Origin of the sequence: Aureimonas flava (assembly GCF_003583935.1) — a bacterium.
In the GTDB taxonomy this organism is placed as follows: Bacteria; Pseudomonadota; Alphaproteobacteria; order Rhizobiales; family Rhizobiaceae; genus Aureimonas; species Aureimonas flava.
Window position 1 is genome coordinate 227,884 of sequence record NZ_QYRN01000007.1, and the last position, 56,946, is coordinate 284,829.

49 protein-coding genes and 1 pseudogene (2 of these 50 cut by a window edge) are annotated in these 56,946 nt (G+C 70.9%); 18 read left to right on the top strand and 32 right to left on the bottom strand.

Translation table 11 applies throughout. The annotated features are described in order from the left end of the window. Window positions 1-30 carry the beginning of a MurR/RpiR family transcriptional regulator gene (locus tag D3218_RS14535; protein ID WP_119540811.1) on the bottom strand. 846 nt of this gene lie to the left of the window's left edge, so the window shows 30 of its 876 coding nt (coding positions 1-30); its start codon is at window positions 28-30; the stop codon falls past the left edge of the window. A 197-nt stretch (window positions 31-227) separates the two neighbouring features. Between D3218_RS14535 and D3218_RS14540 the strand changes: the two genes are divergently transcribed. From D3218_RS14540 to D3218_RS14580, 9 genes are all read left to right on the top strand, one after another. Then, complete coding sequence (locus D3218_RS14540) at window positions 228-1,049, top strand: TIM barrel protein (RefSeq protein ID WP_342635118.1); 822 nt, start codon at window positions 228-230, stop codon at window positions 1,047-1,049. A gap of 83 nt (window positions 1,050-1,132) precedes the next feature. Beyond that, window positions 1,133-2,053, top strand: a complete 921-nt coding sequence (locus D3218_RS14545) for a sugar ABC transporter substrate-binding protein (RefSeq protein WP_119540813.1) — start codon at window positions 1,133-1,135, stop codon at window positions 2,051-2,053. Between the two features lie 64 nt (window positions 2,054-2,117). Further along, window positions 2,118-3,059, top strand: a complete 942-nt coding sequence (locus tag D3218_RS14550; protein WP_119540814.1) for a sugar ABC transporter substrate-binding protein — start codon at window positions 2,118-2,120, stop codon at window positions 3,057-3,059. A 56-nt stretch (window positions 3,060-3,115) separates the two neighbouring features. Next, window positions 3,116-4,666 carry a sugar ABC transporter ATP-binding protein gene (locus D3218_RS14555; protein ID WP_119540815.1) on the top strand — a complete coding sequence of 517 codons (1,551 nt, stop codon included), beginning with the start codon at window positions 3,116-3,118 and terminating at the stop codon, window positions 4,664-4,666. An 84-nt stretch (window positions 4,667-4,750) separates the two neighbouring features. Then, window positions 4,751-5,794, top strand: coding sequence for an ABC transporter permease (locus D3218_RS14560; RefSeq protein ID WP_119540816.1), 1,044 nt, complete (start codon window positions 4,751-4,753; stop codon window positions 5,792-5,794). A 22-nt stretch (window positions 5,795-5,816) separates the two neighbouring features. Then, a complete protein-coding gene (locus D3218_RS14565) occupies window positions 5,817-6,953 on the top strand; it encodes a Gfo/Idh/MocA family protein (protein WP_425359311.1) in 1,137 nt (378 codons plus the stop codon). 43 nt (window positions 6,954-6,996) lie between these two features. Further along, the gene (locus tag D3218_RS14570; protein ID WP_119540817.1) at window positions 6,997-8,007 is read left to right on the top strand and encodes a Gfo/Idh/MocA family protein; all 1,011 of its coding nucleotides are present in this window, start codon (window positions 6,997-6,999) and stop codon (window positions 8,005-8,007) included. Window positions 8,008-8,047: 40 nt separating this feature from the next. Continuing rightward, complete coding sequence (iolD, locus tag D3218_RS14575; RefSeq protein WP_119540818.1) at window positions 8,048-9,901, top strand: 3D-(3,5/4)-trihydroxycyclohexane-1,2-dione acylhydrolase (decyclizing); 1,854 nt, start codon at window positions 8,048-8,050, stop codon at window positions 9,899-9,901. 22 nt (window positions 9,902-9,923) lie between these two features. Then, on the top strand, window positions 9,924-10,826 hold the full coding sequence (locus D3218_RS14580; protein WP_119540819.1) for a sugar phosphate isomerase/epimerase family protein: 903 nt from the start codon (window positions 9,924-9,926) through the stop codon (window positions 10,824-10,826). 42 nt (window positions 10,827-10,868) lie between these two features. On the opposite strand, the gene D3218_RS14585 is transcribed toward D3218_RS14580, so the two are convergent. The 4 genes from D3218_RS14585 to D3218_RS14600 are packed head-to-tail and all read right to left on the bottom strand — an operon-like array spanning window position 10,869 to window position 16,309. Beyond that, a complete protein-coding gene (locus D3218_RS14585; RefSeq protein WP_119540820.1) occupies window positions 10,869-12,521 on the bottom strand; it encodes a thiourocanate hydratase in 1,653 nt (550 codons plus the stop codon). A 53-nt stretch (window positions 12,522-12,574) separates the two neighbouring features. Continuing rightward, window positions 12,575-13,666, bottom strand: coding sequence for a thiohydantoin desulfurase (locus tag D3218_RS14590; protein WP_119540821.1), 1,092 nt, complete (start codon window positions 13,664-13,666; stop codon window positions 12,575-12,577). Continuing rightward, complete coding sequence (locus tag D3218_RS14595) at window positions 13,647-14,921, bottom strand: Zn-dependent hydrolase (RefSeq protein WP_119540822.1); 1,275 nt, start codon at window positions 14,919-14,921, stop codon at window positions 13,647-13,649. Before D3218_RS14595 ends, D3218_RS14590 begins: the two co-directional genes overlap by 20 nt. Further along, on the bottom strand, window positions 14,918-16,309 hold the full coding sequence (locus D3218_RS14600; protein WP_119540823.1) for a dihydroorotase: 1,392 nt from the start codon (window positions 16,307-16,309) through the stop codon (window positions 14,918-14,920). The genes D3218_RS14595 and D3218_RS14600 overlap by 4 nt, the downstream gene beginning before the upstream one ends. 212 nt (window positions 16,310-16,521) lie before the next feature. Between D3218_RS14600 and D3218_RS14605 the strand changes: the two genes are divergently transcribed. Then, window positions 16,522-17,775, top strand: a complete 1,254-nt coding sequence (locus D3218_RS14605) for a LysR family transcriptional regulator (RefSeq protein ID WP_168990534.1) — start codon at window positions 16,522-16,524, stop codon at window positions 17,773-17,775. Here the strand turns inward: D3218_RS14605 and D3218_RS14610 are convergent. The 8 genes from D3218_RS14610 to D3218_RS14645 form a co-directional block, all read right to left on the bottom strand. Continuing rightward, the gene (locus tag D3218_RS14610; protein ID WP_119540825.1) at window positions 17,770-19,314 is read right to left on the bottom strand and encodes an aromatic amino acid lyase; all 1,545 of its coding nucleotides are present in this window, start codon (window positions 19,312-19,314) and stop codon (window positions 17,770-17,772) included. The two genes, D3218_RS14605 and D3218_RS14610, sit on opposite strands and share 6 nt — an antisense overlap. 195 nt (window positions 19,315-19,509) lie before the next feature. Further along, entirely contained in the window at window positions 19,510-20,421 is a 912-nt protein-coding gene (locus D3218_RS14615) for an ABC transporter substrate-binding protein (protein ID WP_119540826.1), read from the bottom strand. A 45-nt stretch (window positions 20,422-20,466) separates the two neighbouring features. Further along, window positions 20,467-21,156, bottom strand: coding sequence for an ABC transporter permease (locus tag D3218_RS14620; RefSeq protein ID WP_119540827.1), 690 nt, complete (start codon window positions 21,154-21,156; stop codon window positions 20,467-20,469). Continuing rightward, on the bottom strand, window positions 21,153-21,803 hold the full coding sequence (locus D3218_RS14625) for an ABC transporter permease (protein ID WP_119540828.1): 651 nt from the start codon (window positions 21,801-21,803) through the stop codon (window positions 21,153-21,155). The genes D3218_RS14620 and D3218_RS14625 overlap by 4 nt, the downstream gene beginning before the upstream one ends. Next, the gene (locus D3218_RS14630; protein WP_119540829.1) at window positions 21,800-22,912 is read right to left on the bottom strand and encodes an ABC transporter ATP-binding protein; all 1,113 of its coding nucleotides are present in this window, start codon (window positions 22,910-22,912) and stop codon (window positions 21,800-21,802) included. Before D3218_RS14630 ends, D3218_RS14625 begins: the two co-directional genes overlap by 4 nt. 182 nt (window positions 22,913-23,094) lie before the next feature. Then, entirely contained in the window at window positions 23,095-23,664 is a 570-nt protein-coding gene (locus D3218_RS14635) for a UbiX family flavin prenyltransferase (RefSeq protein ID WP_119540830.1), read from the bottom strand. 11 nt (window positions 23,665-23,675) lie between these two features. After that, window positions 23,676-25,037, bottom strand: a complete 1,362-nt coding sequence (locus tag D3218_RS14640) for a UbiD family decarboxylase (RefSeq protein ID WP_119540831.1) — start codon at window positions 25,035-25,037, stop codon at window positions 23,676-23,678. Continuing rightward, the gene (locus D3218_RS14645; RefSeq protein ID WP_168990535.1) at window positions 25,037-26,539 is read right to left on the bottom strand and encodes an aromatic amino acid lyase; all 1,503 of its coding nucleotides are present in this window, start codon (window positions 26,537-26,539) and stop codon (window positions 25,037-25,039) included. Before D3218_RS14645 ends, D3218_RS14640 begins: the two co-directional genes overlap by 1 nt. Before the next feature lie 288 nt (window positions 26,540-26,827). On the opposite strand from D3218_RS14645, the gene D3218_RS14650 reads away from it, so the two are divergent. Both D3218_RS14650 and D3218_RS14655 read left to right on the top strand, forming a co-directional pair. Then, window positions 26,828-27,196, top strand: a complete 369-nt coding sequence (locus D3218_RS14650; RefSeq protein ID WP_119540833.1) for an ArsR/SmtB family transcription factor — start codon at window positions 26,828-26,830, stop codon at window positions 27,194-27,196. A gap of 34 nt (window positions 27,197-27,230) precedes the next feature. Further along, a pseudogene (locus D3218_RS14655) lies at window positions 27,231-27,586 on the top strand (ArsC/Spx/MgsR family protein). 277 nt (window positions 27,587-27,863) lie between these two features. On the opposite strand, the gene D3218_RS14660 reads toward D3218_RS14655, so the two are convergent. Then, entirely contained in the window at window positions 27,864-28,967 is a 1,104-nt protein-coding gene (locus tag D3218_RS14660) for a saccharopine dehydrogenase family protein (RefSeq protein WP_119540834.1), read from the bottom strand. 133 nt (window positions 28,968-29,100) lie between these two features. On the opposite strand from D3218_RS14660, the gene D3218_RS14665 reads away from it, so the two are divergent. Further along, the gene (locus D3218_RS14665) at window positions 29,101-29,532 is read left to right on the top strand and encodes an Lrp/AsnC family transcriptional regulator (protein WP_119540835.1); all 432 of its coding nucleotides are present in this window, start codon (window positions 29,101-29,103) and stop codon (window positions 29,530-29,532) included. Between the two features lie 99 nt (window positions 29,533-29,631). Next, window positions 29,632-31,035 carry a 2-oxoadipate dioxygenase/decarboxylase HglS gene (hglS, locus tag D3218_RS14670; RefSeq protein ID WP_119540836.1) on the top strand — a complete coding sequence of 468 codons (1,404 nt, stop codon included), beginning with the start codon at window positions 29,632-29,634 and terminating at the stop codon, window positions 31,033-31,035. A 45-nt stretch (window positions 31,036-31,080) separates the two neighbouring features. Here hglS and D3218_RS14675 read toward each other — a convergent pair whose 3' ends face one another. Continuing rightward, complete coding sequence (locus D3218_RS14675; protein WP_119540837.1) at window positions 31,081-31,980, bottom strand: LysR family transcriptional regulator; 900 nt, start codon at window positions 31,978-31,980, stop codon at window positions 31,081-31,083. 113 nt (window positions 31,981-32,093) lie between these two features. On the opposite strand from D3218_RS14675, the gene amaB reads away from it, so the two are divergent. Beyond that, on the top strand, window positions 32,094-33,647 hold the full coding sequence (amaB, locus tag D3218_RS14680; protein ID WP_119540838.1) for an L-piperidine-6-carboxylate dehydrogenase: 1,554 nt from the start codon (window positions 32,094-32,096) through the stop codon (window positions 33,645-33,647). Between the two features lie 524 nt (window positions 33,648-34,171). Here amaB and D3218_RS14685 read toward each other — a convergent pair. The 7 genes from D3218_RS14685 to D3218_RS14715 all read right to left on the bottom strand — a co-directional run bounded on the left by D3218_RS14685 (window position 34,172) and on the right by D3218_RS14715 (window position 40,993). Continuing rightward, entirely contained in the window at window positions 34,172-35,971 is a 1,800-nt protein-coding gene (locus tag D3218_RS14685; RefSeq protein WP_168990536.1) for a sensor domain-containing diguanylate cyclase, read from the bottom strand. A 178-nt stretch (window positions 35,972-36,149) separates the two neighbouring features. Continuing rightward, window positions 36,150-37,094: a nucleoside recognition domain-containing protein gene (locus D3218_RS14690; RefSeq protein ID WP_119540840.1), complete on the bottom strand. Its 945-nt coding sequence runs from the start codon at window positions 37,092-37,094 to the stop codon at window positions 36,150-36,152. 31 nt (window positions 37,095-37,125) lie between these two features. Beyond that, entirely contained in the window at window positions 37,126-37,887 is a 762-nt protein-coding gene (locus tag D3218_RS14695) for an SDR family NAD(P)-dependent oxidoreductase (RefSeq protein ID WP_119540841.1), read from the bottom strand. 64 nt (window positions 37,888-37,951) lie between these two features. Then, window positions 37,952-38,713 carry an amino acid ABC transporter ATP-binding protein gene (locus D3218_RS14700; RefSeq protein ID WP_119540842.1) on the bottom strand — a complete coding sequence of 254 codons (762 nt, stop codon included), beginning with the start codon at window positions 38,711-38,713 and terminating at the stop codon, window positions 37,952-37,954. Next, entirely contained in the window at window positions 38,706-39,368 is a 663-nt protein-coding gene (locus tag D3218_RS14705; RefSeq protein WP_119540843.1) for an amino acid ABC transporter permease, read from the bottom strand. The genes D3218_RS14700 and D3218_RS14705 overlap by 8 nt, the downstream gene beginning before the upstream one ends. 10 nt (window positions 39,369-39,378) lie before the next feature. Then, complete coding sequence (locus tag D3218_RS14710) at window positions 39,379-40,020, bottom strand: amino acid ABC transporter permease (RefSeq protein ID WP_119540844.1); 642 nt, start codon at window positions 40,018-40,020, stop codon at window positions 39,379-39,381. Between the two features lie 82 nt (window positions 40,021-40,102). Beyond that, entirely contained in the window at window positions 40,103-40,993 is an 891-nt protein-coding gene (locus D3218_RS14715; RefSeq protein WP_210209684.1) for a transporter substrate-binding domain-containing protein, read from the bottom strand. A gap of 468 nt (window positions 40,994-41,461) precedes the next feature. Between D3218_RS14715 and D3218_RS14720 the strand changes: the two genes are divergently transcribed. Next, complete coding sequence (locus D3218_RS14720; protein ID WP_119540845.1) at window positions 41,462-42,955, top strand: aminotransferase-like domain-containing protein; 1,494 nt, start codon at window positions 41,462-41,464, stop codon at window positions 42,953-42,955. A gap of 97 nt (window positions 42,956-43,052) precedes the next feature. Beyond that, entirely contained in the window at window positions 43,053-44,429 is a 1,377-nt protein-coding gene (locus D3218_RS14725) for an aminotransferase family protein (RefSeq protein WP_119540846.1), read from the top strand. A 53-nt stretch (window positions 44,430-44,482) separates the two neighbouring features. Here the strand turns inward: D3218_RS14725 and D3218_RS14730 are convergent, their stop codons facing one another. Then, a complete protein-coding gene (locus D3218_RS14730; RefSeq protein WP_119540847.1) occupies window positions 44,483-45,112 on the bottom strand; it encodes a TetR/AcrR family transcriptional regulator in 630 nt (209 codons plus the stop codon). A 149-nt stretch (window positions 45,113-45,261) separates the two neighbouring features. Here D3218_RS14730 and D3218_RS14735 point away from each other — a divergent pair, with 149 nt between their 5' ends. Further along, window positions 45,262-47,298 (top strand): NADH:flavin oxidoreductase, encoded by a 2,037-nt coding sequence (locus D3218_RS14735; RefSeq protein WP_119540848.1) that lies wholly within the window; start codon window positions 45,262-45,264, stop codon window positions 47,296-47,298. 18 nt (window positions 47,299-47,316) lie between these two features. On the opposite strand, the gene D3218_RS14740 is transcribed toward D3218_RS14735, so the two are convergent. The 9 genes from D3218_RS14740 to D3218_RS14780 form a co-directional block, all read right to left on the bottom strand. Beyond that, window positions 47,317-48,288, bottom strand: coding sequence for a hydroxyacid dehydrogenase (locus D3218_RS14740; RefSeq protein ID WP_168990537.1), 972 nt, complete (start codon window positions 48,286-48,288; stop codon window positions 47,317-47,319). A gap of 43 nt (window positions 48,289-48,331) precedes the next feature. Next, entirely contained in the window at window positions 48,332-49,108 is a 777-nt protein-coding gene (locus D3218_RS14745; RefSeq protein WP_119540850.1) for an HpcH/HpaI aldolase family protein, read from the bottom strand. 140 nt (window positions 49,109-49,248) lie between these two features. Then, window positions 49,249-50,559, bottom strand: a complete 1,311-nt coding sequence (locus D3218_RS14750; protein WP_119540851.1) for a TRAP transporter large permease — start codon at window positions 50,557-50,559, stop codon at window positions 49,249-49,251. Next, window positions 50,556-51,104 (bottom strand): TRAP transporter small permease, encoded by a 549-nt coding sequence (locus D3218_RS14755; RefSeq protein ID WP_119540852.1) that lies wholly within the window; start codon window positions 51,102-51,104, stop codon window positions 50,556-50,558. The genes D3218_RS14750 and D3218_RS14755 overlap by 4 nt, the downstream gene beginning before the upstream one ends. A 51-nt stretch (window positions 51,105-51,155) precedes the next feature. Next, on the bottom strand, window positions 51,156-52,295 hold the full coding sequence (gene dctP / locus D3218_RS14760; RefSeq protein ID WP_168990538.1) for a TRAP transporter substrate-binding protein DctP: 1,140 nt from the start codon (window positions 52,293-52,295) through the stop codon (window positions 51,156-51,158). Between the two features lie 373 nt (window positions 52,296-52,668). Beyond that, on the bottom strand, window positions 52,669-54,114 hold the full coding sequence (locus tag D3218_RS14765) for an NAD-dependent succinate-semialdehyde dehydrogenase (protein ID WP_119540854.1): 1,446 nt from the start codon (window positions 54,112-54,114) through the stop codon (window positions 52,669-52,671). Window position 54,115: 1 nt separating this feature from the next. Further along, a complete protein-coding gene (locus D3218_RS14770; RefSeq protein WP_119540855.1) occupies window positions 54,116-55,345 on the bottom strand; it encodes an iron-containing alcohol dehydrogenase in 1,230 nt (409 codons plus the stop codon). Next, window positions 55,335-56,369, bottom strand: a complete 1,035-nt coding sequence (locus D3218_RS14775; protein WP_119540856.1) for an Ldh family oxidoreductase — start codon at window positions 56,367-56,369, stop codon at window positions 55,335-55,337. Before D3218_RS14775 ends, D3218_RS14770 begins: the two co-directional genes overlap by 11 nt. Window positions 56,370-56,911: 542 nt before the next feature. Continuing rightward, window positions 56,912-56,946: the 3' end of a GntR family transcriptional regulator gene (locus tag D3218_RS14780; protein ID WP_168990539.1), read on the bottom strand. It continues 664 nt past the right edge of the window; the window shows 35 of its 699 coding nt (coding positions 665-699); the start codon falls outside the window, past its right edge; it ends in the stop codon at window positions 56,912-56,914.

The following is a 56,946-nucleotide window of genomic DNA, read 5'->3' on the forward strand; positions in this document are numbered from 1 at the left end:
CGTGTCGGCCCTTTCTTCGGACAAAGGCATGCGTGCGACCTCATCGTGATTGCCCGAACGGCCCGAAGGCCGTTCGCGCCGCAGCACACTACGCGATCGTAGCCGGCTTGACACCCGAGCAAATAATGGAATAGCAATTCTCTTGCGCTGAAAAAGCGTCTAACAATTTCATTACGGGTGGCGGATCGGGGGCAGGGTGCCCGGGTCCGGGAGGATGGTGAAGCGTGGTGGATTTCGCTCTGAATCACATGGCGACCCCCAGCCTGCCGCTGGAGGAGTTCCTGCGGGCGGCTGGCGAGCTCGGCGTCGAGGCGGTGGAGCTGCGCAACGACCTGCCGGGCATCGCCCTGGCGGACGGCGCGCCGACCGCCGAGGTGCGCGCGGCGGTCTCCAGGAGCGGCATGCGCGTCCTGTCGATCAACGCGCTGCAGCGGTTCAACGAGTGGACGCCCGAGCGCGAGGCCGAGGCCCGCGCGCTGGCGCGGCAGGCCGCCGAGGTCGGGGCCGAGGCGCTGGTCCTGTGCCCGGTCAACGAGGAAGGCTGGCGCGCCGAGGGCAGCCGGCGTCACGAATCGCTGGTGGAGGCGCTGCGGGGCCTGTCGCCGATCCTGCGCGAGGCCGGGCTGATCGGCCTGGTGGAGCCGCTGGGCTTTGCCGAGTGCTCGCTGCGCCGCAAGGCCGACGCGGTGGCGGCGATCGACGAGGCGGGCGCGGCCGACCGGTTCAAGCTGGTGCACGACACGTTCCACCATGTTGTCGCGGGCGAGCGGGAGATCTTCCCGGCGCGCACGGGTCTCGTGCATATTTCGGGCGTCGAGGACGGCGCCGTCCCGGTGGACGCGATGCGCGACCCCCACCGGGTGCTGGTCGGGCCGGGTGACCGTCTCGACAACACCGGGCAGATGCGCGCCCTCGTCGAGGGCGGCTATCGGGGCGCCTTCTCGTTCGAGCCCTTCGCCCGCGAGGTCGCCGAGAGCGACGATCCGGTCCGCGACCTGCGGGCCAGCATGACGCACGTCGCGTCGGCCCTGGAGGGGGCCGACGCCTAGAGGGCATGCCGGCCGCCGGCCGGAGGGAATCGGGAGGCGTCCGCAGCCGCGGCCGCCCTTGGCAACGGGAGGAATGACCTGACATGAAACGCGTTCTCTTGACGCTCGCCGCGACCGTCGCGCTGACCGGATCGGCCCTGGCCGCCAATGTCGGCGTCTCCATGGCGCTGTTCGACGACAACTTCCTGACCGTGCTGCGCAACGGCATGCAGGACACGGCCAAGGAGAAGGGCGTCGACCTCCAGGTGGAGGACGCCACCAACGACATCGGCAAGCAGCTCAACCAGATCCAGAACTTCATCGCGCAGGGCGTCGACGGGATCATCGTCAACCCGGTGGACACCGACGCCACCCCGCAGATGACGAAGCTCGCCGCCGACGCGGGCATCCCGCTGGTCTACGTCAACCGCCTGCCGGCCGACATCGAGAACCTGCCCGAGAAGGTCGGCTTCGTCGGATCCGACGAGAAGGAGTCCGGCACGCTTCAGATGCAGGAGGTCTGCAAGCTGATGAACGGCCAGGGCGAGATCGTCATCATGATGGGCGAGCTCTCCAACCAGGCGGCGCGCCAGCGCACGCAGGACATCGACGACGTGATCGCCAAGGAGCCCTGCAACGGGATCACGGTCCTGCAGCGCCAGACCGCGAACTGGAGCCGCACCCAGGCGACCGACCTGATGACCAACTGGATCTCGGCCGGCCTGAAGCCCGCCGCGGTCGTGTCCAACAACGACGAGATGGCGATCGGCGCGATCCAGGCCCTGAAGGCCTCCGGCGTCGGCGACGTGATCGTGGCCGGCATCGACGGCACCCAGGACGCGCTCGCCTCCATGCGGGCGGGCGACCTCAAGGTCACCGTGTTCCAGAACGCGGCTGGCCAGGGCTCGGGCGCCATCGACACGATCATGAAGATGATCGACGGCGGCTCGATCGAGAAGGTGACCTACGTCCCCTTCGAGCTCGTGACGCCCGACAACATGGCCGAGTACGAAACCCGCAACTGACGTGTCTCGGTGGGGCGCCGCTCCGGCGGCGCCCCACCTCATCATCCGAAGCGGGATCCGCCCCATGAACAAACCCTTCGCGCGCGCCGCGCTCGCCGCCGGCCTCCTTGCCCTGACCGCCCAGACCGCGATGGCCGAGACCATCGGCGTGTCGATGGCGCGGGCCGATTCGGTGTTCCTCACCATCCTGCGCCAGGGCATGGAAGGCCGGGCCGCCGAGACGGAAGGCGTCACCCTCCAGGTGGAGGACGCCCAGAACGATCCGCAGCGCCAGCTCGACCAGGTCCGCAACCTCATCGCCGCCGGCGTCGACGCGCTGATCGTGGCCGCCGTCGATGGAGACGGCACGCCCGCCATGACGCGGGCGGCCGAGGAGGCGGGCATTCCGATCGTCTACGCCGTGCATCCGCCGGCCGATCTCGACACGCTGCCCGAGGGCAGCGCCTTCGTGGGGTCCGACGAGAAGCAGTCGGGCACGATGCAGACCGAGGAGGTCTGCCGCCTGCTCGGCGGCAACGGCGCCGCCTACGTCCTGATGGGGCCCCTCAACAACCACGCCTCGATGGTCCGCACGCAGGACATCGAGGACGTCCTCGCCACGCCGGCCTGCTCCGGCATCCGGATCGTCGATCGGCAGGTCGCCAACTGGGACCGGATCGAGGCGCAGAACGTGATGACCAACTGGCTGTCGTCCTCGGCCGAGTTCGACGCGGTGATCGCCAACAACGACGAGATGGCGATCGGCGCGATCCAGGCCCTGAAGGCCGTGGGCCGCGACGCGGGAAGCGTCGTGATCGCCGGCATCGACGCCACGCCCGACGGGCTCGCGGCGATGAAGGCGGGCGACCTCGACGTCACCGTGTTCCAGAACGCCACGGCGCAAGGGGCGGCATCGGTGGATGCGGCGCTCGGCCTGACGCGCGGCGAAGCGGTCGACCGGCGCATCTGGGTGCCGTTCGAGCTGGTGACGCCGAAGACCATGCAGGACTACGCCAAGAGCAACTGATGACGCGCGCGTCCGGCCGGGAGGTGGCCGTTCGCCGATCGTCCGGGAGGCACGGGATGTCGAACCAGCCAATCAGCCCGAGAACCATGAAGGCCGTGCGCCAAAGCGGCGCGGTGCCGGGCGCGGAATATCTTCTCGACGTGAGCGGCGTGCGCAAGGTGTTTCCGGGCGTCGTCGCGCTCGACGACGTCCAGTTCCGCGTCCGGCGCGGCACGGTGCACGCGCTGATGGGCGAGAACGGGGCCGGCAAGTCGACGCTGATGAAGATCATCGCCGGCGTCTACACGCCGGACGGCGGCGAGTTCCGCCTCCGCGGCCAGCCAATCCGTCTCAAGGGGCCGCTCGACGCGCTGGAGAACGGCATCGCCATGATCCATCAGGAGCTCAACCTGATGCCGTTCATGACGGTGGCCGAGAACATCTGGATCCGCCGCGAGCCGATGACCCGGCTCGGCTTCGTGGACCACGCCGAGCTGCGCCGGCGCACGGAGAAGCTGTTCGCGCAGCTCTCCATCGACATCGACCCGGAGGTCGAGACGCAGACGCTCTCGATCGCCTCGCGCCAGATGGTGGAGATCGCCAAGGCGGTGTCCTACGATTCCGACGTCCTGATCATGGACGAGCCGACCTCCGCGCTCACCGACCGCGAGGTGGAGCACCTGTTCCGCATCGTCCGGCAGCTGCGCGACGAGGGGAAGGGCATCGTCTACATCACGCACAAGATGGACGAGCTCGCGCAGATCGCCGACGAGGTCTCGATCTTCCGCGACGGCAAGTACATCGGCACGGAGGACGCCAAGACCGTCACCCGCGACGACATCATCCGCATGATGGTGGGCCGCGAGGTCACCCAGATGTTCCCGAAGGAGGAGCCGAAGATCGGCGAGGTCGTCATGTCCGTGCGCGGCCTCTCGCTCGGCCGCGTCTTCCAGGACGTGTCGTTCGACCTGCGCGCCGGCGAGATCCTGGGGCTTGCCGGCCTCGTCGGCTCGGGCCGCTCCAACATCGCCGAGACGCTGTTCGGCGTGACGCCCGCGACCTCGGGCACCATCTCGCTGTTCGGCCAGGAGGTTCGGATCGCCAACCCCGCCGTGGCGATGCGCCACGGGATGGCCTTCCTCACCGAGGACCGCAAGGACACGGGCTGCTTCCTGCCGCTCTCGATCACCGAGAACATGCAGATGGCGGTGCTCCAGGACCGCTACACGGCCGGCGGCTTCGTGCGCCAGGCCGAGGTGGACCGGCGCTGCGACGAGATGGCCAAGACCATGCGCGTCAAGACGCCGGACCTCGACGAGCGCATCGAGAACCTGTCGGGCGGCAACCAGCAGAAGGTGCTGATCGGCCGCTGGCTGCTCACCAACCCGAAGATCCTGATCCTGGACGAGCCGACGCGCGGCATCGACGTGGGCGCCAAGGCCGAGATCCACCGCCTCGTGTCGCAGCTCGCGGGGCAGGGGCTCGCCGTGATCATGATCTCGTCCGAGCTGCCCGAGGTCCTGGGCATGAGCGACCGCGTGATGGTCGTCCACGCCGGGCGCGTCACGGGCATCCTCGATCGCGCCGAAGCCACGCAGGAGCGCGTGATGGACCTCGCCTCCGCCTGAGGCGGGCGAAAACGAACAAGGGTCGCCGAGCCCGGCCGGGAGGACCGACGGCGCGACGGCAGACCCCGAACCGGGAGTGAACCCATGACCCTCGACGAAGCGACGCATGGCGGCGTGCCGCCCGCCCCGGCCGTGGACAAGCCGGCGCGGCGCCGACGCAAGCTGCCGACCGAGATCTCCATCCTCCTCGTGCTGGTCGGCATCGCGCTGATCTTCGAGCTGCTCGGCTGGATCCTGATCGGCCAGAGCTTCCTGGGCAACCAGCAGCGCCTGATCGTGATGATCCTGCAGGTGTCGGTGATCGGCATCATCGCGGTGGGCGTCACGCAGGCCATCATCACCGGCGGCATCGACCTGTCCTCCGGTTCCGTGGTGGCGCTGACGGCGATGGTGGCGGCGAGCCTCGCGCAGAACCCCGACTTCGCCCGGGCCGTGTACCCCTCGCTCACCGGCCTCCCGGTGATCGTGCCGGTGGCGGCGGGTCTCCTGGTGGGCCTGGCGGCTGGCGTCGTGAACGGCGCGCTGATCGCCTATACCGGCATCCCGCCCTTCATCGCCACGCTCGGCATGATGGTGGCCGCGCGCGGCGCCGCCAAGTGGTACACCGGCGGCCAGCCGGTCTCCATGCTGTCCGACAGCTACGCCGCGATCGGCGCGGGCGCGACGCCCGTCCTGATCTTCCTCGCGGTGGCGGCGGTGTTCCACATCGCCCTGCGCTACACCCGCTACGGCAAGTTCACCTACGCGATCGGCGCCAACCGGCAGGCGGCCGTCGTCTCGGGCATCAACGTCAACCGGCACCTCGTCGTGGTCTACGCCATCGCCGGCACGCTGGCGGGCCTGGCCGGCATCGTGACCTCGGCGCGCGCCGTGTCCGGCCAGGCCGGCATGGGCGTGTCCTACGAGCTCGACGCGATCGCGGCCGTGGTGATCGGCGGTACCTCGCTGGTGGGCGGCGTCGGGCGCATCACCGGCACGGTGATCGGCGTGGTGATCCTCGGCGTGATGACCTCGGGCTTCACCTTCCTGCGCATCGACGCCTACTACCAGGAGATCGTGAAGGGCGCCGTGATCGTGGCCGCCGTGGTGGTCGACCAGTACCGCCAGCGCAAGCGGGCCCGGGCCTGAGCGCGGCGGACGGACGAGCGGCATGACGGCGGGCGGCACCATGGCATCGGACACGATCGGCATCGGGCTGGTGGGCACCGGCTTCATGGGGAAGTGCCACGCGCTCGCCTGGAACGCGGTGGCCGCCACCTTCGGCGAGACGCGGCGACCGCGCCTCGTCCACCTCGCCGAGGCGCGCGGCGACCTCGCCGCGGAGCGGGCCGAGGCCTTCGGCTTCGCGCGCTGGACGGACGACTGGCGCGCGCTCGTCGCCGATCCCGAGGTGGAGGTCGTCTCGATCGCCGCGCCGAACCCGTTCCACGCCGACATGGCGCGCGCGGCCCTCGAGGCGGGCAAGCACGTCTGGTGCGAGAAGCCGATGGCGACGACGCGCGAGGACGCGCGCTCGATGCTGGAGGCCTGGCGCCGCTCCGGACGGGTCGCCGCACTCGGCTACAACTACGTCCAGAACCCCGCCCTGCGGCAGATGGAAGAGCTGATCCGGGACGGCGCCGTCGGCACCGTCAACCATGTGCGCCTCGAGATGGACGAGGACTTCATGGCCGACCCGGACGCGCCCTTCGCCTTCAAGAACGGGGCGGAATCGGGCCTTGGGGCGCTGGACGACTTCGCCGTCCACCCGCTGTCGATCCTCTGGCGGCTCGCCGGGCCGGTGGCGAGCGCGATGACGGATCAGGCCAAGCCCTATGCCTCACGCGGCGGCCGAGCGGTGGAGACGCACGAGATCGCCACCTCGCTCCTGCGGCTGCGGAGCGGCGCCTCCGGGCTCCTCACCGCCAACCGGGCGGCCTGGGGCCGCAAGGGGCGGATCGCGGTGCAGGTCTTCGGATCGCGGGGCACGCTGCTCTACGATCAGGAGCGGATGAACGAGTTCCAGCTCTTCACCCGCGAAGGCGACGGGCGCACGCAAGGGTTCCGCACGGTGCTGAGCGCGCCGGCGCACGCGCCCTACGGCGCCTTCGTCCCGGCGCCCGGCCACGGGCTCGGCTTCAACGACCTCAAGGTGATCGAGGCGCACGAGGTCCTGGCCGCCATAGAGGGGCGGCCGGCGCGGATCGTCGACTTCGAGATCGGGTTCGCCATCGAGGAGACGGTCCACGCGATGGCCCGCTCGCACCAACTCGGGCGATGGGTGGACGTCGGTCCATCCGCCGCCTGACCTTTCGCCAAACCGCAACATTCCCACGCACGAAAGACCTTCCATGACTCTCAAGATCGGTGTGATCGGCACGGGCGCGATCGGCCAGGAACATATCGGCCGCCTCCACGGCAAGCTGGTCGGCTCCACGGTGGTCGCCGTCAACGACATCAACCTCGAGAACGCCCGGGTCGTGGCCGAGCGCCTGTGCCCTTCGGCGAGCGTGCACGCGACCGGCCAGGCGCTGATCGATTCGCCCGAGGTCGACGCGGTGGTGGTGACCTCCTGGGGTCCGAGCCACGAGGAGTTCGTGCTGGCCTCCATCGCCGCCGGCAAGCCGGTGTTCTGCGAGAAGCCGCTGGCCACCACCGCCGAGGCCTGCCAGCGGATCGTGGAGGCCGAGATCGCCGCCGGCCGCCAGCTCGTGCAGGTCGGCTTCATGCGCCGCTACGACGCGGGCTACCGCCAGCTCAAGGAGGTGGTCGCCTCGGGCCGGATCGGCGCGCCGCTCCTTCTCCACTGCGCCCACCGCAACCCGAGCGTGCCGGCCCACTACGTCGGCGACATGGGCATCACCGACACGTTCATCCACGAGATCGACGTGCTGCGCTGGCTGGTGGACGACGACTACGTGTCGGCTCAGGTGATCGAGGGCAAGAAGTCGCGCCACGCGCTGAACGACCTCAGCGATCCCTACATGATCGTCCTGAAGACCCGCTCGGGCGTCGTGATCGACACCGAGGTCTTCGTGAACTGCCAGTTCGGCTACGACATCCAGTGCCAGGTCGTGGGCGAGGACGGCACGGCGAGCCTGCCGGAGCCGGCCACCGTGCCCATGCGCCAGGCCTCGCAGGCCGGCCGCGCGCTCCTGATGGACTGGAAGCTGCGCTTCATCGATTCCTACGACGTCGAGCTTCAGGAATGGGTGCAGGCCACCACGGAGGGCAAGGTCACCGGCCCCACGGCCTGGGACGGCTACTTCGCCGCGGTGACCTCGGACGCCTGCGTCGAGGCCAAGCGCACTGGCCAGATCGTGCCGATCACCACTATGGACAAGCCGGACTTCTACCGCTGACCACGGGCGGCGGCGGAACAGGGACGGAGGAGAAGAGACGATGACGGCGAAGACGATCCGGCTGACGGTGTCGCAGGCCCTGGTGCGCTTCATGATGGCGCAGAAGACGGTGGTGGACGGGGAGACCCTGCCCATCTTCGCCGGTTGCTGGGCGATCTTCGGCCACGGCAACGTGGCGGGCATCGGCGAGGCCCTCCACGCGGTGAAGGACGAGTTCCCGACCTACCGCGCCCACAACGAGCAGGGCATGGCGCACGCCGCCATCGCCTTCGCCAAGGCGAGCTTCCGCCGCCGCTTCATGGCCTGCACGACCTCGATCGGGCCGGGCGCGCTCAACCTCGTGACCGCGGCCGGCGTGGCGCACGTGAACCGGCTCCCGGTCCTGTTCCTGCCGGGCGACGTGTTCGCCAACCGCCTGCCGGACCCGGTTCTCCAGCAGGTCGAGGACTTTGGCGACGGCACCGTGTCGGCCTCCGACTGCTTCCGCCCCGTGTCCAGGTATTTCGACCGCATCCAGCGCCCGGAGCAGCTCATCCCGGCGCTCCAGCGCACCATGCAGGTGCTGACCGACCCCGTGGACTGCGGCCCGGTGACGCTTTCGCTCTGCCAGGACGTGCAGGCGGAAGCCTACGACTTTCCCGCCGCCCTGTTCGACGAGAAGGTCTGGACCACGCGCCGACCCCGGCCGGACGAGGACGAGTTGGCGCGCGCCGCCGAGCTGATCCGCGCCGCGCGCAAGCCGGTGATCGTGTCGGGCGGCGGCGTGCTCTATTCGGACGCGACGGCCGAGCTTCTCGCCTTCGCCGAGCGGCACGGCGTTCCCGTGGCCGTGACGCAGGCCGGCAAGTCCTCGGTCGATGAGCGCCACGACCTCGCGCTCGGCGCCATCGGCGTGACCGGCACCAGCGCGGCCAACGCGCTGGCGAGCGACGCGGACCTCGTTCTCGCCGTGGGCACCCGCCTCCAGGACTTCACCACCGGCTCCTGGGCGCTGTTCCGGGCCGAGACGCTCGCCGTGATCGGCCTCAACGTCACGCCCTACGACGCGGTGAAGCACGGCGGCGTGCCGCTGGTGGCGGATGCCAAGGTCGGCCTGGGTCTCCTGTCGGAGGCGCTGGGGGACTGGCGCGCGGCGGGGCAGGCGGACCGGGCCAAGGCGGAGCGCGCCCGCTGGTTCGAGGCGGCGGACGAGGCGCTCGCCGCCACCAACGCCGAGCTGCCCTCCGACGCGCAGGTGATCGGCGCCGTGGCGCGCGCGCGGGGCACGCAGGACACGATCGTGGTCTGCGCGGCCGGCGGCCTCCCGGGCGAACTGGAGAAGCTCTGGGCGCCGACCCGGCCGGGCGGCTACCACATGGAATACGGCTTCTCCTGCATGGGCTACGAGATCGCCGGCGGGCTCGGCGCCAAGATGGCGCAGCCCGACCGCGACGTGATCGTGATGGTGGGCGACGGCTCCTACATGATGCTGAACTCGGAGCTCGCCACCTCCGTCATGCTCGGCCACAAGATCACGGTCGTGCTGCTCGACAACCGGGGCTACGGCTGCATCAACCGGCTGCAGATGGAATGCGGCGGGGCGAACTTCAACAATCTCCTGGAGGACTGCCGCTACGAGGTGTTCCCCGAGATCGACTTCGTCGCCCATGCCCGCGCCATGGGCGCGCAGGCCGAGAAGGTCGCCTCGATCGCCGAACTGGAGGAGGCCCTGGCTCGCACCAAGGCGAACGCCCGGTCCACCGTGATCCTGATCGACACGCATCCGCTGACGGTCACCGAGGCCGGCGGCCACTGGTGGGACGTGGTGGTGCCCGAGACCTCCGAGCGCCCCGAGATCGCCCCGGCGCGCGAGCGCTACGAGACGAACCGCGCCTTCCAGCGCGCCATCAACTGACGACCGGACGGGAATTCATTCCATGAAGATCGCCCTCGACCCGTACATGCACCGCCACCTGCCGCTGACGGACCTCTGCCGCAAGGCGGCCGAGCTCGGCTACGAGTATATCGAGCTCAGCCCGCGCGACGACTTCATCCCGTGGTGGGTGCGCCCGCGCGCCCACAAGGAGCGGATCGCGGAGTTCAAGAAGGCGCTGTCCGACCACGACGTGAAGCTCGCCTCGGTGCTGCCGATGTACCGCTGGGCGAGCCCGCACGAGGACGAGCGGCAGGCGGCCGTCGGCTACTGGAAGGAGGCCATCCGCGCCACCGTCGAGATGGGCTGCGACACGATGAACTCGGAGTTCGGGCGCGGTCCGTCGCCGGACCGTTCGCACCGCTCCAACTGCTGCGGCGGCCATTTCACGCACGAGCACTCCGAGTCCGCCTGGTGGCGCTCGATGGAGGAGCTGGTGCCGGTCTTCGAGAAGGAAGGCGTCACCCTCAACATGGAGCCGCACCCGGAGGACTGGTGCGAGACGCTCCATCCGGCGATCGACATGCTGAAGACGATCGGCTCGCCGAACGTCAAGTTCCTCTACTGCGCGCCGCACACCTTCTACTTCGGCGACGACATGGCCAAGATGATCCGCGAGGCGGGCAACCTGATCGCCCATGTCCACGTCGCCGACACCTACAACCACAAGGCCTCGTCGGGCCTGCGCTACATCGTCAACCCGCCGGGCGCGAAGGTGACGGTCCACCAGCACATGGACATCGGCAACGGCGAGATCGACTGGGACGTGTTCTTCGGCTCGCTGGCGGCGGTCGGCTTCGACGGCATCGTCACGGCCTGCGTCTTCGGCTGGGAGGAGCGCGCCGACGCCTCGGGCCGCTTCATGCGCGAGCGCATCCAGCACTACGTCGACAAGCACTTCGGCTGACCGCGGCCCCCGGCGCCCTTCCGGGCGCCGGGATCGCCCGCTTCAGGGCCGCAGGAGGCCCGCCCGGTCGGCCGCGTCCCGCGCGTCCTCGTAGCCGGCGTCGGCATAGCGCACGATGCCGAGCGAGGTGTCGTTGGTGATCGACCGGTCCAGCCGGTCGGCGGCGGCGGGCGTGCCGTCGGCCACCACCGTGACCCCGGCGCTGGTCATGTAGCCGGCATATCCGCCGCCGCCCGAATGGAGCGCCACGAGATCGGCCTTGGAGGCGCAGAGCACCATGGCGTCGAGGAGCGGCCAGTCGGCGATCGCGTCGGACCCGTCGCGCAGGTTCTCCGTCATGATGTTGGGATGGGCCATCGCGCCGGCGTCGAGATGGTCGCGCGAGAAGGCGACCGGTCCCTTCAACGCGCCGTCGCGCACGAGGTCGTTGACGGCGAGGGCGAGACGCGTGCGCTCGCCGTGGCCGAGCCAGGCGATGCGCGCGGGAAGGCCCTCGAAGGGGACCTGGGCCCGCGCGAGGCGGATCCAGTTGCTGACGATCCGGTTGTCGGGGAACAGCTCCAGAACCAGGTCGTCGATCCGCGCGATGTCGCTCTCCTCGCCCGACAGCGCCATCCAGCGGAACGGCCCTATGCCCTGGCAGAAGAGCGGTCGCAGATAGGCCTCGGTGAACACCGGGATGTCGAAGGCGTCGGCGACGCCCGCCTCGCGGGCCTGGGTGCGGATCAGGTTTCCGTTGTCGAACACCTCCGCGCCCGCGGCCCGGAACTCCAGCATGGCGCGCACCTGGCGGCCGATCGAGGCACGACCCGCCGCCATGAGCTGGCCCTGCCCCTCGACTCGCAGCCGGCGCACGTCGGCGGGGCTCATGCCGCTCGGCACGTAGCCGTAGACGAGGTCGTGCGCCGAGGTCTGGTCGGTGACGATGTCGGGCACGACGCCGCGCGCGGCGATCGCCGGATAGACGTCGGCCGCGTTGCCGACGAGGCCGACCGAGAGGGCGCGGTCCTGCGCCTGGGCCTCTCCGATCAGCTGGAGGGCGGAGTCGAGATCGGGGGCGACCGTGTCGAGGAAGCCGATGGCGCGGCGCGTCTCCACGCGGTCGGGGTCGACGTCCACCACCAGGATCGCCGCGCCGGCCATGCGCCCGGCCAGCGGCTGCGCGCCGCCCATGCCGCCGAGCCCGGCGGTCAGCACGAAGCGCCCGGCGAGCGAGCCGCCGAAGCGCGCCTCCGCGATGCGCATGAAGATCTCGTAGGTGCCCTGGATCACGCCCTGGCTGCCGATGTACTGCCAGGCCCCGGCCGTGAGCCCGCCCCAGCAGATCAGCCCCTTGCGCTCCAGCTCGTAGAACACCTCGGCCCGCGCCCACTGCCCGACGAGGTTGCAGTTCGCCATGATCACGAGCGGGGCCTCGGCATGGGTGCGCAGCAGCGCCACCGGCTTGCCCGACTGGATCACCAGCGTCTGGTCCTCGTCCATCTCGGTCAGCGTGCGCACGATCGCGGCATGGGCGTCCCAGTTGCGCGCGGCCTTGCCGAGCGCGGCGTAGACCACGAGGTTGTCGGGGTCCTCGCCCACCGACAGGACGTTCTCCAGGAGGCGCAGCAGCGCCTCCTGGCGCCAGCCCCGGGCCCGCAGCTCGGGACCGCCCGGAATGGGAAAGCGCGGGTGGCGTGGATTGTCTCGGGGCATGGGCGGCTCGCTCGGGTCGGACGGTCTCGGGGGGTGGCTCGTGCGCGGCCCGGTCAGGGGGCGAGCGCGTGGGCGGCGATGGGGATGCCGAGGGCGGCCTCCACCACGGGATAGACCGCCGGATCCTTGACGCTGGAGGACAGCGGCAGCAGCGCCTTCGGCACGTGGAGCAGGAACACCGGCATGCCCACCTCGAGCTGGCCGACGCTGAGCGCCTCGCCGTCCGGCGACAGGGTGGTGAGGACGTCGGGGAACGTCGCGACGCGTCGCCCGTCCGCGTCGTCCACCGCCATGTACTCGTTCATCACATGAAGGGTCAGCGCGCCCGCGCCGCGCCCGAGCCGCACGGTGCCGACGTCGAACGCCTCGGCGGTGTAGACCACCGACTTCTCGCTGACCTCGGCCTCGGCCAGGAACGTGCCGCCGGTGGCGGCGGCGATGGCATCGAGAACGGCGTGCCCGCCGCGCGCCTCGGCCGCCAGCATCGCCTCGCCGAGGGCCAGGGCCCGGCCGATGCCGCCCAGCGCCGCGTTGGCCGCCACGTAGGAGGCGCGCAGCGGGTTGCGGCACGAGGCGATGAAGCCGCCCGACTGGTCGGCCGCGGTGCGCAGGATGGGCGAGACCTTGGCGGTCGCGCCGCGCGTCACCAGCTCGATGTAGCGGTTCTCGGCGCGGTTGCCGCCCGCCGCCGTCTGGATCATCGGCTCGGGCGAGCCGGCCATGCCGATCGAGCCCATGTCGCCGGTGGGGTGGGCGCGTATGTCGCCCACCGCGTCGAGCACCTTGAGGCCGAGGATCGCGGAGGGGAGCCAGCCGTTCAGCGTCGAGGACTTGCCGTTCTGCCCGACCATCAGCGCGGCGACCTTCTCGCCCAGCGCGTCCTGCAGGAGCTCCACCGCGCGCACGTAGTCGACGCCGCGCATCTCCCAGGGCGTGGTGGAGGCCGGGGCGCCGATCGCGGCGGCAGTGGCCACCCAGTCGTCCGGCGAGAGCTCCGACACGTCCACCAGCTCGGGCCGCCCGATCGAGACGGCGGCGCGCCCCAGCATGCGGCCGTGGTCCGCCCAGCCGCCGCCGCCGGCGGCATAGACCGAGCCGCCGCGCACGGCGGCCTCGACGTCCCGTTCAACCAGAATGCGACCCATCGGCCTGTCCCTTCCCTTGCGTGTCCAGGGTCTGCACCGTCTTCAGGAGAACCGCCGCCCCGAGGGCGATGGCGTCCGTCTCCGCCCACTCCTCCGGCGCGTGGCTGCGCCCGTCCCGGCATGGCACGAAGACCATGCCGGCGCGGCTGATGCGCGCCAGGAACGCGGCGTCGTGGCCGGCGCCGGACGCGAGGCGGCACCCGGTCGCCCCGATCGCCCCCACGGCGTCGTCGAGCGCCGACACGACGCCCGCGTCCATCGGCACGGCGCCCGCGTCGGAGATGCGACGGCTCGCGATCGAGACCTGCGTCGCCTCGGCGAGCGCGTCCGCATGGGCCTCGATCGCCGCCGAGAAGTCGGCAAGGTCGCCGGCGTCCTGCGAGCGCGCGTCGATCAGCAGGCGCACGTGAGAGGGCACCACGTTGGCCGCGTTCGGCAGCATCTCGAACTCGCCCACCGTGGCCGCGAAGTAGCGCGGGCCCGCGGCCAGGCGCGTCGCCTCCGCCTCGATCGCGGTGACGAGCCGCGCGGCGGCGACCAGCGCGTCGCGGCGCCGCCCCATGGGCGTCGTGCCCGCGTGGTCGGCTCGGCCTTCGAGGACGATCTCGATCCGCGCGATGCCGGTGATGGCGGTCACCACGCCGATGTCGAGGCCGGCGGCCTCCAGCACGGTTCCCTGCTCGATGTGCAGCTCCAGGAAGGCCGCCACGTCCTCGCGCCGGGCGACTTGGTGCGGGTCGCCGCCGGCCTCGGCGATGCCCTGTTCCAGCGTCTGGTCGCCCTGGCGCCGCGACAGCCATTCGGGCGGCCGCACGCCGGCCATGCCCCGGCTGCCGACGCAGGAGACGCCGAAGATCGAGACCTCCTCGGCCAGGAAGTCGACCACCTCGAGGTCGTGGTCCAGCGCGATGCCGCCGTCGTGCAGCGCGCGGGCCACCTCCAGCGCCGCGATCACGCCGGCGATGCCGTCGAAGCGGCCGCCGTCCGGCACGGTGTCGGAATGCGAGCCGAGCATGATCGTCCCCCGGCCGGGGCTGGCGCCGGGGCGGCGCCCGATCAGGTTGCCCGAGGCGTCGATCGTGGTGGCGAGGCCGGCCGCCTCGAAGCGGCGTCGCAGGTAGTCGCGACCCTCGGCGTGGCGCGGCGTGAAGGCTCGGCGGGTGTAGGGGCGGTCCGGATCCGTGATCGCCGCGAGCGCCGCGATGTCGTCCTCGATGCGGGCGGCGGAGACGCCGAGATTGCCGAGGCTCTTCATGCGTGGCTCCCTTCGGAAGGCTGGAGCGGCACGGCCGGTTCCGGCCGGACGAAGGCGCCCCGGCCGGGCTCGGCCAGCACCGTGGCGCCGTCGAAGGCCAGCCGGCCCCGGGCATAGGTGGCCGCGACGCGGTAGGGAAGGGTCATGCCGTCGTAGGGCGACCATCCCGACACGCTGTGCCCGGTCCTGGCGGCCTCGAACACGAAGGGCTCGGGCGTCAGCACCGCGATGTCGGCGTGCCGGCCGGGCGTCAGCGCGCCCTTGACGTGGTCGATGCGGAAGTGGCGGGCCGGGTTGGCGGCCATGAGCCGGGCGCCCCAGCTCAAGGAGATGCCCCGTTCCAGGGCGCCCTTGACGAAGAGCGGCATCATGGTTTCGAGGCCCGGCAGGCCCGACGCGTTGGCCAGCATGTCCGGGTCGCTCTTGCGGTCCAGCGACCAGCTCACGTGGTCGGTGGAGAGGAGCGTGACCCGGCCGGCGGCCAGGGCGCGCCATAGGGCCTCGACCTCGGCGCGCGGGCGCAGGGGCGGGTTGCACTTGGAGCGCCCGCCGAGGCGCCGCGCGTCGTTCTCCTCGTCCAGCGTCAGGTAGTGGATCAGGCATTCCACGCTGGCGGCGTGTCCCTGGGCGCGATAGGCCTCGGCGATCTCGTAGCCGCGCGCCAGCGAGCAGTGCACCACATGCGCCGGGCAGCCCGTCGCCGCGCCGATCTCGAAGATCTCGAGCATCGCCAGTAGCTCGCTGAGCGGCGGGCGCGACAGGCCGTGGGCGCGATAGTCGGTGATGCCGGCGCGCCGGACCTCCTCCATCGCGGCGCGCACGTATTCGTCGCTCTCGTTGTGCACGCCGGCCGCCAGCCCGGTGCGGGCCACGGCCGCGAAGCACTCGGCCATCAGGGCCGGAGGAATACGCGGGAACCGCTTGGGGTCGGTCCCGAAGGTGGAGAACTTGAAGGCGGCGACGCCGGCCTCGGCCTGCTCGGCGATCCGTGCCGCCCCTTCCGTGGGGTCGATCGTGCCGTAGAGCGCGAAGTCGACGCGGGCCAGCCGCCCGGCGTGCTCGGCCTTGGCGCGAACCGCCCCGGCGGAGGCGACGAGATGACCCTCGTCGTAGGGCATGTCGACGATGGTGGTGACGCCGCCGGCCGCGGCCGCGCGGGTGGACCAGTCGAAGTCCTCCTGATCCTTCTGGCTGAGCGAATGCACCTGCGCATCCACCGCTCCGGGCATGATCAGCGCCTCGCCGAGGTCGTGGCGCTCGCGGGCCGCGGGCATCGCGCCCTGGCCGAGAAGGGCGACGAGGCCGTCGCGCACCGCCACGAAACCGGAGGGGACCACCCGGTCGGGCAGCACGAGGCGGCCGCGAAGAACGAGATCGAAATCGGACAAGGACGGGCTCTCCTGCGCAAGGCCGCCGGCTTCGGTCCCAGGAGGACAGGGAAGGCCGGCGGCGGCTGACGTCGGGGCCGAGGCGGTCCCGGTGGGCTCGCGAAAGCCTATGTAAATCGGCGATCGCCTGGGATATCTCATTTCTTGGACGCGCCATGCCGCCCGGTAGCGGCGAGAGGCTCAAGGCTCGAGGCAATGGGAGGAGGGGCGGGATGAACATCGACAACTTCGCCCTCGTGCATCGTGTCCTGACCTCGGGCGGCATCCGCGCGGCGGCACAGGACCTCGGCTGCCCGGCCTCGACGGTGGCCGCCGCCCTGAACCGGTTCCAGTCGCGCATCGCCACGGAGCTCGTGTCGTTCTCGGGCACGCGCCTGCTGCTCACGCTGGAGGGGCGCCGGCTGGTCGGGCCGCTCGGCCGGCTCGCCGAGCTCGGCGCGGCGGTCGAAACGCTGGGCGGCGACAGCAACGGCACGGACGGGGCGACCGGGACGGGGAACGAGGCGAAGCCCCTCCGCCCGGCGGTGTCCGTGTCGATGGTGCTGCGCTTCCTCGCCATCTGCCGGCACGGCAGCATCCGCAGCGCCGCGATCGCCACCGGCCTCGGGCAACCGCAGCTCACGCGGCAGATGAAGCAGTTCGAGGCGGCGGTGGGCGGTGCGCTGTTCACACGGCGGCGCACGGGCGTCGAGCCGACGGTGCTCGGACGACGGCTCCTGCCGCTCGCCGAGGAGATCGAGGCGCAGTGGCTCGCCGTCAACAACGGCTCGTCCGAGCGTTTCCGGCGCGACAGCACGCGCATCCGCCTCGGCGCCGTGAACGCGCTCGGCTTCGAGAGCCGCCTGTCCCGGATGCTGGCGCTCCTGGTGGCGGAATGGCCGAAGCGGCGGCCGGGACTCCAGCTCTTCGTTTCGGCGGGCACGGCCGAGGAGCTGATCGCGGGCCTGCGCACCGGACAGTACGACCTGGCGCTGCTCGACACGCAGGCGGTGCCGGAGGAGATGCAGGGCACGGTGGTGTCGCGCTCGCCGCTCGCGGTGGTCAGCTCGTTCGAGCTGGCGGCGCGCCACGCGGGCGGCCTCGCCGATCTCCTGGCCAACGCGCCGGTCGCCGCGCCCAGCCTGCGCAACGGGTTGCGCCAGAGGATCGACATGCTGGTGGAGAACGCGCTGGCCGGAGCCGGGGCCCCCCGCCGGCGCGTCGCGGTGACCGAGGTGGACATGCTGCCGGTGATCGCCAGCCTCGTGGCCGAGCACGCGCACGTCTCGGTCCTGCCCGTGTCCTCGCTGGCGGGGCTGGAGCCCCACGTGTCCTCCACCGTCCTGGACGAGGGCTACGACATGTTCCTGTCGCTGGTGCAGAGCCGGTCGGGCGTCGCGGACGGCGCCATGCGCACCGCGCTCGCCATCCTGGAGGCGCACCGGCTCATCGAAGCGGAGCCCTCGCCGCGCGCCCCGGCCTCATGATCCGCCGGCCACGTCGGACGAGATCGCGAAGAAGCGGTCGAACTCCTCCACCGAGGCGAGGTCCACGAGCTGGAGGATGAAGCCGGACGAGCTGATCTCGGTCTCGATCTCTTCGACCTCGGAGGACAGCGGGCGGTCGGCGCGGTAGAAGGCGGAATGCCGGCGCACGAGGCCGCGGATTTGGAGGGCGAGCCCCTCCGACCCGTCGTCCAGCACGTCGGCCGCCTGCGCGGCGAGAAGGGCCTCCAGCGCCGCCATGCGCCAGAGCGCGCGGACCTGGCGCTCCAGGCGCTCGACGATCAGCGGCAGGAAGGCCGCCTCGTCCTCGGCGCCGTTGGCCACCACCAGAGACTGCGGCGAGAGCGGCGCGGTCATCGACAGGACGCGCATGTAGAGGTCGCCCATCAGCTTCAGCGCCGGCCCGAAGCCCGTGGCGACGACGCCCTCGGGCACGAGGTTGACCGGCAGCCCGCGCCGGCCGCCGCTGACCAGGATCACGCATCGGTTGAAGACGTTGCGGGCGATGTGGGCCAGGGTGAGCTGGCAGGACTGCACCACGATGGCCACGTCCGCCGGCAGCGAGCCGCCCGACGTCAGGACCTCGTCCTCCACCACGACCGGGTTGTCGTCGCTGCGCGCCGTCATGTTCAGGACGGCCTGGCCGGCATGCATCAGGGTCGACAGCGTGGTGCCGAAGATCTGCGGCATCATGCGCAGGCTCAGCGGATCCTGCACGTTGGAGGCGTCGTGCCAGGGCCAGTCCCGCGAGGCCTCGCACAGCCAGCGGCCGACGTCGGTCTGCATCCGCGTGCCGATATGGGCGGCCGAGCGCCACGGCGCGCGCGAGGCGCCCAACGTCGCCGACGAGAACAGGCCGACCGCCATCAGGACGCGGACCGCCCGCGCCGCGCTGCGCAGCGCCACGGCGGCGGCGGCGTAGCCGATCGCGTTCACGGCCAGCGCGGCCAGCGCGTCGCGCGGGGCGAAGACCAGCGGGGCGCGGCCGAGCTCGGCCAGCACCTCGGCCGCGTCGCGCCGCGCGCCGCGATGGCTGACCTCGCCGACGCCCGTCAGCACCGCGCCGATCTGGCCCATCAGCCCGATGTCAGCGCAGCCGATCGATCCGGTGCGGCGGACGATCGGGATGATGTCGGCGTTCAGGAGGTCCACGAAGGCGTCCACGAGCTGCGGGCTGCAGCCCACGGTGCCGGTGAGCGCCGTGTTGATGCGGATGGCGATGGCCTTGCGCACGGTGGCGTTCGGGAACGGCGCTCCGGTGCCGAAATGGTGCGATCGAACGAGGCCGAGGTTGAATTCGGCCAGTTCGTCGTCGCGCCAGTCCTTGTCCTTCATGCCGCCGACGCCCGTGTTGGTGCCGTAGATCGGCTGGCCGGAGGCGAGGCCGCGCTCCAGGATGGCGCGGCCGTGCCGCACCCTGTCCATTCCCTCCGCGCTCGGCGCCACGGCGCAGCCCGCGCCGATCCGTCCGAGGTGAGAGAAGCCGAGCACCGACCCGTCGAGCGGAATGGGGATGGTCATGGAAGCCTGCGCATTCGATGGGGGGCGGGCGGCGGGCGGCCGCGACGCCCGGAAGCCTAGCGGGGGCGAGCCGAGGCCGGCATATCCCAAATCGGGAACGGGCGATGCGCCGATCGGTCGCGGGGCGCGCGACGCAAAAAAAGGGGCGGCCCGCGAGCCGCCCCTTCGTCGTCCGAGCCGCTTGTCGCGCCCGCGTCAGTTCAGCTTGTGCTCGGCCAGCCAGTCCTCGGCCACCTGGTCGATGCTGTCGTGATCGGCGAGGCGGCCGTTCATGTGGATGAGGTCTTCGGTGGTGAGCTCGGCGGACACGGCGTCCAGGACCTGCGTCGCCGTCTCGCTCTCCTTGGCGCTCGCCATGATCGGCACGATGTTCTGCGCGGCGAAGAGGTTCTTGTCGTCCACCAGCGTCACGAAGTCGTTGGCCGCGATGGCCGGATCGGTGGAGAACAGGTCGGCCGCCTGGACCTGGCCGTTCGCCAGCGCCGAGACGGTCAGCGGACCGCCGACGTCGAGCGGCTTGAACGACTTGAACTCCAGGCCGTAGACCTCCTTCAGACCCAGCATTCCCTCCTTGCGGGCCTGCCACTCGGGCGAGCCGCCGACCACGATCTCGGCCGCGTGCGGCTTCAGGTCGCTGATGGTCTTGAGCGTGTACTTGTCGGCCGTCGCGCGGGTCACGGCCATCGTGTCCGAGTTCTGCGCCTTCGACGGGGTCAGCATGGACACGCCCTCGGGCAGCGCCGCCTTGAGCGCCGCGGCGACGTCGTCCGGGGCATGGGCGGTCGAGTCCTTGTCGAGATAGGCCAGCGCGGCGCCGGCATATTCGGGCAGGAGATCGATCGAGCCGTCGCGCAGGGCGGGCATGTAGACCTCGCGGCTGCCGATGTTCAGCTTGGTCGAGGTCTCGATGCCCTTGGCGGACAGCGCCTTGGCGTAGATCGTCGCCAGGAGCTGGCTTTCGGGGAAGTCGGCCGAACCGACGATGATCGCCGACGCGTCGGTGCGCGCGGGCGTGTCCGCCGCCAGCGGATCGTTGGCGAGCGCGGGAAGCGCGGACAGCGCCAGAAGCGCCAGGGTTCCGGCCGTTCGGATCATGCGGACTGCCATTTTGTCGTCTCCGTCGCGTGGGGGGTGGAAAGGAAGGCGGATGCGTCAGGCGGGCGCGCGCCGGGGTTCGCGGCGCGTGAGGCCCGGCGACACGGCGAGCCGGGAAGCGAGCGCGATCAGGAGATCGACGCACAGGGCCAGAAGGCCGACCAGCACCGCGCCGGCCGCCATCTGGTAGTAGTCGTTCTGGGCGCGGCCGTCGATGATGAGGCGTCCCAGCCCGCCCAGCGATACATAGGCGGCGATGGTGGCGGTGGAGACGATCTGCAGCGTCGCGCTGCGCAGGCCCGAGAAGATCAGCGGCAGGGCGCAGGGCAGTTCGACGCGCAGAAGGATTCCGAGCGGGCGATGGCCCATGCCGCGCGCCGCGTCCACCGCCGCCGGGTCCACGGCGGCGATGCCGGCATAGGTCGAGGTCATGATCGGCGGCACCGCCAGCAGCACCAGCACGATGAGGCTCGGCACCACGAAGGCGAGGTCGGAGGCGAAGACCGGGCCGAACAGGATCACCAGAAGCACGATGAGGCCGAGGCTCGGCAGGGCGCGCAGCGCGTTGGCGAGGCCCGCCACGGCCACCACGCCGCGCCGCGTGTGGCCGACATAGAGGCCCACCGGCAGCGCGATCAGGCAGGCGAGGATGAGCGCCGTCGCGCTGTAGCCGAGGTGCTGGAGGAGGAGGGTCGGCACGCCCCGCTGCCCCTGCCAGTGCTCTGGATTGGAGAACCAGGCGATCATGCGCGGCGCTCCCTCGGCTGCCAGGGCGTCAGGCGGCGGGCACCCAGGAGCACCAGCCCGTCCAGGATCGCCGCCAGAACCACGCACAGGACGATGCCGGCGATGATCGGCGTCAGGAAGCGGAGCTGCAGACCCTGGGTGAACAGCATGCCGAGCTGCGGCGTGCCGACCAGCGCGGCCACCGACACGATGCTCACGTTGGACACCACCGCCACCCGCAGGCCGGCGGCGATCACCGGAACGGCGAGCGGCAGCTCCACCAGCGCGAAGCGCGGCAGCGCGCGATAGCCCATGGCGCTGGCGGCCTGGAGCACGTCGGGCGGCACCGATTCCAGCCCGTCGCTGACGGTGCGCACCAGGAGGGCGAGCGAGTAGACCGTGAGCGCCACCACGACGTTGAGCGGATCGAGGATCTTGGTGCCGAGCACGAGCGGCAGCAGCACGAACAGGGCGAGCGAGGGGATCGTGTAGAGGAGGCCCGAGAGGCCGAGCAGCGCCGCGCGGAAGAGACCCGCTCGATGGGCGAGCCAGCCCAGCGGCAGCGCCAGCGCCAGGCCAATCGCGACCGGCAGCACCGACAGGCCGAGATGCCACAGGAAGAGGTCGAAGATGCGGCCGGACTCTCGCCAGAGCCAGTCGAACCTCATGCGACGCCTCCGGTGCCGTTGCGCCCGGCCTCCACCTCGCGCACGATCTCGCCGAGGCCGATCGTGCCGAGCAGCGAGCCGTCGGCCGCGTCCACCACGACGCCCCGGCCGGAGGGCGCGCTGAGCGCGGCGTCGAGCACGTGGCGCAGCGTGCCGTCGCGCGGGGCGAGCGTGCCGGACAGGTTGAGGTCGCCTTCGCGCAAGGGGCCGGTCTGCGCGTCGAGGTCGGCCCAGCCGATCGGGCGCCCGGCGGCGTCCGCGACCAGGATCCAGCGGTCCAGCGCCACCTGGCGTGCGGCCTCCGGCAGCGTGCCGAGCGCCACCACCGGCTCGCGGCGCAGCGGCAGCGAGGGGCCGAGACCAGCGAAGGACAGGAAGCGGTAGCCGCGATCGCGGCCGATGAAGTCGGCCACGAAGGCGTCGGCGGGACGGGCCAGCAGCTCGCGCGGGCTCGCGATCTGGGCGAGCTTGCCGCCCGTGCGCAGCACCGCCACCTGGTCGCCGAGCTTGAGCGCCTCGTCGATGTCGTGGGTGACCATGATGATGGTCTTGCCGATCTCGCGCTGGAGCCGCAGGAACTCGTCCTGGAGCTGGCCGCGCACCACCGGGTCCACCGCGCTGAACGGCTCGTCCATCAGCATGAACTTGGGGTCGGAGGCGAGCGCCCGCGCGACGCCGACGCGCTGCTGCTGGCCACCCGAGAGCTGCCAGGGATAGCGGTGCGCGAAGGCCTGCGTCAGTCCCACGCGTTCCAGGAGCTCGTGCGCGGTGCGCAGCGCCTTGTCCTTGGCGACGCCGTTGAGACGCGCCGTGGAGGCGATGTTCTGCACCACGGTCCGGTGCGGGAACAGGCCGGCATGCTGGATCACGTAGCCGATGCGCCGGCGCAGCAGCGCCACGTCCATCCGCTCCGTCGGCTCCCCGTCGAGGAGGATCGAGCCCGAGGTCGGCGCGATCAGGCGGTTGATCATGCGCAGCGAGGTCGTCTTGCCGCAGCCCGAGGGGCCGACGAACACCGTCAGCTTGCCGTTGGGCGCTTCCAGCGAGAGCCCCTCGACCGCCACCGCCGCCCCGGGATAGCGCTTGGTCACGTCGTCGAAGACGATCATGACCGCACCGCTTCCATCGAAGCGCCCCCTACGGCGCCCGGCGCGCGTGTTCGACGATCCATCATGCCTCGACCTCGTCCGACCCGTTGTCTATACAATTCCACGGATGGCGGCGTGCCTCAAGGTGTTGCCGCAAAATAATTCAGGCACATAAGCTGCCTCGTTGCCAAGCATCTCGGTGGTCAGCCACCCTTCCAACGACCGTCGAGCTCGGTGTCGATGTCGAAGAGGTCGAGCACCCGGGCGGCGGTGTGGCCGACGATCTCGTCGATGCTGCGCGGGCGCGGATAGAAGGCGGGCACCGGCGGCATGACGATGCCGCCCATTTCCGTCAGCCGCGTCATGTTGCGGCAATGGCCGAGATGCAGCGGCGTCTCGCGGAACAGCACCACCAGCCGGCGCCGCTCCTTCAGCACCACGTCGGCGGCGCGGGCGATCAGCGTGCCGCCGAGGCCCATCGAGATCTCGGCGAGGCTCTTGGCCGAGCACGGCGCGACGACCATGCCCTCGGTGCGGAAGGAGCCGCTGGCGATGGCGGCGGCCATGTCGCGGTTGTCGTGCGTGTGGTCGGCCAGTTCCTTCAGGGCACCGAGCGTCAGGTCGCCCTCGTGCTTCATCGCGGTGATCGCGCCGCGCGACACCACGAGATGGGTCTCGATGCCGGCCGCGCGCAGCATCTCCAGGATGCGCACGCCGTAGTCGAAGCCGGAGGCGCCGCTGATGCCGACGATGAGACGATGGGGGCGACGCACGTGGGCTCCTGTCAGTAGGTGTCGATCTCGGCCCGCACGCGGGCGCTGATCTCGGCGGGCGCGTCCAGGAGCTCCGACCGGCTGCCCCGCTCGCCGTCGCCGGGTCGCGTGGTGGCGATCATGGCGATCTTGGCGACCGTGAGGTCCCGGTGGACCGGATCGCAGCGGTCGGCCTTGACGCCGGGCAGGACAAGAAGGTCCTCGTCGCCCCGGAAGCGCGCGGCCAGGGACCACTCGACTTGCCGCGGGTCCTCCGGGTCGACGTCGTCCTCGACCACGATCACCTGCTTGAAGAGGTTCACCTGCCCCATCGCCAGGATCGCGGCGCGCTTGCCCTCGCCGAGGCGCGGCCGGTGCATCGCGATCACCGCGTGGAGGCGGCCCATCCCGCCCTCGGTGACCACCACGCGCCGCACCGACGGGACGACGCGCCGCAGCGCGTCGCAGCACGTGGCCTCGATGGCGACGGCGCCCAGCAGGCAGTGCTCGGCGAAATAGCCCGGCAGGATGGCCTGGTAGACGGCCTCGCGCCGATGCGTGACGCAGGTGACGACGCCGCCCGTGCCGGGGCCGTAGTCGACGTAGAAGCCGTGGAACTCGGACACCGGCCCTTCGGCGACGGTCTCGTTCGCCGCGATCGAGCCCTCCAGCACGATCTCCGAGCCGGCGGGCACTTCCAGCGGCACCGTGAGGCAGCGCACGAGCTCCAGCGGCTCGCCGAGCAGCCCGCCCACCACGTCGTACTCGTCGTCGCCGAGGCCGAGATACATCTGGCTGCCGATCAGCACGGCCGGATGCGTGCCGATCGCCACCGCGATCGGGAGCCGCTCGCCGCGCGCGGCGGCCTTCTCGGCGATGATGTTGAGATGGTGGTTCTTGGCGATGCCGAGCATGACCCGGCCGCCGCCGTCGAGCCGGATCCGCGCGATGGAGACGTTGCGCCGCCCGGTCTCGGGATCCTTGGCGACGATCACGCCGGCCGTCACGTAGGCGCCGCTCTCGCGCTCGAACCAGGTCGGCACGGGCAGGATGTCGGCGAGCTCGATGGGGCCCCGGTGCACCACTTCCTGGACCGGGGCGTTCTCCACCATCACCGGGGCGATCGGCCGCCGCAGGGCCTGGAGGATGCCGTCGGGGAGGGACGCGCGGTCCATGCCGAGGAGCCGGGCGATGCGCTCGCGGGTGTTCAGGAGATTGCCGACGATCGGCATCGCGCCGCCGCGAACATCGGCGAAGAGCTGCGGGCGGTCGAACTGGCGCAGGCCCAGCACGGCGCCGATCTCGAAGCGGGGATCCACGGTGCGCCGGACGGTGTGGAGGTCGCCCTCCGCCTCCAGGCGCTCCAGCACCCCGCGAAAGCTCTGGTCGGCCATCAGAACGCCTCCTGCTGCATATGGCCGCCGGCGGCCTTCACGAGGTCCACCACGGGGCCGAGGTCGAAGATCGCCTGGCCCTCCCGCCCGATCGGAAGCGTGTCCCGCACGCCCTGCGCGAGCGCGCGCAGGCCCTCGCCGATCTCGCCCACGGGAACGTCGCGGCGATGCACGGCCCAGACCGCGCAGGCGGTCTCCAGCGCCACCACGGTCCAGGCGGACTCGAAGCTGCGCACGGTCTCGGCGATCGACTGCGGCGCGTTGCCGCCGACATCCTCGACGCCGTCGTCGAGCTGGCCGGAATAGTTCAGGAGGGCCGGCCCGGCGGCCTGCCGCACGGCGCTCACCTTGGCGCCGGCGATATGGCCGAAGTTCAGGAATTGGACGCCGCCGATCGCGCCCGGCTCGGCGGCGAGGCTGGTCGGCAGGCCGGTGAAGCTCGGCCACTGGATCTTGTGGATGCGCTGGCCGGACGCCTCGATCACCTTGGCGAGCGCCAGGCGGAGCGTGTCCATGGCGAGGCAGCAGGCGCTGCTCTCCATGTTGCCGTGCGACAGGAACTCGCCCGTCTCCGCGTCGATCATCGGGTTGTCGCACAGCGCCGAAAGCTCCGCGGTGAAGATCGATTCGGCGAAGGCGTAGGCCGCCTCGGCCGCGCCGTGGATCTGCGGAACGCAGCGGAAGCTCAACGGGTCCTGGAGGAAGCGCGCCTCGCCCTCCCGCAGGAGCCGGCTTCCCCGCAGGGCCGCCCTCAGCGCCTGTCCGGTGCGGATCTGGCCGGGCTGGCCGCGCCCGAGGTCGACCTCCTCGCGCCACGAGCGCAGGTTGCCCCGGAACCCTTCCATGGACAAGGCGGCGGCGAGATTGGCCGCGTCGAGCAGCGCGCGCGCCTCCAGAAGGGCAAGGCACCCTTCCGCCAGCATCAGGCTGTTGGAATTGAGGAGCGAGACCGCCTCCTTGGCGGCGAGCCCGTCCAGCGGCCGCGGGCCGCGTCCGCCGGGTCCGAGCCCCGCGCGGCCGATCAGCGGCGCGGCGAGCTGGCTCATGGCGACGATGTCGGAGGCGCCCACCGAGGATCCGAGCCGTGCCCCCGGCAGATCGTCGGCGCGCAGTCGCTCCAGGAGGCTCTCGACCAGCACCGGTCGGACGCCCGAGCGCCCCCGCGCGAACAGCGAGAGCTGGATGGCCAGGGCGATCCGCACCACCGCCTTCGGCGCGTCCGGCCCCGGCGCCAGCGTCGCATGCCCGGTGATCATCATGTCGTTGTAGCAGGCGATCGCCGCCCGATCCACGGCGAAGTCCTTCTGGCTGCCGACGCCGGTGGTGATGCCGTAGGCCGGGACCGCCTCGTCCACCAGCCGGTCCACCACCCGGCGCGCCGCCGCGACCCGCTCGCGGGCCGCCTCCGACAGGTCGAACCGCGCCGTGCCGGCTGCGATGGCCGCGACGTCGCGGAGCGTCAGCGGAGCGTCGCCGAGCGAAAGGGTCGATGAGGACGGCATGGGGCGGTTCCGGCTGGAAGGGGCATGTTGCATCGCAGTCCCCGGAGCCTAGCCGCCTTCACGCCGGCATGGGATATGCCGATATCGGTACAGGCGATGCCGCGGAAGGCCTCCGCTCGCGTGCCGTGCCGGCGCCGCTGGGAAGGCGCGCGCGAGTTTTCGGACGATGGCGGGAGGCACGGGGTCAGTTGGCAGGAGGGGAGCGGCGAGCCATCGGCCCGACCATGCCTATATCGAAGCCGCGACGCGTCGCCCTGATCTTACGAGCATGTTTGCAGTGTCGAAGGGATGAACGACGACACGGCCGTTGCCGCCCCCTCCACCCTTGCCCATGCCGACCGCCTAGCCGCCTCTCGTCCGCTGGTGTGTGCGGGCGCGGACGGCATGTCGTCCGGCGAGATCGCGCAGGCGCCGGCCGTGCCGCCGACGCACAGGAGCGTCCACCTCTCGGCGCTGGAGCGCGCTGGCCTCCTGCGCTCGTGGCGCGACGGACGCCATGTCCTCTACGCCGCACACCACGAGCGCATGCGCCGGCTCCTCGCCTTCCTGACCGAGGACTGCTGCACGGGCATGCCTGAGATCTGCGGACCGTTCGGCGACCCGGCCCCGCGCACCTATCCGCCGGAGCCCGCCCGTAACCGTCACGGTCTTCCATGATTCCGCCTGCGGCACCTCGCGCATTGACTCGGAGATGATCCGCCGCTCCGACCAAGCGCCCGAGGTGGTCGATTACCCGAAGATCCCGCCGAGCCGCGAGACGCTCACGGCGCGGATCCGCGCAACGGAGGCCTGCCCGCGCCATCTCCTGCGCGAGAAGGGCACGCCCTATTCCGAGCTTCGCCCCGACGACCCGACGCTGACCGACGAGGCGATCCTCGACGCGATGCTCGCGCATCCGATCCTCATCAACTGCCCCATCGTGGTCACGCCCCGGCGTGTCGCCTGTGCCGGCCGTCCGAAACCGTGCTGCGCCTGCTCGACCACCCCATCCCCCGCTTCGCCAACGAGGCCGGCGGGGTGGTCAGCGTCGGCATCCCGCAACGCTGACCGCGCTGGTGCGTTGGGCCGAATCTCTCCTTGAGCCGCCACCGCATGGACATCCCATGCTGGCCCTTGCGATCTTCGTCACCACCCTCGTTCTCGTCGTCGCGCTCCGGGCTTGGCCCACCCTTGTTCGCTCGAAGAAGGGCGACGCTTCCCGCGCGGCGTTTCCCATTGAGGCGAATGGCGGACGGCTCCCGTTTCCCTGCCGCCGCGAAGAATGCCGACGGACCGCCACCCCATGGCGCGGAAGCGGCTCACTAGGGCCGCCGCCGGCTTGCCTTCAGCCGGCGAGGCCCAGCCGCGACGCTTCGGGGTCGTAGGCGCGGCCGAACCGGTTGGCGAGCAGGTCGCCGAGGGCGATCTCCTCCTGGCGCACGAAGCCTCGGGTCGGCAAACGCCCCTCGGCCAGGAGATCGAGGACGCCGGCGATGCCGGCCGCGGTGGTGATTTGGATCGCGCTCATGCGGCGCCCCGCCACCACGCCCGCGTAGATCTTGTTGGCGTAGGTCTCCTGCAGGTAGCGCCCCTCGCGCCAGCCGCACACTGTCACGAACACCACCACCACGTCCTGCATGGTGGCCGGAAGGGCGTTCTCGAACAGGTCCTTCAGGACCTCGCGGCGGTTCTTCAGATTGAGGTCGTTGAGCAGCGCCTTGATGATGGTCTGGTGGCCCGGATAGCGGATCGTGCGGTAGTTCATGGTCCGCACCCGACCCGCCAGCGTCTTCGCCAGCGTGCCGAGGCCGCCCGACGTATTGAAGGCCTCGTAGGTCACCCCGTCCAGCGAGAATTCCTCGCGCTCTTCCATGGCGGGGACCGTGACGAGCCGTCCCTCCACGATCGCCTCGCAGGGCTCGATATACTCGTTGATCAGCCCGTCCGTGCTCCAGGTCAGGTTGTAGTTCAGGGCGTTGGACGGATATCGCGGCAGGGCGCCGACGCGCATGCGCACGCTGTCGAGCGTGTCGAAGCGGGCCGCCAGGTCGTTCGCGACGATCGAGACGAAGCCGGGCGCGAGGCCGCACTGGGGAATGAAGGCGCTGGACGCGCCCTCGGCCAGCGCCTCCACGATGCGGGTCGTCGCCACGTCCTCGGTCAGGTCGAGATAGTGCGTGCCGGCCTCGCGCGCGGCCTGCGCGATCCGGCCCGTGAGATGGAAGGGCGCTGCCGACAGAACCGCGAAGCGTCCGCGCAGCGCCTCCACCACGTCGCCGTGGTCGAGGATGTCGAGCGGCCGCGTGTGGATCGCCGGATGGCGCTCCACCTCGGCGAGCTGCTCCGCGCTGCGGTCGGCCACCGTGACGCGCCAGTCGCCCGTCGCCGCCAGCATCAGCGCCATGGCCCCGCCGATCTTGCCGGCCCCGATCACCACGACGTCCTTCATATCCCGTTCCCTCGCTCGGCCCCGACGGTCGCATCGTAAGGGCGGCTCGGGCCGATCAAAGCTGCGCATTGCTCGGATCGCCGAGCTCTTCTAGACAGATCGACGGGCGATTTCGGCAAGATGGGTGGATCGGTTGGAGATCACGTCCAAGGACAGGCAACTCATCGCGCTTCTGGGCGAGAACGCGCGCGTGCCGGTCGCCACCCTCGCCAAGCGGCTGGGCGTCTCGCGCACCACGGCCCAGGCGCGGCTGGAGCGGCTGGAGCGGCTCGGCGTCATCACCGGCTACGGCGTGCGCCTGTCGGAAGCCTACGTCTCGGGCCTCGTGCGAGCCCATGTCCTCGTGACCATCGCACCGAAGTCGCTCGCGCAGGTGACGGCGGCGATCGGGCGTGTGGAGGCGGTGACGGCGCTTCACTCGGTCAGCGGCGCGTTCGACCTGATCGCGATGGTCGCGTCGCCTTCGATCGCCGAGCTCGACCGGCGGATCGACGAGATCGGCTCGATCGACGGCGTCGAGCGCACCCAGTCCTCGATCATCCTGTCGACCCGCATCGCGCGCTGACGCCGGCATTCCAAACCGGAATGCCCCGATGAGCAGTGATGGCTTCTAGCGCGGCGCCCGGCGCGCTAGGCTCCGCGCCGATCTCAACGGAGCCGCCCCATGACGTCCAGTTCCTTCGCCTCGCCGGACGCGATCCGCACCCGCTTCTCCCGGGCGATGTCCGAGATGTACCGGGCCGAGGTGCCGCAGTACGGGACGCTGATGGCGCTGGTGGCGGACGTCAACGCCGCGGCGCGAAGGGCAGACCCGGCGCTCGACCGGCGCCTCGCCGACAACCGCGAGATCGAGCGGCTCGACCTGGAGCGCCATGGGGCGATCCGGCTGGGCACCGCCGAGGAGCTCTTCACCATGCGCCGGCTCTTCGCCGTGATGGGCATGGTGCCGGTCGGCTACTACGACCTGTCGGTGGCCGGCGTGCCGGTGCACTCCACCGCCTTCCGCCCCGTCGAGCCGGAGGCCCTCCGGCGCAATCCGTTCCGCGTCTTCACCTCGCTGCTGCGCCTCGACCTCGTGCGGGACGAGGCGTTGCGCGAGGAGGCCGCCGCGATCCTCGCCCGGCGCCGGATCTTCACCGACGGCTGCCTCGCGCTGATCGAGGCCGCCGAGCGCCGGGGCGGCCTGGACGACGAGGAGGCCGACCGCTTCGTGCGCGAGGCGCTCGAGACGTTCCGCTGGCACGGCGAGGCGACGGTCGCGGCGGAGGCCTACCAGCGCCTGCGGGCCGCCCACCCGCTGGTGGCCGACGTCGTGTGCTTCAAGGGGCCGCACATCAACCACCTGACGCCCCGCACCCTCGACATCGACGCCGCCCAGGCCGGAATGCCCGAACGCGGCATCGCGCCCAAGGCGGTGATCGAAGGGCCGCCGCCGCGCCGCGTGCCGATCCTCCTGCGCCAGACGAGCTTCAAGGCGCTTCAGGAGGGGATCGCCTTCAAGGGCGGGACGGGTGCCGGGACGGGCGACGCGGCAACCGACGGCACCCATACCGCCCGGTTCGGCGAGATCGAGCAGCGCGGCGTCGCCCTGACGCCCGAGGGGCGGGCGCTCTACGACCGGCTGCTCGACACGGTGCGCGGCGAGGTTCAGGTCAAGGCCGACGGCAGCAACGCCGAGGACTACATGGCCGCGCTCGCGCGCGTCTTCGCCGCGTTTCCCGACGACGAGGACACGCTGCGCCGCGCGGGGCTGGCCTATTTCCGGTATCGGGCGACCGGCAAGCCGGGCGCGCCCGCCACCCTCGACCTGGACCGGCTGATCGCCGCGGGTTTCGTCGCGGCCGAGCCGATCACCTACGAGGACTTCCTGCCTGTCAGCGCGGCCGGGATCTTCCAGTCCAATCTCGGCGACGAGACGCAGCGCAACTTCGCCGCCCAGGCCAACCGCGCGGCCTTCGTGCGCGACCTGGGCACCGAGGTGGCCGACGAGATCGCGCTCTACGAGGCCATGGATGCGCGCTCGCGGACGGACACCCTGGCCTCGCTCCGCCGAAGCGCGGTCGCCTGAGGCGGGACGCGCCCCGCCGCCGAGGGGGGCAAGGCGCCGGGCCCGCTAGCGAAGCGCGGTCTTGCCGATGAGCCAGTCCACGAAGGCCGCGATCAGGGGCGTGTGCTGCAGCCGCAGCGGCGTGACCACGTAGTATGCGCCGCTGCCCGGCAGCGGCGGCTCGTCCAGCACGGCGAGCTGGCCGCTGGCGAGTTCGGTCTCCACCAGGAAGGTCGGCACCAGAGCGACGCCCATGCCGGCCACCGCCGCCTGGCTCGTCATGGCGAACTGGTCGAACAGCGGGCCGCGATAGGGGTGGGGGTGCGCCGCGCCGCGCGCCTGGAACCATTCGTGCCAGAGGCTCGGCCGGGACGCCTGCTGGAGGAGGGTGGCGCCGGCGAGGTCGGCCGCCGTGGCGATCGCGAACTCGCGGACGTAGCGGGGGCTGGCGACCGCCACGATGCTTTCGCGGCACAGGAACACGGGCTCGCCGTGAGGCCAGTTCGGCGCGCCGTAGTGAATGGCGACGTCCACCGCCTTGTCGCCGAAGTCGAACGGCTCGGGCTCGGTCGTCATGCTGATCGTGACGTCGGGGTGGAGCGCCAGGAACTCCGGCAGACGCGGGATGAGCCAGCGCGAGGCGAAGGTCGGCAGGACGGCCAGACGCAGCGCCGACTCGGCGCCCGCCGCGCTGATGATGCCGTGCGTCTCGGTCTCGTACTGGCGCAGGATCCGACGGGCCGAGCGCATGTAGCGCTCGCCGAGCCGCGTCAGCGTGATCCGCCCCCGCGTGCGGTCGAACAGGACGACGCCGAGCGTCTCCTCGAGCTGGCGGACCTGCTTCGACACCGCGCTCTGGGTCAGCGCCAGCTCCGCGGCCGCCATGGTGAAGTTGCCGTGGCGGGCCGCCGCCTCGAACGTCGTCAGTTCCTGAAGCGACGGCATCAGGCTGCGTGCCAGCGGCATCGGGCCCTCCGTCCCATTCCATTTCGGCATAGGGTCACAACGCAGGGTCCCTTGCAACGGCGGTCCCGGTGGACGACATCCCCCCGAACCGTCATCGCCATGGGATTTCAGACATGCAGCAGCCCACGCGCCTCCAAGACGAAGCCGCCCGCCTTCTCGCCAGGCTCGGGGTCGACGCCGCGCTCTACGGCGAAGGGGAGCGGGCCGTGCGGACGCCCTTGACCGGCGAGACGATCGGCCGGGTGCGCGACGCCTCGGCCGAGGAGGCGCGCGATCTCATCCGCAAGGCGCACGAGGCGTTTCTCCAGTGGCGCCGGGTTCCGGCCCCGCGCCGGGGCGAATTCGTGCGCCTCCTCGGCGAGGAGCTGCGCGCCGTCAAGGACGACCTCGGCCGCCTCGTCACGATCGAGGTGGGCAAGGTTCCCTCCGAGGGGCTGGGCGAGGTCCAGGAGATGATCGACATCTGCGACTTCGCCGTGGGCCTGTCGCGCCAGCTCTACGGTCTCACCATGGGCTCGGAGCGCGCCGACCACCGCATGCAGGAGCAATGGCACCCGGCGGGCGTCGTGGGCGTGATCTCGGCCTTCAACTTCCCCGTGGCGGTGTGGAGCTGGAACGCGGCGCTGGCCTTCGTAAGCGGCGACGCCGTGGTGTGGAAGCCGTCCGAGAAGACGCCGCTCACCGCGCTCGCGGTGCAGGCGCTGACGCGGCGGGTGATCGAGCGTTTCGAGGAGGCGCCCGAGCACCTGTCGGTGCTGCTTCTCGGCGACCGCGCCACAGGCGAGGCGCTGGTGGACGACGGCCGCGTTCCGGTCCTTTCGGCGACGGGCTCGACGGCCATGGGGCGCGCGGTGGGCCAGCGCGTCGCCGCTCGGTTCGGCCGGGCCATCCTCGAGCTCGGCGGCAACAACGCCTCGATCGTAACGCCCTCGGCCGATCTCGACCTCGCGCTGCGCGCCATCGCCTTCGGCGCGGTGGGCACCGCCGGCCAGCGCTGCACCACGCTGCGCCGCCTGTTCGTGCACGAGAGCGTCTACGACACGCTTCTGCCGCGCCTGAAGCGCGTCTACTCCACCGTGTCGATCGGCAATCCGCTGGACGGCGACGTGCTGGTCGGCCCCCTGTTCGAGGAGGCCGGCTTCCGGGCGATGGAAGCGGCGCTGGAGGCGGCGCGCGCGGCGGGCGGCACCGTCCACGAGGGTGCCCGCGTGACCGAGGGCCTTCCCGAGGCGGCCTTCTACGTCCGTCCCGCGCTGGTGGAGATGCCCCGGCAGGCCGGGCCCATGCTGGTCGAGACCTTCGCGCCGATCCTCTACGTCGTGACGTATCGCGAGCTCGACGAGGCGATCGCGCTCCAGAACGGCGTCGCCGCCGGCCTGTCGTCGTCGATCTTCACCACCGACATGCGCGAGGCGGACCGGTTCCTGTCGGCGCTCGGCTCCGACTGCGGCATCGCCAACGTCAACATGGGCTCCTCGGGCGCGGAGATCGGCGGGGCCTTCGGCGGCGAGAAGGAGACCGGCGGCGGGCGCGAGAGCGGCTCCGACGCTTGGAAGGCCTACATGCGCCGCCAGACCAACGCCATCAACTACGGCTACGCGATGCCCCTGGCGCAGGGCGTGCGCTTCGACATCGCGGACGAGGACGAGGGTTCGGCCGACGCCTGACCGGCGCCGCGCGGCTCCCGCGCCGTCGTCCGTTTCCCGATTGGAAGCGATGGTACGGCATGCGAGGATGCGGCGCTGCGGAAGGGCAACCTGAAGGGCGCAGCAAGCCCAACCGGAGGTCAACGGGCTTCCGGTTGGGTCGCAACCGCGTCGAGCGCGCGTGCCGCCCGGCGAGCGGAACGGTCTTCCCCGACGAATGCGGCATAGCTGGACGTCCCGGTCGGGACGTCCAGCCATAGGCACCTGCCCGTGAAGGGACGGGAACGGACAGGCGCTTCTCGTGAGCCGTCGAGGGGGACGATACGTGTCGCAACCTGAACGCCAGCTGAACCCGGGCCACGGGACCGAAATCCTCTGGCCGAGACCTTACGCGCGATGGTCCACGAACTTGGCGCGAAGACCGCACGACGATGCCGGTCGGGAAATTCTTCGCCGATGGCGCGACGATGCTGGGACGGGTGCGGCCGCGCCGGCGGGATGACCGCGACGCCGCGACATCGCTCGTCCCGCCGAAGGGGCCTTTTTCAGGCCGCCAAGCGGGCGACGTTCCGCCCTTCGGCCTTGGCGCGGTAGAGCGCGAGGTCCGCGCGACGCATCAGCGCCGCGCCGTCCTCCCCGCCCTCCAGCGTCGCCACGCCGAGGCTGACGGTCACCGGCGGCCGACCCTCGCGCTCGCGGCCGTCACCCCGGACCTCCTGGCGGATGCGCTCGGCGATCGCCATCGCGACCGCCTGGCTCGCACCCGGAAGAACGACCAGGAACTCCTCGCCTCCCAGGCGACCGACGAGGTCCGACCCGCGCACGGCGGCCTTGGCCGCGGAGGCCACGCCTTGCAGCACGGCGTCTCCCGTCGCGTGGCCGTGCCGGTCGTTGACCCGCTTGAAGTGGTCGATGTCGAACATGGCGAGCGACAGCGGCTCGCGCGAGGCGGCCGCGTCCCGAACCGCGGCGTCGATCGCCTCGAGGATGCGCCGGCGGTTCGCGATCCCGGTCAGGGCGTCCGTCTCGGCACGGATCGTCGCCTCCGACGCCAGCGCCAACGCCTCCTCGCGGGAGGCTTCCAGCCCCCGTTCGATCTCGACCTGACGGGTGATGTCCTGCAGCACGCCGAACAGCGACCGGACGACCCCGTCCGCGACGATCGCCTCGCCGGACACGTCGACATAGCGCATCTCCCCGTCCGGCCGGATGAGGCGGGCACGCATCCGGAACGCGTCGCCGGTGCGGGTGGCGAGGGCGATCGCGGCGCCCAGTTGCTCCCGGTCGTCCGGATGATAGGCCGCAAGTCCGGTGGCCAGGCTGGGTTCGTGGCCTTCGTCCATGCCGTGGAGGCGGAACACCTCCTCCGACCAGGTGACGGCGCCGGTCGCCAGTTCGAGGTGCCAATGGCCGATCTTGGCGACGCGCTCGGCCATGGACAGGAGGCGCGTCTGGTTCCGAAGGTCCGCCATCAGCCGGTCGCGCGCGGTCTGGAGCGCGGCCATCGACAGGCCGCATCCCATCAGGACGGCGAGATAGAACTGGAGGAAGTATGTCTGCTCGCTCGGTCCGCTGTGGATGAACATGGTGGGGCCCTGGCCGGAGGCGATGGCGGCCGAGCCGATCACCGCGATCACCAGCGTTCCGGCTGTCGCGCCCAGCGGCCCGGTCGCATGCGCCGCCGCGATCAGCGCGGCGGAGGGCAGGAACAGGAGTGCCAGCGACGACTGGGCGAAGACCGTGGAGGTCACGATCGCCACCCCTCCCATGGCCAGGGCGAACATCCCCGCCCCGTTGCGCGTGAGCGCGGAGGTCGTATCGCCCCCATCCCGCTCCAGCCACAGGAACACGAGCGGCGCCGCGAGGACCATGCCCAGGAGGTCGGCGGCGAACCAGGAGGCGGAAAAGCGCCAGTCGCTCCAGGCCGTGTCGGCGCTGGCGACGGCGGTGCTGACCAGGCAGGCGAACGCGGCGATCGCGCAGAAGCGCGCGACCTGTCGCGCATCCACGAAGGACGGTCCGCCGAACGGGCCGCGCGACAGGAGGAGCACGGCCAGAAGCGTCTCCGTGACGTTCGCGGCGGTGTAGAGCGCGCTGCTCCCGATCGGCACGCCGCAGACCACGTTGGCGGTCAGGCTTCCCGTCGCGACGGCGAGCGCATAGCGCCGCAGGTGCGCCCGGTCCGCCGAGGTCAGGACGGCGACCGCGAGGCCCCCGGCCGGCCACATGGTGGCGATCTGCGCACCCCAGCGGGTCAGGAGGATCGACGCGGCGGCGAGGGCGAAATAGGCGGCGCCCAACAAGGCGGGGCCGAGATGAGGTCTTTCTCGCATGCCGTTCGTCATCGTCGCTTCCTTCCGTGTCGCGATGCTCCGAATCGGAAGACACGCCTGCTGCATTTCCACCGGACAGCTGCCCGGCCGGTCGCCGCGACGCTACCCGGCCGGACTTACATTTGGCTAAAGACCCCGCATCGAGAGGGACGGCGCCGCCTTGCCAGCCCGGCTTGTCCCTGACGTTGCGTCAAGCGCCCGCAAGCGCGGCGTGGAGCATGGTCCTGACCAGAATGCCCGTCGCGGCGCCGAGCGCGGCGACCCCCCATAGCCGCGCGACCCGGGGTCCGGCGGCGGCGAGGACGGCGACGCCGGGCAGATCGAGCGGGTGGACGAGCCAGCCGGCGGCCGCGTTCACGAAGCGGGCGTCGACCGTGCCCGCGGCGGTCTGGTCGGCCAGGACGCCGAGCGCGGCCACCCCGCCGCCGAGGGCCTTGCCGAGGGTCGGGGTCACGAGCCGCGCATCCACCCCGAACCCGTCGAGAACCGGCGCGAGCAGCCCGTTCAACGCGTCGAGGGCGCCCGCCGCCCGCAGCGCGGCGACGGCGCTCAAGCACAGCGCCATGATCGGGATCGACCCGACCGCGATCCGAAACGCCTCGCCGCCCGCCCGGTTGATGATACCCAGGACGCCGCGTCCGTCCTCCGTCGTCGCCGCATGGTCCGCCGCAACCTCGTCGGCCGGTCCTCCGACGGGCAGGCCCCGCCCGAAGAGGTGGAAGGCGGCTGTCGCCGCCACCAGGCCGCCCAGCGTGGAAACCGCGAGGAAGCGTCCGACGTCGAGCCCGAGCGCGGCCATGGGAAAGGCGACGTTGGCCTGGCCCATCGCCAGGACCATCGCGAACGTCGCCGCCAGATGGCGGTCCGACACGCCGCGCCGGTCCATGGTGGCCAGCGTCGCGACCGGCGCGGCGAAGCTGACGAAGCTCACCTGCAGAAGCGCGAAGACGCTGAGCCCGACCAGGCCGAACGGGCGCAGCACCGGCGCCAGGAGGCGCGTCAGCCGGTCCAGGATGCCCGCCGCCTCCGCCAGCCGCATGATGGAGAGCATCACTACCATGACGGGGAGGAGGGTGAAGAGCGACAGCTCCACCGCCGCCCGGCCGGCGGCCATGACCGTGCCGACGATGTCCATGGCCGGACCCTGGTTCCGCGCTCCTCGCGCCTCAGGCGTCCCGGTCCACGGCGAAGGGCGACCAGGCCTGGCGCTGGGCCATGATCTCCAGCCGGTTGACCGCGACGTGCGGGGGCAGGGTGGCGACGTAGACGATCTGGTCGGCCACGTCCTCGGCCGTCAGCGGCGTGGTGCCGCGATACACCGCGTCGGAGGCGGCCCGGTCGCCGCGCGTGCGCACCAGCGCGAACTCGGTCTCCGCCGCGCCCGGCGCGATGTCGGTGACGCGCACGCCGGTCTTCAGGAGGTCGCAGCGCAGGTTCAGGCTGAACTGCTTCACGAAGGCCTTGGTGGCGCCGTAGACGTGGCTGCCGGGATAGGGCCATTCGCCGGCCACCGAGCCGATGTTGACGATGCTGGCGCCCGCCCCCGTCTCGATCAGCAGCGGCAGCACCGCGTGGGTGACGTTGACGAGGCCGGTGACGTTGGTGTCGATCATCGTGTGCCAGTCCTCCAGCGCCACGCGGGGCGCGGGTTCCGGCGCAAGGGCGAGGCCCGCGTTGTTGACCAGCGTCGTGACCGCGCGGAAGGCGGGCGGAAGGGCGTCCACCACGGCGCGCACGGCGGCCGCGTCGCGCACGTCGAGCGCGGCGACGTGGACCGGCACCGTCCCCTCCAGTTCGCGCGCGAGCTCCTCCAGCCGCTCGAGGCGGCGGCCGGCGAGCACCAGCGCCCAGCCCTCGCGGGCGAAGCGGCGGGCGGCCGCACGGCCGAAGCCGGAGGTCGCGCCCGTGATGAAGGCGACGTTGGTCATGGCGGGGGTCCTTCGGATCGAGGGGGCGGGCGGCCGGTGGCGGGCGGCGCGGCGGGGCGGTCCGTCAGTCCACCCGTTCCAGAAACCGGCGCACGCGCTCGGAATCGGGGTTGTTGAAGAATTTCTCCGGCGGCGCCTTCTCGATGATGAGGCCCTTGTCGAGAAACACGACCTGGCTGGAGACGGCGCGCGCGAAGTCCATCTCGTGGGTGACGACGATCATCGTGTAGCCCTCGGCCGAGAGGTCGCGCATGACCTGTAGCACCTCGCCGACGCGCTCGGGATCGAGCGCCGAGGTCGGCTCGTCGAACAGGATCACCTCCGGGCTCATGGCGAGCGCGCGGGCGATGGCCACGCGCTGCTTCTGCCCGCCCGACAGGGTGAACGGATAGACCTCGGCCTTCTCCCGCAGGCCGACCTTCTCCAGCAGGCGCATCGCGGCCCCGCGCGCCTCCGCCTTGGGCACGCCCTTCACCTGGACCGGCGAGATCATGACGTTCTCGACCACGTTGAGATGCGGCCAGAGGTTGAAGCTCTGGAACACCATGCCGGCGCGGGCGCGGATGGCGGCCATCTCGCGGTTGGTCATCTTCCGGTTGCGGGCCTCGTTGAAGCCGATGCGCTGGCCGGCGATGCGGATCGTGCCGCTGTCGGGCTCCTCCAGCCAGTTGATGCAGCGCAGCATGGTGGACTTGCCGGAGCCCGAAGAACCGAGGACGCTGACCACCTCGCCCTTGGCCACCGTCAGGTCGATGTCGCGCAGCACCTCGAAGCCCGAGAAGCTCTTGCAGAGTTTGCCGATCTCGACGGCCGGATGCTCAGACATTCTCGAAGCCTCGCTGGATGCCGAACGCGCCCGCCTTCCGCACGGCGAGTTCGAGGCAGACGGTGATGGCCCAGTAGAGGGCGATGACGACCACGAAGGCCTGCGTGGGAATGAAGTACTGCGCCTGGAGCGCGTTGGCGGCGGCGGTCAGCTCCTGCACGGTGATGATGGCGAGGAAGGACGTGTCCTTGAGCGCGTAGATGAGCTGATTGCCGATCATCGGCCGCGTGCGCAGGAGGAGCTGCGGCAGCACGATGCGCAGGAAGGTGGTGCGCGGCAGGAACCCGTAGGCCTTGGCCGCCTCCACCGTGCCGGACGGCAGCACCAGGCGCGCGCCGCGCAGGATCTCGGCGAAGTAGGCGCCATGGTAGATCGTCATGGCGAGGAGGCCGGCGCTCACGGCCGAGAGGCGAAGCCCGAGCTGCGGCAGGCCGTAGTAGAGAAGATAGGCGAGGATCAGGAAGGGCAGGGCGCGCATGCCGTCGACGAAGCCGCGCAGCAGCCGGGCCGGCAGGCCGCCGCTCTCCATGCCGTAGAGGAGCAGGCAGCCGACGAGGAAGGCGCCGACGCTGGACAGCGCGAAGATCCAGAGCGTCAGCCAGAGGCCGGAGAGGATCAGGCCGCGCCCTTCCCAGAGGATGGTCCATTCGGTCATCGCACGGGCCTCACATCGCCAGCCGGTTGGCCTTCCGCTCGGCCAACGACTGGAGTTTGATGAGGACGCCGATGATCGCCATGTAGAGAAGCCCGGCCGCCAGGATGGGCGGCAGCGGCTGGTAGGTCACGGCGCTGATGCGGTTGGTGACGCGCGTCAGGTCGACCAGGCCGATGATGGCGATGGCGGGGCTGCTCTTGATCAGGAAGGACATCTCGTTGACGAGGCCCGGCAGGCTGGTCGTGATCATCTGCGGCAGCATGATGTGGCGGAAGAAGGTGGCGGGCCGCATGCCGCAGGCGAGCGCCGCCTCGCGCTGGTCGCGCGAGAAGTTCAGGAAGGCGGTGCGCCAGATCTCGGCGTTGAAGGCGGTGGTGTTGAGCGTGAGCGCCAGGATCGCCGCCGCGGTCCGGTCGAGCGGCATGCCGAAGCGGGGCGCCGCCAAGAACAGGAACAGCACCAGCGTGACCAGCGGGGTGGCGCGCGCGAGGCTCGTGTAGACCGCGAGCACCTGGTCGAGGACCGGGATGCGCGCGGCGCGCAGCAGCGCGATGCCGAGGCCGGCGACGAGGCCGAGCGCGATGGAGACGCCCGAGATCCAGAGCGTGACCCGCGCTCCGTCCAGAAGCAGTAGCCAGGCTGTTTGCGTCATGTCCGCTCGTGGCCGGTGGGGTTCGAGGCCGGGCGCCGAAGCGCCCGGCGGATCGTGCGAGGGGTGCCGGGCGGCGGCGGCCTCAGTCCAGGCCGGCCAGCTTGTGGAACTGTTCGACGTCCTTGATCGGACCGGCGGGAAGGTCCGGGAAGGCCTCGCCGAACCACTTCGCCTGGAGCGCGGCCAGGCGCCCGTTGTCGCGGGCCTCCTTCATGAAGGCGCCGGCGAACTCCAGGAGTTCGGGGCTTTCCTTCGGGATCGGCCAGGCGGCGAAGCCCGCGCCGGACACGGCGATGCCCTTCTCGAACACGTCGCCGCGGTTCTTGACGAGGTCGTTGATCGAGATCAGCGCGTTGATGACGTAGTCCAGGCGCTGGTTGGCGAGATCGGCATAGGCTTCCGGATAGGACTGGTACTCCACCACCTCGCCGATCTCGCAGCCCTTGTCCGCCATCATCTTCTTGAGCTCGGGCAGGCGGGCGAGGAGCGCGCTGCCGGCCTGGAGCCCCGCGGTCTTGCCGCACAGGCTGGCGATGTCGCCGAGCCGGTCGTCGCCCTTGCGCTTGACGTAGAAGTGCTGGGCCGAGGCGAAGGGCGGCGCGAAGTTGAAGACGCGCAGCCGGTCGTCGGTGACCAGCGCCCCGGTGAAGGCCATGTCGTACTGGCCGGACGAGACCGAGGCGAGAAGCCCGGTCCAGGGCAGGATCTCCTGCTTCACCTCGAACCCGCGGGCCTTGGCGAACGCCTGGAGGTCTTCCAGAAGCTCCTTGTGGAAGCCTTCCGGACGGCCGTCGACGATGTAGTTGAACGGGGCGTAGTCGTCCTCCGTCGCGACCGTCATCACGCCCTTCGACTTGATGTCGGCCATGTCGGCCTCCGCGGCCGAAAGCGGCGACAGAAGGGCCGCGGCGAGCGCGAGGCCGCGCAGAAGGGTGGTCGGTCGTGCGGCCTTGGCCATCGTCATCCTCGGCATGTCGCTGCTCCTTCGGATCGGGCGGTGATCGTGACGGCGGCCAAGTGTCGAATGCCGCTGGAATAGGCTGATCATAGAAATGCCCAATCCCGCGCCGATAGGACCAGTTTTGCAGTGCGCTCGTGTCAGGCCGTTCGTCGCCGCGACGGGGGGCGATCTGGCTCGACAGATCCACCAAACTGGTCCTATCGCGCCGCCGGACGCCGCTTCTACGATCGCGGTCGATCCAGGTCGGAAGGCGCCCCGAGCCCAGCGCGCGCACCGTTCCGCCGAGCCTCGCCTCTCAGCGAAGGGACCATCGCCATGCGCCCTGCCCAACTCGTGGGCAGCATGGGCGCGCCTCGAACGGGGGCGCCCATGCTCCCTCGACCCTTCTGCCGCCGGTTCCGGCCGGGCATGCGGCGCGGCGCGACGGAGAATGGCGCGAAATTTGCCTCCAAATTTCCCGCAGGCGATGCGGAGACACGGATGATCGACCACTTCCTCCCGGTCCGGTTCGACAAGGGGCGCGGTCTGCAGGAGCAGATCAGGGAGGCGCTCGTGTCCGCCATCCTGGGCGGCGGCTTTCCGGCCGACGAGCCGCTGCCGTCCTGCCGCAAGCTCGCCGGGCAGCTCCGGGTGTCGCGCAACACGGTGAACCTCGTCTACGAGAGCCTGCTCGACAGCGGCTACATCGTGAGCCGGCCGCGCCGCGGCTTCTTCCTCCACGACGCCTATGCCGGCGGCCCCGCCGGCGATCCGTCCCCGGACGCGGCGCTGCGCCCGAACGGCCGGGAAGGAGACGGGTCCGGGGCGGACGCGCCGGACTGGGATCGGCGCTTCAAGCTGCGGCCGGGCATGACCGCCGGCGTCTTCCGCCCGCAGGACTGGGCGCGCTTTCCCTACCCCTTCGTCTACGGCCAGCCGATGCGCGACCTGTTTCCGCTGGAGCGCTGGCGCGAGGCCTCGCGCAAGGCGCTGCGCCGGGAAAGCGCGCCGTCCTGGCTGCACGACCGGTTCGACCGCGACGACGAGATGCTGGTGGAGCAGCTCCGCACCCGCGTTCTGCCCAAGCGGGGCATCTGGGCCAAGCCGAGCGAGATCCTGGTCACGCTCGGCTCGCAGAACGCGCTCTATCTCATCGCCGCGCTTCTGATGAACGGGTCGACGCGCGTGGCGATGGAAAGCCCCGGCTTCCGGGACGCCCTGTCGATCTTCGAGCTGCACGGCGCAAACGTGCAGCTCCACCCGATCGACGGGGAGGGCATCGTCCTCGCGCCCGGCCTCGCGGAGAGCGACTACGTCTATCTCACGCCGAGCCACCAGGTGCCGACCGGCATCGTGATGAGCGCCGCGCGCCGCGCGGGGCTGGCCGAGATGATCCGTCGTAGCGACCAGATCCTGATCGAGGACGACTACGACGCCGAGCTCAATCTCGACCGCGACGCCCTGCCGGCGGTCAAGGCGGGCGACGCCGGCGGGCGCGTGATCTATCTCAGCAGCCTGTCCAAGCCCTTCTCGCCGGGCCTGCGGCTCGGCTATCTGGTGGCCGACGCGGAGCTGGTGGACGAGCTTCGCTCGCTCCGGCGGCTGATGTACCGCCACCCGCCGCTCAACAACCAGCGCATGATGGCCGAGTTCCTGGCCCAGGGCTACTACGACGCGCATCTGCGCGCCTTCCGCGCCGAGCACGCCCGCCGGCGCGACCGCCTGGACGAGGCCCTGGCGCGCGATCTCGGCGCCTGCCGGCGGATCGGCTCGCCCACGGCCAGCGCCGTCTGGCTCGCCGCGCCGGGCGCGGTCGACACGCGCAAGCTCGCCTGGGCCGCCGCCCGCCAGGGCGTCGTCTTCGAATACGGCGAGCAGTTCTTCTTCCGGGGCACGGCCCCGACACACTTCATGCGCCTCGGCTTCAGCGCCATCGAGGCCGAACGCATCCCCAAGGGGGTCGAACTCCTGGCGCGGTCCATGGACCGCGTCTGACCGCCGCCGGGCAACGGCCCGGCACCCGTCCGTCTCCGATCCCGACGCCGGCCGCCCCTGGCCGGCGAGCGCTTTCCCCGTTCCAGAAGGCTCCGCCATGACCGTCGCGCCCCAGCCCAACGACCTGCGCCCCGTGATCGAGGCCGACCGCCGACACGTCTGGCACCACATGCTCCAGCACAAGCCGCTGGAGACCGGCGATCCGCGCATCATCGTGGAAGGCAAGGGGCTCAAGGTCTGGGACGCGGCGGGGCGCGAATACATCGACGCGCTGTCGGGCGGCGTCTGGACCGTGAACGTCGGCTACGGCCGCACCTCGATCGCCGACGCCGTCCGCGACCAGCTCGTGCGCATGAACTACTTCGCCCAGTCGGCCGGCTCGATCCCCGCCGCGCGCTTCGCCGAGAAGCTCCTGGAGAAGATGCCCGGCCTGTCGCGCGTCTACTTCAACAATTCCGGCTCGGAGGCCAACGAGAAGGTCTTCAAGATGGTGCGCCAGATCGCGCACCGGCATCACGGCGGCGGCAAGTGGAAGATCCTCTACCGCGAGCGCGACTACCACGGCACCACGATCGCCACGCTCGCCGCCGGCGGTCAGCCGGAGCGCGCGGCCATGTACGGGCCCTATCCCGACGGCTTCGTGATGGTCCCGCATTGCCTCGAATACCGCCGGCAGTGGGACGACGGGAGCTACGGCGAGCGCGCGGCCGACGCCATCGAGGAGGTCATCCTGCGCGAGGGGCCCGAGACGGTCGGTCTCCTGTGCCTGGAGCCGATCACGGCGGGGGGCGGCGTGATCGTGCCGCCGGCGGGATACTGGGAGCGCGTGCAGGAGATCTGCGCGAGGTACGAGATCCTCCTCCATATCGACGAGGTGGTCTGCGGCCTCGGGCGCACCGGCACCTGGTTCGGCTACCAGAACTTCGGCATCCGGCCCGATTTCGTGACCATGGCCAAGGGCGTCGCCTCGGGCTACGCCGCGATCTCCTGCACGGTGACCACGGAGGCGGTGTTCGAGCGGTTCAAGGACGGCGCCGACCCGATGGCCCACTTCCGGGACATCTCGACCTTCGGCGGCTGCGCGGGCGGGCCGGCGGCGGCGCTGGAGACCATGCGCATCATCGAGGACGAAGGGCTTCTCGACAATTGCCTGGCGATGGGCGCGCGCCTTCGCGCCAACCTCGAGGCGCTGAAGGAGAAGCACGCCGTGATCGGCGACGTGCGCGGCATGGGCCTGTTCCAGGGGGCCGAGCTCGTGAAGGACCGCGCCACGCGTGAGCCGGTGGACGAGCCGAGCATCGCCCGCGTGGTCGCCGAGACGGCGGCGCGCGGCGTGATGATCGGCGCCTCCAACCGCTCCGTGCCGGGTCTCAACAACGTTCTCTGCCTGGCGCCCGCCCTGGTCGCGAGCGCCGCCGAGATCGACGCCATCACGGCGGCGATGGACGGCGCGCTCTCGGCCGTGTTCCCCTGAACAGGAAGGGTCGCGTCGCGTCGAAGCGGCGCCTTCCGCCAAGGACCCGTCGCTCAGGCGGGCGGGAGAGCGTGCCGTGACCGGAAGCGATCCAACTCGCGCGGCTGGGGCGCCTCGCCCGTGAAGATTTCGACGTAGCCGGGTATGCGCTGCAGGCGCGTGTCCAACGTCTCGTCCGCCTGCATCGAGATGTAGCCGATCTGGACCAGGTAGGTCGTGCGGGCCCGCACGTCCGCCGTGTCCCGGTCGACGCCGAAGCGCACGAACATCCGCGACAGCGCCTCCAGCCGCCGCTCGTCCGCCGCGCGGACCTCGGCCAGGATGCGTGTGGACTGGAGCGCCCAGCTTCGGACCGCGAACTCGAAGGGCGAATCGAACAGGCGTCGGTCCAGCCAGCAGTCGAAGACGTTCAGCATCGCCTCGGCGAGCGTGTCGGCATAGGCCTCCGACCGCCGCACCAGGCCGCCGGTGTTGGTGTCCCGCCACCGTTCGATCAGCGCCGACAGCAGCGCCTCGCGGTCCTTGAAGTGCCAGTAGAAGCTCGTGCGCGCGATGCGCAGCCGGTTGGCCAGCAGCAGGATCTTCACCGCATCGACGCCGGATTCCAGCAGGAGCGCGTAGGCCGCGTCCAGCCACGCCTCGCCCGAGCCGCGTGGCCCCCCCGCGTTGCCTACCTTATCCATCGCCGCCCCTCTTGCCCGCCCACGCCGCGTCGCCGCGCGTCCGATGCAGGCCGCACGGCCGGCACCTCCGACGACATGAATGTCACGTCTGTTGACACTAGTGAACATTGCGGCTGCAATCGGATGAAACCGGACGGGAGCCCGCGCCGATGTCGAACGATCCGCTTCTCCAGCCCTACCGCCTCAAGCACCTGACGCTGCGCAACCGCATCGTCGTGACCGCGCACGAGCCGGCCTATGCGGAGGACGGCATGCCGAAGGCGCGATACCGGGCGTATCACGCCGAACGGGCGCGCGGCGGTGCGGCGCTGACGATGACGGCGGGCTCGGCGTCGGTGTCGAGGGACTCGCCGCCCGCGTTCAACAACATCCTCGCCTACAAGGACGAGGTGGTGCCCTGGCTGCGCGAGCTGACCGACGCGGTGCACGAGGAGGGCGCCGCGGCGATGATCCAGATCACCCATCTCGGCCGGCGCACGCGCTGGGACAACGGAGACTGGCTGCCCGTCGTGGCGCCTTCGCACGAGCGCGAGGCGGCCCATCGCGCCTTCCCGAAGCGGATGGAGGACTGGGACGTCGCGCGCATCGTCGTGGACTACGCGGACGCCGCCGAGCGGATGAAGGCCGGCGGCATGGACGGCATCGAGCTCGAGGCCTACGGCCACCTGATCGACCAATTCTGGTCGCCGCTGACCAACGACCTCGACGCGCCCTACGGCGGCTCGCTCGACGCGCGCATGCGCTTCGGCTTCGAGGTGCTGCGGGCGATCCGCGACCGCGTCGGGCCGGACTACATCCTCGGCGTGCGCTACACGCTGGACGAACGGCTGCCGGGCGGCACCAATCGCGAGGAGGGACTCGACATCTCGCGCCGCCTGAAGGACAGCGGCCTCGTGGATTTCCTGAACGTCGTGGTCGGCCACATCGACACGGACGCCGGGCTCACCGACCTCATACCGATCCAGGGCATGGCGAGCGCGCCGTTTCTCGACCACGCCGCCGAGGTGCGCGCCGCGACGCGCTTTCCCGTCTTCCATGCGGCCAGGATCCCGGACGTCGCCACGGCGCGCCATGCGGTGGCGACCGGCATGGTCGACATGGTGGGCATGACGCGCGCGCACATGACCGACCCGCACATCGTGCGAAAGATCGCCGCCGGGCGCGAGGACGACATCCGCCCCTGCGTCGGCGCCAACTACTGCCTCGACCGCATCTACCAGGGCGGCGCGGCCTTCTGTATCCACAACGCGGCGACGGGGCGCGAGCTGTCGATGCCGCAGGTGATCGCCCCGGCGGGGAAGCGCCGGAGGGTGGCCGTGGTCGGCGCGGGGCCCGGCGGGCTGGAGGCGGCTCGGGTCGCGAGCGAGCGGGGCCACGACGTCGTCGTCTTCGAGGCGGCCGACCGGCCGGGCGGCCAGATCCGCCTTTCCGCGCGCAGCCCCCGCCGCCGCGAGATGATCGGCATCGTGGACTGGCGCATGGACCAGTGCGGGAAGCGGGGCGTCCGGTTCCACTTCAACACCTTCGCGGAGGCGGGAACGGTGGAGGACGAGGCGCCGGACGTCGTGGTGGTGGCCACGGGCGGGCTGCCGCACACCGAAGTCCTCGCGGGCGGAAACGAGCTCGTGGTGTCGGCCTGGGACATCCTGTCGGGCGATGCGAAGCCGGGCGCCGAGGCGTTGGTCTTCGACGACGCCGGCGACCATGTCGGCCTCCAGGCGGCGGAGGTGCTCGCGCAGGCGGGGGCCAGGGTGGAGGTGATGACGCCGGACCGCGCCTTCGCGCCCGAGGTCATGGGCATGAACCTCGTCCCCTACATGCGCGCGCTGCAGGCAGCCGACGCGACGTTCACCGTCACCTGGCGCCTCCGGTCCGTCGAGCGCCAGGGCAACCGCCTGCTCGCCCATCTGGGCAGCGACTACGGCGGCGCGGCGCGAACGCGGCTCGTGGACCAGGTCGTCGTCAACCACGGCACGCGGCCGCTGGACGAGCTCTACTTCGACCTGAAGCCCCGCTCGCGCAATCTCGGCGAAATCGCCCACGACGCGCTGGTCTCCGGCCGCCCGCAGCGGGTCGAGCGCAACCCGGACGGCGCCTTCCAGCTCTTGCGCATCGGCGACGCCGTCTCGGCCCGCAACACCCACGCGGCGATCTACGACGCGCTTCGGCTGCTCAAGGACATCTGAGCCGGCCGGCGACGGCCCCTAGAGGACTTCCGGGTTGACCACGAATTCCGGCTTCCGGCCCTCGAGGATCGCCACCATGTCGTCCGTCATCGAGCGGAAGATGCGGGTCATGCCGCCCCGCGACGTCGCGGCGGAATGGGGCGAGGACAGGAGGCGCGGGTCGGAGAATATGCGGTGCGAGACGTCCGGCGGCGCCGGGTCGAACACATCCAGAGCGACGCCCGCCAGCCGGCCGTCGTCCAGGGCGTCCGCAAGGCAGTCGAAGCCGTCGATCACGCCGCCGCGCGCCAGGTTCACGAGATAGGCGCCCCGCTTCACGCCCTTCAGGAGTTCGGTGTTGACGATGCCGCGCGTCGCCTCGATCAGCGGACAGTGGAGCGCGATGAAGTCGGAGCGCGCGAACAGGTCCTCGAGCGTCGCGGGTTCGGCGCCGGCCGCGCGGATGGCGTCGTCGGAAAGCCCCGGGTCGAACGCCAGGATGCGGACGTTGAACGGGCGCGCCATGCTGGCGGTCATCTGGCCGATGCGTCCGAAGCCGACGATGCCGACCGTGGTCTCGTCGAGGTCCTCGTTCTGGTGGTCGTAGCGCGACTTCCAGTTGCCGGCCTTGAGCTGCTGGTCCCAGAAGCCGACCTTTTTGCACATGGCGAGGAACAGCGCCATGGTCGCTTCCGAGACCGCGCGCGCGCCGGCGCCCGGTGTGTAGACGACGGGAATGCCGCGCGCGGTGCAGGCGTCGATGTCGATGGAATCGTAGCCGACGCCCGTCCGGCCGATGACCTTGAGGTTCGGGGCGGCGGAGAGGATACGGTCGGTGATCGCCGTGGAGCCCCGGACGACCAGGGCGACGGCGTCGGCGATCTCCGCCGAGACGACGTCCTCGGACTGACCGCTCGCGACCCTGACCGGGCCGTAGGCGGCGAGCGTGGCCGCGCAGTAGTCGTCGACGGGATTGGTGCACAGGACGGTCATGGGGGCTCTGTCGGTCATGGCGTGGGTCATTCGTCTGGCGATCGTTTCGATGGGAGGTGCGTCAGCCGTTGCGGGCGGGCGCCGCGCCCCGCAGCAAGGCGGCGCGCGCCGTCGCGGCCGATGCGAGGTAGGAGTGGTCCGTGCCGGCCACGATGAACCGGGCGCCGCGGGCGATGTATTCGGCGGCCAGGTCGTGGTCGGGCACGACGCCCACGCCCATGATCTTGCCGGCGCGCTCGCAGGCCTCGGCGACCGTGGCGACCGCGTCGCGGACGCGCTGGTGCCCGATCTGCCCCGGAATGCCCATCTCGGTGGACAGATCGGATGTTCCGACCATCAGGGCGTCGACGCCGCCCACGGCCGCGATCTCCCCCGCCGCCGCGACGCCGGCTTCCGATTCGATCATGCAGACGACGAGGATCTCGCGGTTGGCCGCCCGCTGCGCCTCGCCCAGCGGGCCGGCCTGGTAGCCGAAGAGCGCCGGCGGCCCGCCCCAGCTCCGGTGCCCGACGGGCGGGTAACGGAACGTTTCGGCCACGAGACGGGCGTCGGCGAGCGTGTCGACATGCGGGATCACGATGCCCTGGGCGCCGTTGTCGAGCGCGCGCACGCCCTGGTCGAGCGCGGTCCGGCAGACCCGGACGACCGGCGTCACGCCGGTCATCAGCGAGGCGAGGCACATCTGCGCCAAATCGTCCTGTCCGAACGCGCCGTGCTCGGCGTCGATGAACAGCCAGTCGTGGTCGGTGGCCCGTGCCAGGAGCGGCGCTGCCGCGGTGCGCAGATGGTGCAGCCCGAGACCCAGGCTCAGTCTTCCCTCGCGCATATCCTTCAGCATGCGGTTCGTGAACGGCTCACTCGGCACGATGTCCTCCCTGTCTTGTCCGGCGCCAGGCTACGAAATCGTCGATTATCGATCTAATATCGATTTCTGATTTCGAGATACTATTTTGATATGGTTTCGCTGATGGCGGAGCGTCAGCGCGCCATCAGGTCGGGCAGCCAGAGCACGAGCCTCGGGAAGCCGATCACGAGCGCCACCACCACCGCGTCCGCCACCAGGAACCAGGTCACGCCCCGGAAGATCTGCGCCGTGGAGGCCATCTTGCCGACCACGCCCTTGATGACGAAGACGTTCATCCCGATCGGCGGCGTGATCATCCCGATCTCCAGGAGCTTGGCGACCACGACGCCGAACCACAGGCTGTTGAAGCCGGCCTCGGCCGTGATCGGCAGGAGGATCGGAAGCGTCAGGAGCATCGCGCCCATCGGCTCCAGGAACATGCCGAGCACGAGATAGATGCCGATGATGCTGAGGATCAGCACCGTCGGGTCGAGACCCATGCCGAGGATGCCTTCCGACAGGGCTTCGCCCGCGCCCGACAGGGCGAGGAAGCGGGTCAGCATCGACGCGCCGATGGCGATGATGAAGAGCGAAGCCGAAATCTGGAGCGTCTCGAGGATCGATCTCTTCAGCGCGTCCCACGTCAGCGCCCGCTTGCCGAGCGCGATCAGGAGGGACATGAACGCGCCGACACCGCCCGCCTCGGTCGGGGTGAACAGGCCGGCGAAGAGGCCGCCGAAGACGCCCACGATCAGCAGCAGCACCGGCCAGATCGAGACGAGGGCGCGCATGCGCTGCGACAGGGTCGATGTCTCGGTGATGCGCGGCGCGACCTGCGGCTGGAACCAGGTCCACACCACGACGGTGCCGACATAGGCGAGGGTCGTCAGCAGCCCGACCGAGACGCCTCCCAGGAAGAGGTTCGAGATCGGCACCTGCGCGATGATGCCGTAGAGGATGAAGAGGATCGAGGGCGGGATCAGCGCGCCGATCGTTCCCGCCGCGGCGACGGTGCCCGTGGCCAGGCGGATGTCGTAGCCCTGGCGCACCATCTCGGGAACCGCGATCCGGCCCATGGCGGCCGCGCAGGCCAGCGACGAGCCGGTGACGGCGGCAAAGCCCGATGCGCCGAAGATGGAGGCGACGGCGAGCCCGCCCGGCAGCCGCGAGAGCCAGAGCCTCGCCGCCTCGAACAGGCCCTTCGTGAGGCCCGCGTGGTAGCACAGGAAGCCCATCAGCAGGAACATCGGGATCGACGACAGCGGCCAGTTCGCCGCAAAGCCGTAGGGCACGACCCGAAGGATGCCCCAGGTCACGTCCCAGCCCATGATGGCCCAGATGCCGCCGATGGAAACCGCCATCAGCGAGACCCCGATCGGAACCCGCAGCGCGAGCAGCGCCAGCAGGCCGGCGAGGCCGAGATTGCCGATCTGGATGTCGCTCATTGCGTCTCGCCCTCGATGGCTTGGAGTTCGGCGGGGCGCGCGTCGCCGGGGCCGGGCAACCGTCCGCCGAGCAGCGCCGCGAAGCGCATCGCGAGCGCCAGCAGCATGAGCGCCGTGCCCATCGGCAGCAGGAAGTAGGAGGGCCAGACGGGGACCGCCGTGTCGCGCTCGATGATGAAGGCACCGATCCGCCACTTCTCGACCGCGATGCTCCAGGACCCGGCGGTCAGGAAGGCGAAAACGGCGAACGAGACCACGAGCGAGACCGCCTGCGCGACGCGCTGAAGGGGCGGCGGGAGGAGGTCGGCGACCACCTCGACGCTGATATGGCCGTCCTCCGCCTCCACCATCGCGAGCGGCAGGAAGGCGACGATCACCATGTAGTAGGCGGAGACGATGGCGATGGTCCCGGGCGGCGCGGCGCCCCAAACATACGCCAGCACCACGTCGAGGGTGATGTGGAGCATCATCAGGATCACCGCGGCGCCGGCGATCGCGCGGTACACGGCGATCAGGCGCCGCAACAGGTTGGCCAGGACGGACATCGGTCGCCTTTCGGACGGGGGACGGGCGCCGGCGCGAGCGCCGGCCCCAGCTCAGTTCGAGACGGCGGGATAGGTTTCCGGATCGATCTTCGAGAAGATCTCGTCCCAGTAGAGCTTGGCGAGCGCGTCGCGGTCGTCGCGCATCCCCGCCGTCAGGCCCTTCCACTTCTCGACCAGCGCGGGCATCCGTGCGAGCTTCGCCTCGGCGTCCTTGATGCCGTATTTCTCGGTGTATTGCGCCGCGATGGTCGCCATGTCCGCCTTCACGAACTCCGAGGTCTTCGCCGTCACCTCGGGCGCGGCATCCATCACCTCGATGCCCTTGCCTGGAGCGGCCGCCAGATTGTCGGCGCTGTCCTTCGAGGTCTTCCAGACGAAGTCGGCCTGCGCCTCGGCCGCGGCATGGAGCACCGCCGTCTTCTGCTTCGTGTCGAGCCCCTCCCACGTTCCGCGGTTCATGTTCACGGTGTTGAGGCCCGCGTAGACGCCGCCCGGCGCGCCGACGGTGATCCCGCGCACGACGTCGAAGAGGCCGCCGGCCGTCAGTTCGGCGGCCGAGGCGATCGTGCAGTCGACGACCTTCTGCGAAAGCGCCTCGTACATCTCGTTGCCGGGCATCGAGACCGGCGTCGCGCCGAACGTCTCGGCCCACCGGCTGTAGTTGCCCGAACCCGCGCGCAGCTTCGTGCCGGACAGGTCGGCGAGCGTCGACAGCGGCGAGGTGCACAGGAGCAGGTAGTCGCCGCTCGCCGCACTGCCGAGGTAGACCTGGTTCTGGGCGGCGTAGCCGCGACCGCAGTCGGTGCAGCCCATGATGTATTCCGTGATCGCGCCGGCCATGGCCGCGCCCGGATAATCCGCCGGGGTGCCGGCCGAGACCAGCATGGCCGTCTCGGCGACCATGTTCACCTCGGCGAACTCCTTGGCGTAGTAGGGCGTGATCACATAGCCGACGTCGGCGATGCCGTCGGTGACGCCGGGCGGGATCTCGGACAGGCTGAGGAGCGACATCGGAAACACGCGCGTCTTCAGCCCGGTCGCATCCGTGACGCGGGTCGCGAAGTTGTCGAGCGCGAAGTATTCTGGTCCGCCCTCGGCCTTGCCCACCGCGACCTTCAGGGTCTGCGCACCGACCGGACCTGCCAGCAGCGAAGCTGCGGCCGCAGCCGCGTAAACGGATTGTCTCAGCAAAGTAACCTCCTCCCAAAAGGTCAATTCGGTGCCATGCATGGCACTTCGTCCATTCCGTTTCAAATATCAGTTTCGTAACGCCTGATACCTTTTCGGTATGATCGGGCAGGTGCGAGATCGAAGCTGCGCGGCGGCGGGTCTCGGGATGCGACGATGAGAAGCCGGCGCTCCGCGGGCGCGGCGCGGTGCGGCACGACCGTCGCACGGATAGCTCGGCGGGCCGCGATCGGGCTTCGCAAGGGGGGTGGTCTCGGCTTGCCGACGGGCGTGAAGCGTGCCCGGCGAGGGAACCGCGCGATGCTCCGGCGAGGAGACCGAACCCTCGCCGGACGGGCCGGCATCCCGGAGATGCCGGACGAGGTGCCGGCAGGCGTTACCAGTCGGTCGCGATATACTTCGCTTCCGTGAACTCCAGCATGCCGTGATGGGCGCCCTCGCGGCCGAGGCCGCTCTGCTTCACACCGCCGAACGGCGCCGCCGGATCGGAAACCAGCCCACGGTTGAGGGCCACCATGCCGGCCTCGATGCGCTCCGATACGCGCAGGCCGCGCGCGAGGTCGCGCGTGTAGACATAGGCGACGAGCCCGTATTCGGTGCGGTTGGCGAGGCCGACGGCTTCGTCCTCCGTGTCGAACACGTAGATCGGGGCGACGGGGCCGAAGATTTCCTCCTGCGAGATCGACGCATCCCTGGGCACGTCCACCAGAACGGTGGGAGGGAAGAAGCACCCGGAGCCCGCTTCGGCCTTTCCGCCGCACAGGACCCTGGCGCCCCGCCCGACGGCGTCGTCCACCAGCTCGCCGACCTTGCCCACCGCGGCGGCGTTCACCAGCGGCCCGCACTCGGTGTCCTCCAGGACGCCGTGCCCGACCTTCATCGACGACATGCGCCGGCTGAGGCGCTGCGAGAACTCGTCGGCGATGCCGCGCTGGACGTAGAAGCGGTTCGCCGCCGTGCAGGCCTCGCCGCCGTTGCGCATCTTGGCGACCATCGCGCCCTCGATCGCCTTGTCGATGTCGGCATCGTCGAAGACCACGAAGGGCGCGTTGCCCCCGAGCTCCATCGAGCAGTGGATGACCTGATCGGCGGCCTTGCGCAGCAGGATCCGGCCGACCTCCGTCGACCCGGTGAAGGACAGCTTGCGCACGCGCGGATCGTCCAGCATCGCGTTGACGACCTGGGAGGTGGTGGAACTCGTGAGCACGTTGACCACCCCGTCCGGCACGCCGGCCTCGGCCAGGATCTTGGCGACGGCATAGGCGGTGAGCGGCGTTTCGGTCGCGGGCTTCAGGATGCAGGTGCATCCCGCCGCCAGCGCCGGCGCGATCTTGCGCGTGGCCATGGCGGCCGGGAAGTTCCACGGGGTGATCAGCAGCGAGACGCCGATCGGCTGGTGCTGGACCAGGATCCGGTTGGCGCCCGAGGGGGCGATCGACAGATCGCCGTTGATGCGGACGGCCTCCTCGGCGAACCAGCGAAAGAACTCGGCGGCGTAGGCGACTTCGCCGCGCGCGTCCTTCAGCGCCTTGCCGTTCTCCAGCGAGATCAGCCGCGCCAGCGGTTCCGCGTCGCGGATCATCAGCTCGAAGCACCGGCGCAGGATCTCCGAGCGCTGGCGCGCAGGCGTCGACGCCCAGCCCTTCGCGGCCTCGGACGCGGCGTCCACGGCGGCAAGCGCGTCCTCGACGCTCGCGTCGGCGACGGCGGCGAGCACCTGGCCGTCCGAGGGGTTGAGGACGTCGATCCGGCGATCGCGGCTGCCGCCGCGCCACCGGCCGGCGATGAAGAGGTCGGTCGGTACGGTCTCGATATCGATCATGTCAGGCCACGTCCGGCTGGGGCGCGCCGCGGAGGGCGCTGGAGAGGATGGACCGGACCCCGGCGGGGTCGAGCGGGGCAGGGTTGTTCTCAACGAGGCGCGCGGCGCTCATGGAGAGCTCGGCCAGCGCGTCGAGCCGTTCCTCCCGAACGCCGATGTCCTGCAGGCTCGAGGGAATGCCGATCCGCTGGAACAGGCCGCGCACCGCCGCGATCGCCGCCTCGCAGGCCTCGGCTTCCCCGTCGCCGGGGCCGGCGGCCCCGATGGCGCGGGCAATCTCGGCATAGTCGCGGGCGGCCGCGCTCTTGTTGAAGTCCATCGTGTAGGGAAGCAGGATCCCGATCCCCAACCCGTGCGCCGTATGGGTCTCGGCGCCGACCGGATACTGGATGGCGTGCGCCGCCCCGGTGCCGCCGCTGCCGAAGGCGAGACCGGCATAGGTCGAGCCCAGCATCACCTGCGAGCGCGCCGCCAGATCGTCGCCCGCCGCCACGGCGCGTTCGAGATGGGCGAAGAGCAGCTTGATCGACGCCAGGGCGTAGTGATCGCTCAGCGTGTTCTTGCCGACGAAGACGCGGCTCATCGCCATGTCCGGCGATGCGGCGCGCGGCACGGCGGCGAAGGATTCGATCGCGTGCGCGAGCGCGTCCGCCCCGGAAATGGCCGTCAGTCCCGGCGGGCAGCTCAGCGTCAGCTCGGGATCGCAGATCGCCGTGTGGGGAATGAGTTCGGGGCTCGAGATGCCGACCTTCATGGTCCGCTCCGGGTCGGCCAGAACCGCGACCGGCGTGACTTCGGAGCCGGTGCCCGAGGTGGTCGGCACGGCGATCACGGGCCGGACCGGACCGGGGACCTTGAACTCGCCGTAGTGGTTCGAGAGCGGTCCCGGATGGGAGAGCGACAGGCTGACGAGCTTGGCGAGGTCCATGCAACTGCCGCCGCCGAGCCCAACGACGACATGCGGATCGAACGCCGTGCAACGCGCGACGCAATCCAGGATGCCGGCGAGGGGAAGCTCGGCCTGCGTGCCGTCGAAGACCTCGGCCTCGACGCCGTGGGCGGCCAGATCGGCCAGGATCTCGGCCATGACCGGCAGCGCGGCGAACCGCTCGTCGGTGCAGACCAGGACCCGCTTGCCGAGATCGGCCGCGGCCCGGCCGAGGGCCTTGCGCTGGCCGGCGCCGAAGATGAGCCGCGCCGGGGCGCGCGTCACGCCGTAGTCAGGCCTCATGATGGTCTCCCCGTGTTTCGGACCCGTGCGCCGATCCGGCACGGTCCCTGATACGGTTCCAGATATCGGCCGGCAGGTCGATCCGCGCCGCCGCCCGCGCGCTTCGCGCCGAGCGCGCCCGGTCGCCCGGGATGCGCACCGGAACGGCGGGATCGATCGGCGGCGAGGCCCGCAGGTCCTCGATGAAGGCCGAGATCGCGGCCGCCGTGCCGTGATGCGGCTCGAGCACGATGAACACGTCGCCCTTGTTGCAGGGCGCGTCGGAATCCAGCGTGCCCTTGACGGCCGTGCCGATGGCCGCGCCCGTCAGGCTGGTCACCAGCAGTTCGAAGGCGAGGGCGAGGCCGTAGCCCTTCGCCCCGCCGAACGGAGCGATCGCGCCCCGCTTGGCGGCCGACGCGTCGGTGGTCGGGTCGCCGTCGGCGTCGAGCGCCCAGCCTTCGGGAATGGGCATCCCCCGATTGGCGTGGTCGTGGATCTTTCCCATGGAAACGAGGCTGGTCGCCATGTCGAACACGAACGGGTCCGACGCGGTCGGAATTCCGATGGCGATGGGGTTCGTCCCCAGCATCGCGCGACGCCCGCCCCAAGGGTGGACGAGGGCCTCGCTCACGGTGAGCGCGATCAGGATCTGCCCGTGCCGCGCGACGTGCTCGCCGTACCAGGCCAGCATGCCGAGGTGATCGCAGTTGCGGATGACGGCCGTGGCGACCCCCGTCTCGCGCGCCCGCTCGCAGACCTTCTCCAGCGCCTGCATGGCCACGACCGGGCCGAGACCCTGCCGGCCGTCGACGCTCAGAAGCGCGCCGGCCTGCCAGTCGAAGGCGGCACGGCTCCTCGGGTCCGTCACGCCGTTGGCGATGCGCTCCAGCACTCGCGGCAGGCGCAGCAGCCCGTGCGACGCGACGCCCCGAAGCTCGGCATCCAGCAGGAGCGAGAGCTGGATCTCGGCGTCGCCCTGCGGAACGCCGGCACGGACGAGCGCCGCCAGCCCCGCCGCGCGGATCTCGTCAACCGACGGCATGGGGCATCGCCGATGCAGGGGATCCGACGCGGCCCGCCCGCGCTTCCGCCGTCCGGGCACGCGGGCGGATGCCGGCTCGCCGGCATTCTCGATGCATGGTCACGATCACAAGGCCCCCGCTCGATCCGGTCGATACCGAGCCCCCTACGGAGACGGCAGCCTAGCGGATCATATTTCCGATACGATATTTTCTGTTTAGTCGCTGTGGTCGCCGCAGCACAACCCGGATGGGCGAACTTTCGTGGTTTCCGATGCGGAAGCGCGACAGGACACCGCCCGCCCGACGCTCACGGGGCATGCTGGAACCGCCGCGATGCCGTGGAATGGAGGACGGCGCCGTCCCCCGGCCGCCGACGCGACGCCGCCCTCGCAGCGCACGGGCGTGGAGCGGCGGATCGGTCCGCGGCTCGGGCATTGCCGATCGGCCGGAAGCGTTTCGGGGCAGCGTAGAGCGGTCGGCCTAGCCCGCAACCCGTTTCGCCGACCTCGGGAGGCCTCGGGGGGCGGCGGGATCATGCCCGCCGCGCACCCCCGGTCGATCCTCAGGCGAGCGTCCGGTAGAAGGGCTCCATGCGTT

Excerpts from the sequence above, each read along its gene's own strand:
- D3218_RS14545 (WP_119540813.1), top strand. The coding sequence starts at position 1,133 with ATGAAACGCGTTCTCTTGACGCTCGCCGCGACCGTCGCGCTGACCGGA.
- D3218_RS14550 (WP_119540814.1), top strand. The coding sequence starts at position 2,118 with ATGAACAAACCCTTCGCGCGCGCCGCGCTCGCCGCCGGCCTCCTTGCC.
- D3218_RS14555 (WP_119540815.1), top strand. The coding sequence starts at position 3,116 with ATGTCGAACCAGCCAATCAGCCCGAGAACCATGAAGGCCGTGCGCCAA.
- D3218_RS14560 (WP_119540816.1), top strand. The coding sequence starts at position 4,751 with ATGACCCTCGACGAAGCGACGCATGGCGGCGTGCCGCCCGCCCCGGCC.
- D3218_RS14565 (WP_425359311.1), top strand. The coding sequence starts at position 5,817 with ATGACGGCGGGCGGCACCATGGCATCGGACACGATCGGCATCGGGCTG.
- D3218_RS14570 (WP_119540817.1), top strand. The coding sequence starts at position 6,997 with ATGACTCTCAAGATCGGTGTGATCGGCACGGGCGCGATCGGCCAGGAA.
- iolD (WP_119540818.1), top strand. The coding sequence starts at position 8,048 with ATGACGGCGAAGACGATCCGGCTGACGGTGTCGCAGGCCCTGGTGCGC.
- D3218_RS14580 (WP_119540819.1), top strand. The coding sequence starts at position 9,924 with ATGAAGATCGCCCTCGACCCGTACATGCACCGCCACCTGCCGCTGACG.
- D3218_RS14585 (WP_119540820.1), bottom strand. The coding sequence starts at position 12,521 with ATGCCCCGAGACAATCCACGCCACCCGCGCTTTCCCATTCCGGGCGGT.
- D3218_RS14590 (WP_119540821.1), bottom strand. The coding sequence starts at position 13,666 with ATGGGTCGCATTCTGGTTGAACGGGACGTCGAGGCCGCCGTGCGCGGC.
- D3218_RS14595 (WP_119540822.1), bottom strand. The coding sequence starts at position 14,921 with ATGAAGAGCCTCGGCAATCTCGGCGTCTCCGCCGCCCGCATCGAGGAC.
- D3218_RS14605 (WP_168990534.1), top strand. The coding sequence starts at position 16,522 with ATGAACATCGACAACTTCGCCCTCGTGCATCGTGTCCTGACCTCGGGC.
- D3218_RS14610 (WP_119540825.1), bottom strand. The coding sequence starts at position 19,314 with ATGACCATCCCCATTCCGCTCGACGGGTCGGTGCTCGGCTTCTCTCAC.
- D3218_RS14615 (WP_119540826.1), bottom strand. The coding sequence starts at position 20,421 with ATGGCAGTCCGCATGATCCGAACGGCCGGAACCCTGGCGCTTCTGGCG.
- D3218_RS14620 (WP_119540827.1), bottom strand. The coding sequence starts at position 21,156 with ATGATCGCCTGGTTCTCCAATCCAGAGCACTGGCAGGGGCAGCGGGGC.
- D3218_RS14625 (WP_119540828.1), bottom strand. The coding sequence starts at position 21,803 with ATGAGGTTCGACTGGCTCTGGCGAGAGTCCGGCCGCATCTTCGACCTC.
- D3218_RS14630 (WP_119540829.1), bottom strand. The coding sequence starts at position 22,912 with ATGATCGTCTTCGACGACGTGACCAAGCGCTATCCCGGGGCGGCGGTG.
- D3218_RS14640 (WP_119540831.1), bottom strand. The coding sequence starts at position 25,037 with ATGGCCGACCAGAGCTTTCGCGGGGTGCTGGAGCGCCTGGAGGCGGAG.
- D3218_RS14645 (WP_168990535.1), bottom strand. The coding sequence starts at position 26,539 with ATGCCGTCCTCATCGACCCTTTCGCTCGGCGACGCTCCGCTGACGCTC.
- D3218_RS14650 (WP_119540833.1), top strand. The coding sequence starts at position 26,828 with ATGAACGACGACACGGCCGTTGCCGCCCCCTCCACCCTTGCCCATGCC.
- D3218_RS14660 (WP_119540834.1), bottom strand. The coding sequence starts at position 28,967 with ATGAAGGACGTCGTGGTGATCGGGGCCGGCAAGATCGGCGGGGCCATG.
- hglS (WP_119540836.1), top strand. The coding sequence starts at position 29,632 with ATGACGTCCAGTTCCTTCGCCTCGCCGGACGCGATCCGCACCCGCTTC.
- D3218_RS14675 (WP_119540837.1), bottom strand. The coding sequence starts at position 31,980 with ATGCCGCTGGCACGCAGCCTGATGCCGTCGCTTCAGGAACTGACGACG.
- amaB (WP_119540838.1), top strand. The coding sequence starts at position 32,094 with ATGCAGCAGCCCACGCGCCTCCAAGACGAAGCCGCCCGCCTTCTCGCC.
- D3218_RS14685 (WP_168990536.1), bottom strand. The coding sequence starts at position 35,971 with ATGACGAACGGCATGCGAGAAAGACCTCATCTCGGCCCCGCCTTGTTG.
- D3218_RS14690 (WP_119540840.1), bottom strand. The coding sequence starts at position 37,094 with ATGGACATCGTCGGCACGGTCATGGCCGCCGGCCGGGCGGCGGTGGAG.
- D3218_RS14695 (WP_119540841.1), bottom strand. The coding sequence starts at position 37,887 with ATGACCAACGTCGCCTTCATCACGGGCGCGACCTCCGGCTTCGGCCGT.
- D3218_RS14700 (WP_119540842.1), bottom strand. The coding sequence starts at position 38,713 with ATGTCTGAGCATCCGGCCGTCGAGATCGGCAAACTCTGCAAGAGCTTC.
- D3218_RS14705 (WP_119540843.1), bottom strand. The coding sequence starts at position 39,368 with ATGACCGAATGGACCATCCTCTGGGAAGGGCGCGGCCTGATCCTCTCC.
- D3218_RS14710 (WP_119540844.1), bottom strand. The coding sequence starts at position 40,020 with ATGACGCAAACAGCCTGGCTACTGCTTCTGGACGGAGCGCGGGTCACG.
- D3218_RS14715 (WP_210209684.1), bottom strand. The coding sequence starts at position 40,993 with ATGCCGAGGATGACGATGGCCAAGGCCGCACGACCGACCACCCTTCTG.
- D3218_RS14720 (WP_119540845.1), top strand. The coding sequence starts at position 41,462 with ATGATCGACCACTTCCTCCCGGTCCGGTTCGACAAGGGGCGCGGTCTG.
- D3218_RS14725 (WP_119540846.1), top strand. The coding sequence starts at position 43,053 with ATGACCGTCGCGCCCCAGCCCAACGACCTGCGCCCCGTGATCGAGGCC.
- D3218_RS14730 (WP_119540847.1), bottom strand. The coding sequence starts at position 45,112 with ATGGATAAGGTAGGCAACGCGGGGGGGCCACGCGGCTCGGGCGAGGCG.
- D3218_RS14735 (WP_119540848.1), top strand. The coding sequence starts at position 45,262 with ATGTCGAACGATCCGCTTCTCCAGCCCTACCGCCTCAAGCACCTGACG.
- D3218_RS14740 (WP_168990537.1), bottom strand. The coding sequence starts at position 48,288 with ATGACCGACAGAGCCCCCATGACCGTCCTGTGCACCAATCCCGTCGAC.
- D3218_RS14745 (WP_119540850.1), bottom strand. The coding sequence starts at position 49,108 with ATGCTGAAGGATATGCGCGAGGGAAGACTGAGCCTGGGTCTCGGGCTG.
- D3218_RS14750 (WP_119540851.1), bottom strand. The coding sequence starts at position 50,559 with ATGAGCGACATCCAGATCGGCAATCTCGGCCTCGCCGGCCTGCTGGCG.
- D3218_RS14755 (WP_119540852.1), bottom strand. The coding sequence starts at position 51,104 with ATGTCCGTCCTGGCCAACCTGTTGCGGCGCCTGATCGCCGTGTACCGC.
- D3218_RS14765 (WP_119540854.1), bottom strand. The coding sequence starts at position 54,114 with ATGATCGATATCGAGACCGTACCGACCGACCTCTTCATCGCCGGCCGG.
- D3218_RS14770 (WP_119540855.1), bottom strand. The coding sequence starts at position 55,345 with ATGAGGCCTGACTACGGCGTGACGCGCGCCCCGGCGCGGCTCATCTTC.
- D3218_RS14775 (WP_119540856.1), bottom strand. The coding sequence starts at position 56,369 with ATGCCGTCGGTTGACGAGATCCGCGCGGCGGGGCTGGCGGCGCTCGTC.